Source organism: Demequina sp. NBRC 110055 (assembly GCF_002090135.1).
Lineage (GTDB): Bacteria > Actinomycetota > Actinomycetes > Actinomycetales > Demequinaceae > Demequina.
In genome coordinates this window covers 339,453-395,685 of record NZ_BBRL01000004.1, presented here as the reverse complement: position 1 = coordinate 395,685, position 56,233 = coordinate 339,453, and the positions used below count along the sequence as shown (strand labels likewise).

At 68.9% G+C, this 56,233-nt stretch carries 55 protein-coding genes and 1 tRNA gene (1 of these 56 running past the window's edge); 43 read left to right on the top strand and 13 right to left on the bottom strand.

Annotated elements, in window-relative coordinates; genetic code table 11:
* Window positions 1-64 precede the first annotated feature (64 nt).
* Window positions 65-748, top strand: a complete 684-nt coding sequence (locus B7K24_RS01945; protein ID WP_084128337.1) for an MOSC domain-containing protein — start codon at window positions 65-67, stop codon at window positions 746-748.
* Between the two features lie 106 nt (window positions 749-854).
* Here the strand turns inward: B7K24_RS01945 and purB are convergent, their stop codons facing one another.
* Window positions 855-2,288, bottom strand: a complete 1,434-nt coding sequence (gene purB / locus B7K24_RS01940; protein ID WP_084128336.1) for an adenylosuccinate lyase — start codon at window positions 2,286-2,288, stop codon at window positions 855-857.
* Window positions 2,289-2,381: 93 nt separating this feature from the next.
* On the opposite strand from purB, the gene B7K24_RS13735 reads away from it, so the two are divergent.
* Together B7K24_RS13735 and B7K24_RS01930 are read left to right on the top strand one after the other, a co-directional pair.
* On the top strand, window positions 2,382-2,639 hold the full coding sequence (locus tag B7K24_RS13735) for a hypothetical protein (protein WP_144268067.1): 258 nt from the start codon (window positions 2,382-2,384) through the stop codon (window positions 2,637-2,639).
* Window positions 2,640-2,651: 12 nt separating this feature from the next.
* Complete coding sequence (locus B7K24_RS01930) at window positions 2,652-4,121, top strand: hypothetical protein (RefSeq protein WP_084128333.1); 1,470 nt, start codon at window positions 2,652-2,654, stop codon at window positions 4,119-4,121.
* Here the strand turns inward: B7K24_RS01930 and B7K24_RS01925 are convergent.
* Window positions 4,099-4,485: a phage holin family protein gene (locus tag B7K24_RS01925; protein WP_159449108.1), complete on the bottom strand. Its 387-nt coding sequence runs from the start codon at window positions 4,483-4,485 to the stop codon at window positions 4,099-4,101. The two genes, B7K24_RS01930 and B7K24_RS01925, sit on opposite strands and share 23 nt — an antisense overlap.
* A gap of 52 nt (window positions 4,486-4,537) precedes the next feature.
* On the opposite strand from B7K24_RS01925, the gene hisC reads away from it, so the two are divergent.
* From hisC to B7K24_RS01860, 13 genes are all read left to right on the top strand, one after another.
* Window positions 4,538-5,620, top strand: a complete 1,083-nt coding sequence (hisC, locus tag B7K24_RS01920) for a histidinol-phosphate transaminase (protein WP_084128329.1) — start codon at window positions 4,538-4,540, stop codon at window positions 5,618-5,620.
* 86 nt (window positions 5,621-5,706) lie between these two features.
* Window positions 5,707-6,573, top strand: a complete 867-nt coding sequence (locus B7K24_RS01915) for an ABC transporter permease (RefSeq protein WP_234986511.1) — start codon at window positions 5,707-5,709, stop codon at window positions 6,571-6,573.
* The gene (locus B7K24_RS01910) at window positions 6,566-7,303 is read left to right on the top strand and encodes an ABC transporter ATP-binding protein (protein WP_234986510.1); all 738 of its coding nucleotides are present in this window, start codon (window positions 6,566-6,568) and stop codon (window positions 7,301-7,303) included. The genes B7K24_RS01915 and B7K24_RS01910 overlap by 8 nt, the downstream gene beginning before the upstream one ends.
* A gap of 48 nt (window positions 7,304-7,351) precedes the next feature.
* The gene (locus B7K24_RS01905) at window positions 7,352-8,323 is read left to right on the top strand and encodes a hypothetical protein (protein ID WP_144268066.1); all 972 of its coding nucleotides are present in this window, start codon (window positions 7,352-7,354) and stop codon (window positions 8,321-8,323) included.
* A complete protein-coding gene (locus B7K24_RS01900; protein ID WP_084128324.1) occupies window positions 8,310-9,479 on the top strand; it encodes an acylneuraminate cytidylyltransferase in 1,170 nt (389 codons plus the stop codon). Before B7K24_RS01905 ends, B7K24_RS01900 begins: the two co-directional genes overlap by 14 nt.
* 1 nt (window position 9,480) lies before the next feature.
* The gene (locus B7K24_RS01895; RefSeq protein WP_084128322.1) at window positions 9,481-10,356 is read left to right on the top strand and encodes an N-acetylneuraminate synthase family protein; all 876 of its coding nucleotides are present in this window, start codon (window positions 9,481-9,483) and stop codon (window positions 10,354-10,356) included.
* Between the two features lie 84 nt (window positions 10,357-10,440).
* Window positions 10,441-11,430: a glycosyltransferase family 2 protein gene (locus B7K24_RS01890; protein WP_084128320.1), complete on the top strand. Its 990-nt coding sequence runs from the start codon at window positions 10,441-10,443 to the stop codon at window positions 11,428-11,430.
* Window positions 11,427-12,743: a polysialyltransferase family glycosyltransferase gene (locus B7K24_RS01885; protein ID WP_084128318.1), complete on the top strand. Its 1,317-nt coding sequence runs from the start codon at window positions 11,427-11,429 to the stop codon at window positions 12,741-12,743. Before B7K24_RS01890 ends, B7K24_RS01885 begins: the two co-directional genes overlap by 4 nt.
* A gap of 52 nt (window positions 12,744-12,795) precedes the next feature.
* Window positions 12,796-14,028 (top strand): DUF6716 putative glycosyltransferase, encoded by a 1,233-nt coding sequence (locus tag B7K24_RS01880; protein ID WP_084128316.1) that lies wholly within the window; start codon window positions 12,796-12,798, stop codon window positions 14,026-14,028.
* 88 nt (window positions 14,029-14,116) lie between these two features.
* On the top strand, window positions 14,117-15,247 hold the full coding sequence (gene pdhA, locus B7K24_RS01875; protein WP_084128314.1) for a pyruvate dehydrogenase (acetyl-transferring) E1 component subunit alpha: 1,131 nt from the start codon (window positions 14,117-14,119) through the stop codon (window positions 15,245-15,247).
* Entirely contained in the window at window positions 15,244-16,350 is a 1,107-nt protein-coding gene (locus B7K24_RS01870) for an alpha-ketoacid dehydrogenase subunit beta (RefSeq protein WP_084128312.1), read from the top strand. Before pdhA ends, B7K24_RS01870 begins: the two co-directional genes overlap by 4 nt.
* 10 nt (window positions 16,351-16,360) lie before the next feature.
* A complete protein-coding gene (locus B7K24_RS01865) occupies window positions 16,361-17,773 on the top strand; it encodes a dihydrolipoamide acetyltransferase family protein (protein WP_084128310.1) in 1,413 nt (470 codons plus the stop codon).
* Complete coding sequence (locus tag B7K24_RS01860) at window positions 17,770-19,044, top strand: MFS transporter (protein ID WP_084128308.1); 1,275 nt, start codon at window positions 17,770-17,772, stop codon at window positions 19,042-19,044. The genes B7K24_RS01865 and B7K24_RS01860 overlap by 4 nt, the downstream gene beginning before the upstream one ends.
* On the opposite strand, the gene B7K24_RS01855 is transcribed toward B7K24_RS01860, so the two are convergent.
* Entirely contained in the window at window positions 19,028-20,158 is a 1,131-nt protein-coding gene (locus B7K24_RS01855; RefSeq protein ID WP_084128306.1) for a winged helix DNA-binding domain-containing protein, read from the bottom strand. The genes B7K24_RS01860 and B7K24_RS01855 overlap by 17 nt on opposite strands.
* 45 nt (window positions 20,159-20,203) lie before the next feature.
* Here B7K24_RS01855 and B7K24_RS01850 point away from each other — a divergent pair, with 45 nt between their 5' ends.
* The 3 genes from B7K24_RS01850 to B7K24_RS01840 all read left to right on the top strand — a co-directional run bounded on the left by B7K24_RS01850 (window position 20,204) and on the right by B7K24_RS01840 (window position 24,445).
* Window positions 20,204-21,241, top strand: coding sequence for a DUF2332 domain-containing protein (locus tag B7K24_RS01850; RefSeq protein WP_084128304.1), 1,038 nt, complete (start codon window positions 20,204-20,206; stop codon window positions 21,239-21,241).
* A gap of 3 nt (window positions 21,242-21,244) precedes the next feature.
* Window positions 21,245-23,092, top strand: coding sequence for a cytochrome c oxidase assembly protein (locus B7K24_RS01845; RefSeq protein ID WP_084128302.1), 1,848 nt, complete (start codon window positions 21,245-21,247; stop codon window positions 23,090-23,092).
* Window positions 23,093-23,770: 678 nt separating this feature from the next.
* On the top strand, window positions 23,771-24,445 hold the full coding sequence (locus B7K24_RS01840; RefSeq protein ID WP_084128300.1) for a DUF4190 domain-containing protein: 675 nt from the start codon (window positions 23,771-23,773) through the stop codon (window positions 24,443-24,445).
* 3 nt (window positions 24,446-24,448) lie between these two features.
* On the opposite strand, the gene B7K24_RS01835 is transcribed toward B7K24_RS01840, so the two are convergent.
* Together B7K24_RS01835 and B7K24_RS01830 are read right to left on the bottom strand one after the other, a co-directional pair.
* Complete coding sequence (locus B7K24_RS01835; RefSeq protein ID WP_084128298.1) at window positions 24,449-25,831, bottom strand: UTP--glucose-1-phosphate uridylyltransferase; 1,383 nt, start codon at window positions 25,829-25,831, stop codon at window positions 24,449-24,451.
* 5 nt (window positions 25,832-25,836) lie between these two features.
* On the bottom strand, window positions 25,837-26,526 hold the full coding sequence (locus B7K24_RS01830) for an SGNH/GDSL hydrolase family protein (RefSeq protein WP_159449107.1): 690 nt from the start codon (window positions 26,524-26,526) through the stop codon (window positions 25,837-25,839).
* Between the two features lie 133 nt (window positions 26,527-26,659).
* On the opposite strand from B7K24_RS01830, the gene B7K24_RS01825 reads away from it, so the two are divergent.
* The 9 genes from B7K24_RS01825 to B7K24_RS01785 all read left to right on the top strand — a co-directional run bounded on the left by B7K24_RS01825 (window position 26,660) and on the right by B7K24_RS01785 (window position 36,029).
* A complete protein-coding gene (locus B7K24_RS01825; RefSeq protein ID WP_084128294.1) occupies window positions 26,660-27,664 on the top strand; it encodes a LacI family DNA-binding transcriptional regulator in 1,005 nt (334 codons plus the stop codon).
* Between the two features lie 81 nt (window positions 27,665-27,745).
* Entirely contained in the window at window positions 27,746-28,804 is a 1,059-nt protein-coding gene (locus tag B7K24_RS01820; protein WP_084128292.1) for a LacI family DNA-binding transcriptional regulator, read from the top strand.
* Window positions 28,805-29,134: 330 nt separating this feature from the next.
* Window positions 29,135-30,463, top strand: coding sequence for an ABC transporter substrate-binding protein (locus tag B7K24_RS01815; protein WP_159449106.1), 1,329 nt, complete (start codon window positions 29,135-29,137; stop codon window positions 30,461-30,463).
* Between the two features lie 102 nt (window positions 30,464-30,565).
* The gene (locus B7K24_RS01810; protein ID WP_084128288.1) at window positions 30,566-31,477 is read left to right on the top strand and encodes a carbohydrate ABC transporter permease; all 912 of its coding nucleotides are present in this window, start codon (window positions 30,566-30,568) and stop codon (window positions 31,475-31,477) included.
* Between the two features lie 10 nt (window positions 31,478-31,487).
* A complete protein-coding gene (locus B7K24_RS01805) occupies window positions 31,488-32,393 on the top strand; it encodes a carbohydrate ABC transporter permease (protein ID WP_234986509.1) in 906 nt (301 codons plus the stop codon).
* A 590-nt stretch (window positions 32,394-32,983) separates the two neighbouring features.
* Window positions 32,984-33,955 (top strand): alpha-L-arabinofuranosidase C-terminal domain-containing protein, encoded by a 972-nt coding sequence (locus tag B7K24_RS13760; protein ID WP_307181604.1) that lies wholly within the window; start codon window positions 32,984-32,986, stop codon window positions 33,953-33,955.
* Entirely contained in the window at window positions 33,952-35,223 is a 1,272-nt protein-coding gene (locus tag B7K24_RS01795) for a family 43 glycosylhydrolase (protein WP_084128282.1), read from the top strand. The genes B7K24_RS13760 and B7K24_RS01795 overlap by 4 nt, the downstream gene beginning before the upstream one ends.
* A 99-nt stretch (window positions 35,224-35,322) precedes the next feature.
* On the top strand, window positions 35,323-35,694 hold the full coding sequence (locus B7K24_RS01790; RefSeq protein WP_084128280.1) for a YidH family protein: 372 nt from the start codon (window positions 35,323-35,325) through the stop codon (window positions 35,692-35,694).
* Window positions 35,691-36,029 carry a DUF202 domain-containing protein gene (locus B7K24_RS01785; protein ID WP_144268065.1) on the top strand — a complete coding sequence of 113 codons (339 nt, stop codon included), beginning with the start codon at window positions 35,691-35,693 and terminating at the stop codon, window positions 36,027-36,029. The genes B7K24_RS01790 and B7K24_RS01785 overlap by 4 nt, the downstream gene beginning before the upstream one ends.
* Before the next feature lie 89 nt (window positions 36,030-36,118).
* On the opposite strand, the gene B7K24_RS01780 is transcribed toward B7K24_RS01785, so the two are convergent.
* A tRNA-Gly gene (locus B7K24_RS01780) sits at window positions 36,119-36,189 on the bottom strand.
* Between the two features lie 53 nt (window positions 36,190-36,242).
* On the bottom strand, window positions 36,243-37,154 hold the full coding sequence (locus tag B7K24_RS13190; RefSeq protein ID WP_159449105.1) for an aldose epimerase: 912 nt from the start codon (window positions 37,152-37,154) through the stop codon (window positions 36,243-36,245).
* 69 nt (window positions 37,155-37,223) lie between these two features.
* On the opposite strand from B7K24_RS13190, the gene B7K24_RS13185 reads away from it, so the two are divergent.
* Entirely contained in the window at window positions 37,224-38,126 is a 903-nt protein-coding gene (locus tag B7K24_RS13185; RefSeq protein ID WP_144268063.1) for a hypothetical protein, read from the top strand.
* Between the two features lie 116 nt (window positions 38,127-38,242).
* Window positions 38,243-38,566, top strand: coding sequence for a DUF6458 family protein (locus B7K24_RS01770; RefSeq protein ID WP_234986508.1), 324 nt, complete (start codon window positions 38,243-38,245; stop codon window positions 38,564-38,566).
* Window positions 38,567-38,580: 14 nt separating this feature from the next.
* Here B7K24_RS01770 and B7K24_RS01765 read toward each other — a convergent pair whose 3' ends face one another.
* Window positions 38,581-39,909, bottom strand: a complete 1,329-nt coding sequence (locus B7K24_RS01765; RefSeq protein WP_084128274.1) for an MFS transporter — start codon at window positions 39,907-39,909, stop codon at window positions 38,581-38,583.
* A 113-nt stretch (window positions 39,910-40,022) separates the two neighbouring features.
* Between B7K24_RS01765 and B7K24_RS01760 the strand changes: the two genes are divergently transcribed.
* From B7K24_RS01760 to B7K24_RS01750, 3 genes are all read left to right on the top strand, one after another.
* Window positions 40,023-40,496, top strand: a complete 474-nt coding sequence (locus B7K24_RS01760; RefSeq protein WP_144268062.1) for a hypothetical protein — start codon at window positions 40,023-40,025, stop codon at window positions 40,494-40,496.
* 78 nt (window positions 40,497-40,574) lie between these two features.
* Window positions 40,575-42,599, top strand: coding sequence for a GMC oxidoreductase (locus B7K24_RS01755; RefSeq protein ID WP_084128271.1), 2,025 nt, complete (start codon window positions 40,575-40,577; stop codon window positions 42,597-42,599).
* 52 nt (window positions 42,600-42,651) lie between these two features.
* Entirely contained in the window at window positions 42,652-43,284 is a 633-nt protein-coding gene (locus tag B7K24_RS01750) for a DsbA family protein (RefSeq protein ID WP_084128269.1), read from the top strand.
* Window positions 43,285-43,286: 2 nt separating this feature from the next.
* Here the strand turns inward: B7K24_RS01750 and B7K24_RS01745 are convergent, their stop codons facing one another.
* On the bottom strand, window positions 43,287-45,173 hold the full coding sequence (locus B7K24_RS01745) for a sodium:proton antiporter (protein WP_159449104.1): 1,887 nt from the start codon (window positions 45,171-45,173) through the stop codon (window positions 43,287-43,289).
* Between the two features lie 85 nt (window positions 45,174-45,258).
* Here B7K24_RS01745 and B7K24_RS01740 point away from each other — a divergent pair, with 85 nt between their 5' ends.
* Window positions 45,259-45,789, top strand: coding sequence for an SRPBCC domain-containing protein (locus B7K24_RS01740; RefSeq protein WP_159449103.1), 531 nt, complete (start codon window positions 45,259-45,261; stop codon window positions 45,787-45,789).
* Here B7K24_RS01740 and B7K24_RS01735 read toward each other — a convergent pair.
* On the bottom strand, window positions 45,768-46,151 hold the full coding sequence (locus B7K24_RS01735; protein ID WP_084128265.1) for a YciI family protein: 384 nt from the start codon (window positions 46,149-46,151) through the stop codon (window positions 45,768-45,770). The genes B7K24_RS01740 and B7K24_RS01735 overlap by 22 nt on opposite strands.
* Before the next feature lie 104 nt (window positions 46,152-46,255).
* On the opposite strand from B7K24_RS01735, the gene B7K24_RS01730 reads away from it, so the two are divergent.
* The 6 genes from B7K24_RS01730 (at window position 46,256) to B7K24_RS01705 (ending at window position 51,150) form a co-directional block, all read left to right on the top strand.
* Window positions 46,256-46,612, top strand: a complete 357-nt coding sequence (locus B7K24_RS01730) for a metalloregulator ArsR/SmtB family transcription factor (protein ID WP_084128263.1) — start codon at window positions 46,256-46,258, stop codon at window positions 46,610-46,612.
* 22 nt (window positions 46,613-46,634) lie between these two features.
* Entirely contained in the window at window positions 46,635-47,612 is a 978-nt protein-coding gene (locus B7K24_RS01725) for an SRPBCC family protein (RefSeq protein WP_084128261.1), read from the top strand.
* A gap of 26 nt (window positions 47,613-47,638) precedes the next feature.
* Window positions 47,639-47,857, top strand: a complete 219-nt coding sequence (locus B7K24_RS01720) for a DUF4287 domain-containing protein (RefSeq protein WP_084129203.1) — start codon at window positions 47,639-47,641, stop codon at window positions 47,855-47,857.
* 134 nt (window positions 47,858-47,991) lie between these two features.
* Window positions 47,992-48,420, top strand: a complete 429-nt coding sequence (locus B7K24_RS01715; protein ID WP_084128259.1) for a cupin domain-containing protein — start codon at window positions 47,992-47,994, stop codon at window positions 48,418-48,420.
* Window positions 48,421-48,571: 151 nt separating this feature from the next.
* Complete coding sequence (locus B7K24_RS01710) at window positions 48,572-50,161, top strand: ABC-F family ATP-binding cassette domain-containing protein (RefSeq protein WP_144268060.1); 1,590 nt, start codon at window positions 48,572-48,574, stop codon at window positions 50,159-50,161.
* A gap of 143 nt (window positions 50,162-50,304) precedes the next feature.
* Window positions 50,305-51,150: a MerR family transcriptional regulator gene (locus B7K24_RS01705; protein ID WP_159449102.1), complete on the top strand. Its 846-nt coding sequence runs from the start codon at window positions 50,305-50,307 to the stop codon at window positions 51,148-51,150.
* A 20-nt stretch (window positions 51,151-51,170) separates the two neighbouring features.
* Here the strand turns inward: B7K24_RS01705 and B7K24_RS01700 are convergent, their stop codons facing one another.
* From B7K24_RS01700 to B7K24_RS01690, 3 genes are all read right to left on the bottom strand, one after another.
* A complete protein-coding gene (locus B7K24_RS01700) occupies window positions 51,171-51,446 on the bottom strand; it encodes a hypothetical protein (RefSeq protein WP_144268059.1) in 276 nt (91 codons plus the stop codon).
* 72 nt (window positions 51,447-51,518) lie between these two features.
* Window positions 51,519-52,976, bottom strand: coding sequence for a cell wall metabolism sensor histidine kinase WalK (locus tag B7K24_RS01695; protein WP_084128253.1), 1,458 nt, complete (start codon window positions 52,974-52,976; stop codon window positions 51,519-51,521).
* On the bottom strand, window positions 52,973-53,656 hold the full coding sequence (locus B7K24_RS01690) for a response regulator transcription factor (protein WP_084128251.1): 684 nt from the start codon (window positions 53,654-53,656) through the stop codon (window positions 52,973-52,975). The genes B7K24_RS01695 and B7K24_RS01690 overlap by 4 nt, the downstream gene beginning before the upstream one ends.
* 182 nt (window positions 53,657-53,838) lie before the next feature.
* On the opposite strand from B7K24_RS01690, the gene B7K24_RS01685 reads away from it, so the two are divergent.
* The 3 genes in view from B7K24_RS01685 to B7K24_RS01675 are tightly spaced (at most 13 nt apart) and all read left to right on the top strand, a layout consistent with a single transcriptional unit that may run on beyond the window.
* Complete coding sequence (locus B7K24_RS01685; RefSeq protein WP_084128249.1) at window positions 53,839-54,468, top strand: DUF4956 domain-containing protein; 630 nt, start codon at window positions 53,839-53,841, stop codon at window positions 54,466-54,468.
* Complete coding sequence (locus B7K24_RS01680; protein ID WP_084128247.1) at window positions 54,465-55,271, top strand: VTC domain-containing protein; 807 nt, start codon at window positions 54,465-54,467, stop codon at window positions 55,269-55,271. Before B7K24_RS01685 ends, B7K24_RS01680 begins: the two co-directional genes overlap by 4 nt.
* A gap of 13 nt (window positions 55,272-55,284) precedes the next feature.
* Window positions 55,285-56,233: the 5' portion of a carbohydrate-binding domain-containing protein gene (locus tag B7K24_RS01675; protein ID WP_159449101.1), read on the top strand. Its footprint extends 749 nt past the window's final position; only the first 949 of its 1,698 coding nucleotides appear in the window; the start codon lies at window positions 55,285-55,287; the stop codon falls past the right edge of the window.

Below are 56,233 nucleotides of genomic sequence, written 5' to 3'. Positions count from 1 at the left end.
CCACCCTAACGAGCGGCGAGGCGACGTCGTCACCTCGCCACGGCATCGGCCGTAGTCTCGAGGCATGACTGTGGTGACCGCGATCCGCCGCTATCCCGTCAAGTCGATGGGCGGCGAGGCCCTGGACCGGGTGGAGCTCGACGCGCGCGGGCTCGTGGGCGACCGCGCGTGGGCGGTGCGCGACGGCGACTCGCGACTGGCCTCGGGCAAGAACACCAAGCGCATGGTGCGCCGCGACGGGGTGTTCGCCTTCAGCGCCGCGACTCGCGCCGAGGGCGTCGTAGTGAGCGGGCCCGGCGGCCGTCACGGGCTCGCCGGCGACCCCGCCGTGGACGCGTGGCTCGCGGACGCGCTCGCGGCCGAGGTGGCGCTCGCACCCGAGACGGACGTGCCGCACTTCGATGACGGCGCCGTCTCCTTGGTGGGCACAGCGACGCTCGACTGGTGTGCGCGCGAGCTCGGAGCGGATGCCGACGCGCGCCGCCTGCGTGCCAACCTCGTGGTGGCGACCACCGAGCCGTTCGAGGAGGAGCGGTGGGAGGGCGAGGTGCGCATCGGGACCGCCGTGTTGCGGCCCGCGGGGCGGATCGAGCGCTGCCGCACCATCGATCTGGCCCAGGACGGGCTCTCCGAGAAGACCCGATGGTTGCAGCCGTTGGGGAAGTCCCGCGACCTGCGCGTGGCGATCTATCTGGACGTAGTGACGCCGGGTGCGATTGCGGTCGGGGACCTCGTCACCGCCAGCTAGGTGGGCTGCATGACTCCTGGCGGGACATGAGGGTCGGAAATCGACCAAATCCGACCTTCATGTCCCGCCAGGGCGCGGGGCCGGGGCTGCGCCGGGGGTGCCTCCCCTACGCCAGATAGTCGGCGACCAGCTGCTCCGCGAGCCCCACGTACGTGCCCGGGGTCAGCGCGGCCAGGCGCTCCTTGACCTCCGAGGGCAGCTCGAGCCCGTCCACGAACTCGCCGATCGCGGCGGCGTCGATGACGTGCCCGCGCGTGAGGTCCTTGAGGCGCTCGTAGGGGTTCTCCATGCCGGGCACGCCCGCGATCGCGGCCGCACGCATCGCCGACTGGATGGGCTCGGCGAGCACCTCCCACGACGAGTCGAGATCGGCGGCGAGCGCGGCCCCGTTGACGGACAGCGCACCCAGGCCGCGGCGCACGTTGTCGATCGCGAGCAGCGAGTGGCCAAACGCCACACCGATGTTGCGCTGCGTGGTCGAGTCGGTGAGGTCGCGCTGGAGGCGCGAGGTGACGAGCGTCGAGGCAAGCGTGTCGAGCAGCGCTGCGGAGATCTCGAGGTTGGCCTCGGCGTTCTCGAAGCGGATGGGGTTGATCTTGTGCGGCATGGCCGACGAGCCGATGGCACCCGCGACCGCCGCCTGCGCGAAGTAGCCCAGCGAGATGTAGGTCCACACGTCCGTCGCGAGGTTGTGCAGGATGCGGCCGAAGCGGGCGACGTCGGCGTAGAGCTCGGCCTGCCAGTCGTGGCTCTCGATCTGGGTGGTGAGCGGGTTCCACGTGAGGCCGATGCCCTCGACGAAGGACCGCGACACGCTCACCCAGTCGGTGGTCGGCACGGCCGCCGTGTGGGCGCCGAAGGTGCCGGTCGCGCCGTTGATCTTGCCCAGGTACTCCTGGCCCTCGATGCGGGTGAGCTGGCGGCGCAGGCGGTGCGCGAGCACGGCGAGTTCCTTGCCGAGCGTGGTGGGCGTGGCGGTCTGGCCGTGCGTGCGCGACAGCATGGGGGTGGCGGCCGTCGAGCGGGCGAGGTCGGCGACCTGGGTGACCACGGCATCGGCCGCAGGGAGCCAGGCCTGCTGGACCGCGCCCTTCACCATGAGCGCGTACGAGAGGTTGTTGATGTCCTCCGAGGTGCACGCGAAGTGGACGAGCTCGGACAGCGGCGCGAGCGACGTGGCCTCGATGCGGCGCTTGATGTAGTACTCGATCGCCTTGACGTCGTGGACGGTGACCTTTTCGATCTCGGCGTGCTCGCGGATGCCGTCGGCGCCGAACTCGGCGGGGATCGCGCGCAGCAGGGCGATCTCCTCGACGGTGAGGTCGCGCGTGCCGGGGACGGCGGCGGTGGCGCACAGGTGGATGAACCACTCGACCTCGACGAACAGGCGCGCGCGGTTGAGCGCGGGCTCGCTCAGGTGGTCGACGAGCGGTGCGGCCGCCGAGCGGTAGCGCCCGTCCAAAGGAGTGAGCGCGATGGCGGGCTCAACGTCGGCGAGGGTCACATACGAGGCGGGGTTCCACTCAGTCACGGGCCTCATTGTTCCATGCACAGGCGCACTCGGGCGGTGGTGCTGTCCACAGGGGTTCCACGGGCCGATGCCGTGGCCGGCTTCCGTTCGTACCGTCGCCCTATGGACGGGGTGAGCGTGCCGGCGCCGCTGTGGCTTCCGGCCTTCGATATCGAGGCGGCGGCCGATGCCGTCGAGACGGCGGTCGCGAGGCTACGGGTGGCGCAGAGGGTCGAGTGGGTCTCGGCGGCCGCCGACGAGTTCCTGGCCGAGGTCGAGGCCCTTTTGCAACGGATGGAGACCCTGGCGCGGGAGGTCGACCAAGCGTGGGAGGCATGGCGCGAGGCGCAGTGGGCCGCAGAGCGCGCGGGGCAGTGGTGAGGGAGCAGGTCCGTGGGTGACGCCGTCGGGGTGGGCGTGGCGGGCGGCGCCGGGGGCACGGAGGCCGTCACCGAGGACCTCGAGGCGGCGGCGGGGTGGGTCGCGGAGGCCTCGGCATTACTTGATGAGGCCGCGACCCATCTCGATCGCTCCTCCGACCTGCTCGACGAGGCGCGTCCGAGAGCCGCGGCGGAGGTGGCGGGGGCGCTGGCGCGCGCGGACGCGGCGGTGGGGACGGCCCGGTGGGGCGTCGGAGGAGTGAGTACGCTCGCGCGCGAGGTCGACGACGTCGCGCATCGCCTCGTGGCGGTGGCGCAGGCCTATGCGCGAGCGGAGGGCGAGGCGCGCGGTGGGCTGGCGGTGCTCGAATCGGTGAGGCGCTTCGCGGGGGACGCGGCGGCGACGGTGGGGTGGCTGACGCAGCTCGGCGCGGTCGTGCGCTGGAAGATGTCGGTCCCGGGGGTCGTCGCGACGCTGAGCGGGCGCGATCGCGTGGCGGCGACACTCGCCCCCGCTGCGCCGCCGCCCATGACGGGATACATCAACCGGGGCACCGTCGGCGCGACGGCCGGGGCGCTGCAAGCGACCGGGCCGCCGTGGATGAGGCACTACGACGCGGCGATCCTGGCACTGCGAGGCGTGATGACTACCGGCGAGCTCATGGCGGGCGAGCCGCGCATTGCCGGGGCGACGCGGGTGGGCGTCGCGGACGTCGCGCCCCCGCGCGGAATGGAGGGGATCGCCGCCGGCCTCGACGACCTCGAACTTCCGCCCGCGGGCGTCGTAGCCATCGACCGCCTCGACGGCCCCGAAGGCACGGCCTACGTGGTCACGATCCCGGGCACGTACGACAACGGCGTGTCATCGATCAACCCCTTTGACTGGGGCGGCAACGGCGACGTCATGGCCGGTGCGGTGTCGGACGCGATGCGCATGGTCCGTGCCGCGATGCTCGAGGAGGGGATCGCCCCCGACGCGCCCGTCATGCTTGTCGGCCATAGCCAGGGCGGACTCGTGGCGACCGCGCTCGCGGGCCTCGAGGACATGCACGAGCGCTTCGCCATCACCGACGTCGTCACCTTTGGAGCGCCCACGGCCACGCTCCCGCGCCGGTCCGACGTGACGTACGCGCATGTGGAGGACGTGTCCGACGTCGTGCCCGCGCTCGACGGCCCCGCCAACCCCGAAGGACCGAACGTGACCACCTGGACGGGTGACGCGCGCGCCTCGGGCGACGCGAGCGTTGCTGCCGCGGCCACCGGGGTCGTGAGCGTTCACGGGATGTCCACCTACCGGGCCACGGCATCGGCCGTCGACAGGCTCGCCGACCCGTCGACGCGCGCGTGGCGCACACGCGCCCGCCCGTTCCTCACGGCGAGCAGCGCTCAGCGGTCGCTGTTCGCGCCGGTAGCCGTGGGCTCCGCGCGGGCGCCCGTGTCAGCGAGCGGGACGCCGACGATCAGTCGCGATTCGCGCCCGTGAGGCCGCGCACGATGCCCGAGATGATCGTGATGACCAGGGCCGCTACCAGCGTGAGCCAGAAGCCGCCCAACTCCAGTTCGAGGCCGTCGAACCACGTCGTGATCCACGCGCCCAGCCACAGCACGAATGTGTTGACCACCAGGGCAAAGAGACCGAGGGTGAGGATCGTGATGGGAAGCGCGAGGATCTGCAGGACGGGCTTCACCGCCATGTTCAGCAGGTGCAGGATCACGCCGACCGCGGCGTAGACGAGCGCACGCGTCCACCACTCGGCCTCGCCACCGGTGACGGCGACATCGAGCGGCAGCAGGGTCGCGACCCAGACGGCGACGGCCATGGCGATCACATTCAGCACGAACTTCATGCGGGCGAGTCTTCCATACCGGGCCCCGCCCGCCACCTGGCACCATGTCCTCATGAGTCTTCCCCAGCCCCGCCCCGAGGTCGCCGGCCTGCCCGCGTACGTGCCGGGGGCCCGCGGTGATGCCGATCGCCTGCCGCCCGTGAAGCTGTCCTCCAACGAGATCCCGTACCCGCCGCTGCCGTCGGTGGCGCGCGCCATCGCCCGTGTGGGTGACGGGATTCACCGCTATCCCGATATGCAGGCGTCCGAGTTGCATGCGCGCTTGGGCGAGCGCTTCGGCGTGGGCGCCGAGCGGGTAGCGGTGGGTGGCGGCTCCGTCGCGGTGCTGCAGCACATCCTGCAGGCCTTCGCCGGCCCCGGGGACGAGGTGCTGTTCGCGTGGCGCTCCTTCGAGGCCTATCCCATCCTTACGTCGATCGCGGGCGCGACCCCGGTCATGGTGCCGCTGACCGCTGACGGCCGCCACGACATCGACGCGATGGCTGCGGCCGTCACCGATCGCACCCGTGTCGCGATGCTGTGCTCGCCCAATAACCCCACCGGTCCCACACTCACGCGCGACGAGTTCGCCCGCTTCATGGCGGCGGTGCCGCGCTCGCTCCTCGTGGTCCTCGACGAGGCCTACGTCGAGTTCGTGCGGGACGCCGATGCCGTGGCCGGCCTAGAGGAGCTCGAGCGGCACCCGAATCTCCTCGTGCTGCGCACCTTCTCGAAGGCGTACGGCCTGGCGGGTGCGCGGGTGGGCTTCGCGCTGGGTCCGGTCGAGCTGATCACGCCCGTGCGGGCGTGCGTCACGCCCTTCTCGGTCTCATCGACGGCCCAGGCGGCGGCGATGGCCTCGCTCGAGCCCGTCGCCGAGGCCGAGTTGCTGGAGCGGGTCGATGCCGTCGTCGCCGAACGCCCTCGCCTGCGCGAGGGGCTGCGCGCGCTAGGGTGGGACGTGCCCGAGGCTCAGGGCAACTTTGTGTGGTTGCCCGCCGGCGAGCGCACGGTGGAGATCGCGGTCGCGCTCGCGGCCCTCGAGCCCGCGGTGCTGGTGCGCCCCTTCGCGGGCGAGGGCATTCGCGTGACGGTCGGCTCGGCCGTCGAGAACGACGCGGTGCTGGCGGCCATGGAGGCGCATCGGGGAGCCTGAGCATGTCTGCTGTAATCTTGGGGCGTGTTTCGCCGCCATCGCGCCACTCTTGGCGCTGAGAATTGCGCCGCGACTCAAGGAGACACGTGACCCCCACCGACTATGAGGCCATCGCGCGCGACGCGGGCCTCGAACGCGTCGGCGCCCGCCCGCCGCTAGGCCAATATCTGGCCGAGATGTGGCGTCGGCGCGCGTTCGCGACCTCGCTGGCAAAGTTCCGCATTCAGGCGCAGATGAGCGAGAACCGTTTGGGTCTGGCTTGGGTGGTCCTGAACCCGCTGCTCATGGCGGCGCTCTACGGGACCATCTTTGGGATCATCCTCCCGCGGGAGACCCGACCGGACGGCGTGAACTTTGTGCCGTTCGTCATCGTCGGCGTCTTCATCTTTCAGTTCTTCTCGAAGTCGTTCGCCGATGGCGCCAAGTCCATTACGGGCAACGCATCGCTGGTGAGGTCGCTGAACTTCCCGCGCATGCTGTTGCCGCTGGCGCTGATCATTCAGCAGCTCATCGAGCTCATCCCGATGCTCCTCGTCATGGGGATTATCGTGCTGGGATTCGGCGAGCCGCTCACGTGGTGGTGGCTGCTCGTCATTCCCACCATGCTGCTGATGGCCATGTTTAACCTGGGCATCGCGCTTCTGGCCGCCCGTCTCACCGTGCATATCCGTGACCTCACTCAGGTCATCCCGCTCATCACACGCCTGTTCTTCTACGCGTCCGGCATCTTCTACTCGCTCGAGGAAGTGCTGTCGGACCAGCCAGAGTGGATGCTGTGGGTCGCGCAGGTGAACCCGGTGCACGACTACATCACCATTGTGCGAGACCTCATCCTGGGCGGCATCAACGCCCCGGGTTGGATGTGGTTCGTCGCCTCGGGCGCTGCCGTCGTCACGTTGGCGGTGGGCATCGTCTTCTTCTGGCGTGCTGAGGAAAGGTATGGCCATGACTGAGCCCCTCGGCGCCCCCACCGTGGTGGTCGACGACCTCCACATCAAGTACAAGACCTTTACCTCGGGCAAGAAGGCGTCGCAGAAGCGCGCCCTCCTCACCCGCCAGCGCGGCATTCGCGTGGTGCACGCACTGAAGGGCGTGTCGTTCGTGGCGCGCGAGGGCGAGTCGATCGGCGTCATCGGGCACAACGGCTCGGGCAAGTCGACGCTCATGCGAGCGATCTCGGGCCTGATCGCTCCCGCGCAGGGGCAGGTGTTTGCCTCGAGCCGCCCCGCCCTCCTGGGTGTCAACGCGGCGCTCATCCCGACGTTGTCGGGGGAGAAGAACGTCATCCTCGGCGGCCTCGCGCTGGGCCTGACGCCGCAGGAGATCCAGAAGAAGTACCCCGAGATCGTCGACTTCGCCGACCTCGACGAGTTCATCGACCTGCCCATGAAGAGCTACTCCTCCGGTATGTCGTCGCGCCTGCGCTTCTCGATCGCGGTGTCCCGCGATCACCAGATCCTGCTGGTCGACGAAGCCCTTGCGGTGGGCGACAAGGGCTTCCGTCAAAAGAGCGAGGCCCGCATCCGCGCCATGCGCGAGCAGGCTGGCACCGTGTTCCTGGTGAGCCACTCCATGAAGTCCATCCTCGACACCTGCAACCGGGTGATCTGGATTGACCACGGCAACCTGAAGATGGACGGCGATCCCGAAGAGGTCGTCAAGGCCTACCAGGCTTCCAAGTAGTCACCTGATCGCAACCGGCCGTTCAGGTCGCTGTGCTGTGCTGTGCCCATGGCACGAGTCGGATGGGTTGAGTCACCTCTCCAGTTGGTGAACGCGGTCGAGTATGCGGCGGCCGTCGGCGACCCTGTGCACCTGTGCCTGCGCGCCGGTGTACCCCAGTTGGGAGACACGGGACGGCTATTCGCGCCGAGCCTGCCGCGTGGCGTGACGATGTCCGGTCCGTGGCGGTCCGCCACCCGGTCGCCGATGACGATGGCGCGCCGGCGCCTGATCGGCGACGCGAACTCGGGGCAACTGCGCGTGCTCACCACGTTCACCGGTGCCCGGGATCTCGTCGTCGTCGATGACGGCTCGGGGACGCTGTCGCTCGCGCGCCGCCTGGCCAAAGGCCTGCCGCTCGCGCGTCACGGCAAACAGGAGTCCGCCCTCCACCGGGTGCTCGGTGCGGCGGCGTCGGTGCGCATGCGCACGGCAGCCGAGGACGGCCGGCTCACCGTCTTCACGGCCTATCCGGAGGCCGACGCCGTGGGCGCCTTGCGTTCGCTCGGAGCCACCGTGGTGCGCAACGACTACTCGTGGTTGAGATCGAGTGCCTTTGTCACGGACGCGGCCGATGCCGAGCACGTGGTCGTGGGTTCGGCCCTCGTCGACGACGGTTACCTCGACGCGGACGCCTACGCGGCCTGGCTTGCGGGTCTGGCGCGCGAGGGCGGCGTGACCTACCTCCCTCACCGCCGCGAACGGCGTGAATCGCTCAGCCGGTGGGCCCAGATCGACGGCGTCGACGTGCGCCGCCCGGTCCTTCCGATCGAGATCCTGCTCGCGGGGATGCCGGGCGTGCGGCGTGTGACAACGCTTCCGTCGTCGGTGGTCGCGACCCTGTCGACGCTGCTGGACGCGTCCGTCCACCTCGATGTCACCCACGTGCCGGAGCAGTGGTTCACGTCGCGAGCGGACCGCTCTGTGCGCGAACTCCTGGAGGACGTTGTGAACCGGGGGCGATCGAGTGCCGCCGCGTAAGGGGCGGGTTGTCGCCGTCATCCCTGCACGCGGCGGCTCCAAGGGAGTACCCGGCAAGAACGTGGCCCGCGTGGGTGGAGTTCCCCTCGTCTCGCGCGCCGTCGCGGCTGCGCGGGCGGCCGCCGGCATCGACGAGGTGTACGTCTCGACGGATGACGCGGTGATCGCCGAGGCGGCGCTCGCCGCCGGCGCGAGAACCGTCGACCGTCCCGCGGATATCGCGGGCGACCTTGCCAGTAGCGAGGACGCGCTCCTGCACGCGCTCGACGTGATCGAGACCGAGGGCGCCCCGGTCGCGGTGTTGGTATTCCTCCAAGCCACCTCGCCCTTTATCGACGGGGACGCGCTGGGGAGGGCCGTCGCGCGCGTCGCGCACGGGGATGAGGACTCGGTGTTCTCCGCTTACGAGACCCACGGATTCTTGTGGAGGCTCACGCCGGACGGTGCCGAGGGCGTGAACCACGACAAGTCATTCCGTCCGCGTCGCCAGGACCGCGAGGCGCAGTTCCACGAGTCGGGCGCCTTCTACGTGATGGACGCGGCCGGATTCCGTCACGCGCGCCACCGGTTCTTCGGGCGTGTGGGGCTCGAGCTCATCGACGCGATCTCGGGACTGGAGATCGATGACCCGCACGAGCTCGAGGCAGCGCGGGCCCTCGCGCCGCTGCTCGATCACCACCACATCGGGCCCCTCGATGCGCTGGTCATGGATTTCGATGGCGTCCACACGGACGACCTCGCGGAGGTCCACCAGGATGGCTCGGAGGCCGTCACGGTGAGCCGGAGCGACGGCATGGGCCTCGCCATGCTGCGCGACGCCGGGCTGCCGATGCTGATCCTGAGCAAGGAACGCAACCCCGTCGTCGAGGCCCGCGGTCGAAAACTAGGTATCGAGACGGTGTACGGCGCTGACGACAAGGTGAACATCCTGCGGCAGTGGAGTGAACAACGCGGGTTTTCGCTGTCGAAGGTTGCCTACGTGGGAAACGATGTGAACGACGTGGAAAGCATGGCCTCGGTCGGCTGGCCCGTCACCGTCCCAGACGCCCATCCAGCGGCGCGCGCCGTGGCCAGGGTCCACTTGACCCGGCCCGGTGGGCGCGGAGCACTCCGCGAGCTCGCGGAGATGATTTTGACCACTCGTGAAGGAGCATGACATGGCTGAAGCAGTACAGATCGGCGCCCACAAGGTAGGACCCGGTCAGCCGGTCTACATGATCGCGGAGATCGGACTCAACCACAACGGTTCGGTCGACAACGCCCTGCGTCTGATCGACGTCGCCATCGAGGCCGGCTGCCAGGCGGTGAAGTTCCAAAAGCGCACGCCCGAGATCTCCACGCCGGAGCACATGAAGGACACCCCGCGCGACACCCCGTGGGGCACCATGACCTACCTCGAGTACCGCTACAAGGTGGAGTTCGAGAAGGACGAGTACGCGCAGATCGACGCCTACTGCAAGGCCCGCGGGATCGACTGGTTCGCCTCCCCGTGGGACGAGCCCGCCGTGGACTTCCTCGAGGAGATGGACACCGTCGCGTACAAGATCGCCTCGGCGTCCGTCACCGACCTGGGCATGCTGCGCCGCATCAAGGAGACCGGCAAGCCCGTCATCCTGTCCACCGGCATGTCGACCATCGAGCAGATCGACACCGCTGTCGAGACGCTCGGCACCGACAACCTGGTGATCCTGCACGCCACCTCGACTTACCCGCTGCCTCCCGAGGAGGCCAACCTCCTCATGATTCCTACGCTCGCGGAGCGCTACGGCCTGCCCACGGGCTACTCGGGCCACGAGCCGGGCCTGCAAATCTCCGTCGCCGCGGTCGCCCTGGGCGCCGTCGCCGTTGAGCGTCACATCACCCTGGACCGCACCATGTGGGGCTCCGATCACGCGGCCTCACTCGAGCCCGGCGGTCTCAAGACCCTCGTGCGTGACATCCGCATCATCGAGCAGGGCCTCGGTGATGGCGTGAAGCGTGTGTTCCCCGGTGAGCTCGCTCCGTTGAGCAAGCTGCGTCGGGTCGGTGCGTAAGCACTCGCACCGCACGATCACGCTCGCTGCTGGGGTCGCCGCGCCTGCGCGGTGGCCCCAGCGTTCGCAGGGCGCGCGGCTGTCATGACGCGCCCTGACATCACAGTCATCGTGCCGGTGCTGAACGGCGAAGACGTCCTGGGAGTCACCCTCGAGAGCCTGGTCCGTCAGCAGGAAACCGTGGGCCATCTTCAGGTCATCGGGATCAACGACGGTTCTACCGACCGCACCGGTGACGTCTTCGCGCACTATGCGAAGCGGATCGGTGACCTCACCGTCATCACCCACGACGAACCCGTGGGGCTAGCCTCGGCGCGCAACCGCGGGCTTGAGGCCGCCGAGGGCGACCGCCTGGTCTTCCTCGACGGCGACGACTGGCTCGCACCGGGTCGGCTCGCGATCCTCGCCGGTCACCTCGACACCCTCGGATGCGACTTCGTGCGTACCGACCACCTCATCGCACGCGGCAGGTCCCGGGTGCGGCACACCGTGCCGTTCTTTCCGCGCGGAGAGGTCTGCTCCCCGCGCACCGCGGTTGGTCCGCACGACCACGCCACGATGGTCGACTACCCGTATGCGTGGGCGGGCATGTTCACCCGTCGCTTGCTGGAGCGCGGACTGCTCCACTTCCACGAGGGCCTTGCGACGGCCGAGGACCGGCCGTGGATCTGGCGACTTCATCTGCAGGCGGACACGTTCGCCGTGGTCGATGCGCCGCCCCTGTTCTACCGGCGCGGCAGTGCGACGTCCCTCACTCAGATCCTCGATGCCCGGCAACTCGACTTTGTCCGCGCCTTTGACCTCGCCCGAGAGGTCGTGGAGGCCGATCACGAGGCGCCGCGGTGGCGCCCGAAGTTCGTGCGCCAGATGTCGGCGATCGCCGCGCACCACCTGGGCCGCGCGTCCCGCATGGCGCGGCCCCTGCGTCGCGACCTCGACAGGGGCGTGCGAACGCTCTTCGCCTCTGTCGATCAGGAGGTGCTCGCGCAGCAGTGGGCGGAGTTCTCCCCGTCGCGGCGAGAGCGGCTTCGCCACTACGTACCCGCCGAGATCCGCAGGAGCGTGAAGCGATGATCCAGCTCGTGATGGCCTCCACCTTGTTTAGCGCGATGACCGCCGCTGCCGCGATCGACGAGGGCCTGTTGGGTCCGCGAGACGTCACGCGCATCCTCGTGGTGTCCAACAACGCCGCGGTCCCGGAGGTGGTGCAGCCCCTGCACCGCATCCCGGGCGCTCGCAAGGTGCTCGAAAGGTTCGACCGCGTGGTGGACCTCAACGAGGCACTTGTTCAGGCGCACCCCAGTTCGTGGCGGCCCCGCCACGACGACCTCGCGATGCATGAGCAGCATTTCCGCTCGCTATGGGGGCTTGGCACGCAGACGGTCCAGCTCGTGACGGAATCTCTTCACGTGCCGCCGGCCTCGAGCCTGGCCCGCATCTTCAGCGACAGCGAGCTGGTAGTCCTGAGCGAGGGCCTCATGAGCTTTGGTCCCACGCGCTTTACACAGCCTCCTCAGGTGGCACAGCGCATCACGTCGCTCGTGTACCTCGACCTAGTCGCCGGGCTCAGTCCCCTCCTTTTTGAGGAACTCGACATCCCTCACCGCCCAGTGTCGCTGGACGCCTTTCGCGTCGTCATCGATGAGATGGCGCAGGTGTGCGCGCCCGCGATCGATGCGGCCGTGCCGCCCTCCGGCGTGCCGACCGCGATGGTGTTCGGGCAGTACCTCTCAGCGCTCGGATTGTGGACGCCGCAGGAGGAGGAGGACGCTCACATCGGCATGCTGCGCACCGCCTTCGACGCCGGCGCGCGTCGCCTCGTCTTCAAGCCGCACCCCGCGGCATCGCCGGCCCTGCTGACGACGTATCGTGACGCCGCCGAATCGTGGGGGGCGCAGTTCGTGACGTGGGAGGACGCGACACCAGCGGAGGTGTTGCTGGCGCGCGTGCCATGCGTCGTCATTGTCGCGGGATTCTCGACGGCGTTGGTGACCGCGCGAGCGCTTTTTGGCACCCCGATCGAGTCGTACGCGACCGAGGAGCTCCTAGCCACCCTCACTCCGTTCCAGAACAGCAACCGCGTGCCGGTCACCATCATTGATGCGTTGACGCGGCGCACGGAGGACTATGGCACGGTGCCTCGTCTCCAGGCGCTCGTGGTGGCAGTCAGCTACGCGATGCAAGCGCGCCACTTGGAGCACAGGCGAGACGAGGCCGTCGCGACCCTTGCGCACATGTCACGGGCCGATCGGGAGCGGTACTTCTACCGCAAGCGTCTGACGGCGCTCGATCTTCCCGGCGGCGCCGCCTCCGGGCGGATCGCACGGATGTTGCGTCCTTGGGGGAGATGGCTGCCCCTCTCGTGGCGACGCCGGTTCGCGGCGTGACACGACTCAGCCCACTGAACACACACGTCACGTCGCGTCGTAGGGTCGGACCGTGAAGGCCCTCGTCGTTGCGGACTCGGATTCGTACCTGAAGTGGGCCGTGTCCCGGGCTCTTGACCTGTGGCCCGCTTGGGATGTTGAGGTGGTTGTCGTCGCCAACGCCGTCACCCCGAGCCCGCGGCAGCGCCACGACGCCGTCGCGGGACGGTGGCGGGACGTCGAGGTCGTGAGCGTGGCGGATGTCGGCAGGATCATCGCGGGGGGCATCGACCTGGTCCTGCTCGCGTGCCGGGGACCGCTCATCTCGCACCTGTTCTCGACGGTACTCGCCGACGCGGCACACCGACCCGTCGTGGCCGCCGGAATTCCGGGGCTGTGGTTCCCGCCCACCGAACGCGGACTCGCGTTCCGCGCGGACGTCGATGTGATGGTCGTCCATAGCGAGCGGGAACGGGAGGCCTGCCAGGAGCGCGTGACGGAGGGCTCACAGCGGTGGGGTCTGGCGAGCCTTGCCGCCGCGACCGGGTACGCGGAGCCCCTCCCGGACCGCCACGTGCGTGAGGGCGCCCTTGTGTTTGCTCCACAGGCCCTGGTGCCACGCACGGTGGCGGACAGGCGCCGGCTGCTCGACGGCCTGATCGACGCCGCCCGCGCCCACCCCGAGGTGGCTGTCGTGGTGAAACTGCGCGGCGGGGACGACGAGGCCCAGACGCACCGCGAGTTCGCATCGTTCCCGCACCTCGCGGAGGATGCGGGGCCGCTTCCGGCGAACCTGCAGTTCGCTCGGGGCGCGCTCGCCGATCACCTCGTCCACGCGCGCGGCCTTGTGACGGTCAGCTCGACGGCCGCGCTCGAGGCTCTCGCCGCAGGCGTGCCGGTGCTCATCGTGGGGGACTTCGGTGTGGACGAGGAGAACCTCAACCTCGTCTTCGCTGGTAGCGGCCTCGTGGGAACGCTGGACGACCTGCGCGCACTGCGCTTCTTCGAGCCGCGCCGTGACTGGCTCGCCGCCAACTACTTCCACGGCGCCCAGGCCTCGGATTGGGTGGCCCACGTGGAGGCGCTCGCGGCCAACCCCGCCGTGCTTGCGCGGCTGCGGGCGGCGAGACCCGCACCGCAGAGGGAGCGCGGGCCCAGAGCGGGACTCGGGCGTGCCAGGCGCAGGGCGCAGGCGCTCGGCGCCGCCGACGTATGGTGGCGTCGGGCGGCGATGAGGAGCCTCGGCGCCGCAGTGGCAGTGGCGCGGCGGCGCCCTCGATCGCGCGACACCACCCCTTCGTCTTGAAACCTACGGTGCCGTAGCCTACGCTTGCGTAAGTTACGACCGGAGGTGCCGCCGACCGCGTGCCCCGCCGCAGCAGAAGGAGGCACGCGTGAGCGCAGGAGGACCCCTCTCCACCGACGGCCTGGTGCAGCTGCTGACCGCAGACGGTCAGCGCACGGCCCACGAGCAGTTCGACCCCTACGCCGACCACCTCACCGCGGACGACCTGCGCGCCATGTGGCGTGACATGACCCTCGTGCGCGCGTTCGACAAAGAGGCCACGAGCCTGCAGCGACAGGGCGAGCTGGGCCTGTGGGTGCAGTCGTGGGGCCAAGAGGGCGCGCAGATCGGCTCGGGCCACGCCCTCAACGGGCAGGACTTTGTCTTTCCGAGCTACCGCGAGCACGGAGTCGCGCTCACGCGCGGAGTGGACCTCGTGGAGGTGCTGCGCATCTTCCGCGGCCTCCAGCACGGCGCTTGGACGCCCGCCGAGCACCACTTCCACCTCTACACGCTGGTGATCGGCTCGCACGCGCTGCACGCGACCGGGTACGCGATGGCCATGGCGAAGGACGGCCTGGTCGCCAGCGGCGATCCGGCCAAGGACGGCGCGGTCGTCGCCTACTTCGGCGACGGCGCCACCAGCCAGGGCGATGTCGCCGAGGCGCTCACCTTCGCGTCCGTCTACGACGCCCCCGTCGTGTTCTTCGTGCAGAACAACCAGTACGCGATCTCCGAGTCCGCCACGCGCCAGAGCCGCGTGCCCATCGCCGACCGCGGCAAGGGCGTGGGCATCCCCTCGGTGCGCGTGGACGGCAACGACGTCATCGCGTCGCACGCGGTGACCCGGTGGGCCCTCGAGCACGCCCGCAGCGGCCAGGGCCCGGTGCTCATCGAGGCCTTCACCTACCGCATGGGCGCCCACACCACGTCCGACGACCCCACCCGGTACCGGCCCAAGGCCGAGGAGCAGCTGTGGGCCGAGCGCGACCCGATCGCGAGGCTCGAGGCCTACCTCACCTCCACCGGGGAGCTCTCCGACGACTTCCGCACAGAGGTCGAGGCGGAGGCCAAGGCCCTCGGCGAGCGCACCCGCACCACCGTGCGCGCCTGGACCAAGCCCGACACCCTCGGCATGTTCGACCACGTCTACGCGGAGCCGCATGCGAGCGTGGAGGCGGAGCGGGCGTGGTTCGACCGTTACCAGCGTTCCTTCGCGGATCAGGAGGCGACCCGATGACGACCCTCGACGAGCGCCCGGCGACGGCGAGCGGCCAGCCGGCCACGGCATCGGCCCCCGGCAAGCCGGCAAGCGCCGCGCGCCCCGCGCCCACCACCATGACCATGGCCGGCGCAATCAACGCCGGTCTGCGTGCGGCGATGGAGCGCGACGACAAGACGCTGCTGATGGGCGAGGACATCGGCGCGCTCGGCGGCGTGTTCCGCGTCACCGACGGCCTGCACAAGGACTTCGGGGACGACCGCGTGATGGACACCCCGCTCGCCGAATCCGGCATCGTCGGCACCGCCATTGGCATGGCGATGCGCGGGTACCGGCCGGTCATCGAGATCCAGTTCGACGGCTTCATCTTCCCCGCCTACGACCAGATCACGACGCAGCTGGCGAAGATGCACTACCGCTCGGGCGGCGCCATCCAGCTGCCCGTGGTGATCCGCGTGCCTTTCGCCGGTGGCATTGGCGCCGTCGAGCACCACTCCGAGAGCCCCGAGGCGCTGTTTGCTCACACCGCGGGCCTGCGCATCGTGTCCCCGGCCACGCCACAGGACGCGTTCGACATGATCCAGCAGGCCATCGCCTCGCCCGACCCGGTGATGTTCTTCGAGCCCAAGGCGCGCTATTGGGACAAGGGCGAGGTCGACCCGACCCGCGTGAAGGCCCAGCTCGACGCCGCGTCCGGCGCCTCCACCGGCACCGCCGAGATGTCCCGCGCCCGCGTGGCCCGTGAGGGATCCGACGTCACGGTCGTCGCCTACGGCCCCACCGTGCGCCTCGCCCTCCAGGCCGCTCAGGTGGCCGCTGACGACGGCACCGACGTCGAGGTCATCGACCTGCGTTCCATCTCGCCGCTCGACTCCGACACCGTCGTGACGTCGGCGCGCAAGACCGGCCGCGTGGTCGTGGTGCACGAGGCGCCCACGTCGTTCGGCTCGGGCGCCGAGTTGTCGAGCCGCGTGCACGAACAGGCCTTCTTCCACCTCCACGCGCCCGTGCTGCGCGTGGGCGGCTTCTCCACCCCCTACCCTGGGGCCGTCTTCGAGCACGACTACCTGCCCAGCCTCGACCGCGTCCTCGATGCCGTCGACAAGGTCATGGCCCACTGAGGGGACCGCGATGCCTACCTACCAGCAGTTCAACCTGCCCGACGCGGGCGAGGGCCTGACCGAGGCCGACATCGTCACGTGGTCGGTCGCCGTCGGAGACACCGTCGAGGTCAACCAGCCCATCGTGGAGATCGAGACCGCGAAGTCGCTGGTCGAGCTCCCGAGCCCCTTCTCCGGCGTCGTCACGAAGCTGCTCGTCGAGGAGGGCGAGACCGTCGAGGTCGGCGTCCCGATCCTCGAGGTCGACGTGGACCCCGACGGGGCGGCTCCCGCGGAGCCGTCCGAGCCCGTTGCGGCGGCCGATGCCGTGGCTGAGCAGCCGTCCCCGGTTGCCGAGGAGTCGGCGACCTCTGCGGGGGCTGGCGCGCCTGCGCCGAGTGCCGCTGCCGCCGCACCTTCCGAGGAAGGCTCCGGTGCGGTGCTGGTCGGTTACGGCGTCAAGGCCGGATCGGCCACCCGGCGCGAGCGCGTCGAGGGCTCGCTCGAGCCCATCGGCGGCTTCGAGGCGTCCGGCGACTACCCCGTGCTCGCCAAGCCCCCGGTGCGCAAGCTCGCCAAGGAGTTGGGCGTGGACCTCACCACCGTCACGCCGTCCGGCCCGGGCGGGCTCGTCACCCGTGAGGACGTGGAGCAGCAGGTCAAGGCCACCGCCGCGCAGACGCTGGCGACGTACCCCGAAGACGACCAGCCGTGGCTGGCCTCGGGCACCACCACCCGCGACGGTCGCGCCACGCGCGTGCCCGTGAAGTCGGTGCGTAAGCGCACCGCCGACGCGATGGTGCAGTCCGCCTTCACGGCGCCCCACGTCACGGAGTTCCTCACCGTGGATGTCACCGAGACGATGAACCTGGTGGCGCGCCTGAAGGCGGACCGGGACTTCGCCGACGTGCGCGTCACCCCGCTGCTGATTGTCGCGAAGGCGCTGCTGCTCGCGGTGCGACGCCACCCCGAGGTCAATGCCGCGTGGGACGAGTCCGCGCGCGAGATCGTCTACAAGCACTACGTGAACCTGGGCATCGCGGCCTCGACCCCGCGCGGCCTGGTGGTGCCGAACATCAAGGACGCCCACCGCCTGCCGTTGCACGCGCTCGCCGTCGAACTGCAGAACCTCACGGCCGAGGCACGCAACGGGTCGACGTCGCCGCGCGCGATGAGCGACGGCACCATCACGATCACGAACATCGGGCCGCTCGGCATTGACACCGGCACGCCCATCCTCAATCCCGGCGAGTCGGCGATCCTCGCCTTTGGCGCGGTGCGCCAGCAGCCGTGGGTGCACGAGGGCGAGATCGCGATCAGGTGGGTGACGACGCTCGCGCTGAGCTTCGACCACCGCCTCATCGACGGCGAGTTGGGTGCGCGGGTGCTGGCGGATGTGGGCCGGGTGATGCAGGACCCGAGCCAGGGTCTCGTCTGGGCATGACCACGTCCGCCGGTCCCGGCAGCGTCGCTGGCGGTACCGGGGTGGTTCGCTCCCGCGTCGCGATCCTCGCGTCCGCGCAGCTCGTCGCGGGCGTGGGCGTGAGCTCCGCCATCGCGGTGGGTGGTCTTCTGGCCGAGGAGATTTCAGGGACGGCCTCCTACTCGGGCCTGCCGCAGACCGCCAACGTGCTCGGCGCGGCCCTCATGGCCGTGCCGCTGGCCCGGCTCGCAGGGCGCGCCGGGAGGCGCACCGCGCTGGCCTCGGGCTTCGCCCTCGCGGCCGCTGGCGCGGCCGTCGCGCTGACAGCGGCCGCGATCGCGTCGCTGCCCGCTCTCATCCTGGGGTGCTTGCTGCTCGGAGCGGGCATGGCGGCCGGACTCCAGGCGCGTTTTGCGGCCACCGATGGGGTGGCCGACACCCACCGCGGCATCGTGCTGTCCATCGTCGTGTGGGCGTCCTCGCTGGGCGCGATCGTGGGCCCCAACCTCATCGACCCCGGCACCCGGGTGGGTGAGGCCCTCGGCATCATCCCGTTGGGCGGCTCGTGGGTGTTCGCGCTCGTGGCGCTCCTCACGGCCGCCCTGGTCATCGTGCTGCTGCTGCGCGGGGTCCGGCCAGCGACCGCACCTCCGCGCCGCAAGATCCGCGAAACCCTCCGCAGCCTCCTCGCGCACCCGGACGGGCGCCTGGGCCTCGTGGCCATGGCGAGCGGCCACGCCGTCATGGTGGGCGTGATGGCGATGAGCTCGGTCCACCTGCACGGCCATGGCTCCACGCTGACGTTCATCGGCATCGTCATCAGCGCTCACGTCGCGGGCATGTACATGCTGGCGCCCTTGTTCGGGTGGCTCACGGACCGGTGGGGTGCGCGAGCCGTTGTGGGGGTCGGCGTCGCTGTGCTGCTGGCCGGGTGCGCGGGCGCCGCGACCTCGGGTGTCATTGATCAGGGCCACGGCGCGCACCGCGCCGCAGAGGTGTGGGTCACCGTCGGCCTCGTACTCATCGGCTTCGGGTGGTCGGCCGTCACCGTCGCCGCCGCCACCCTCATCGCCGTGCTGTCCCACCACGGGGACGCCGCGCCCACGGACATCCAGGGCGTCGCCGACCTCACGATGGGGCTCGCGGGTGCAAGCGCGGGAGCCCTCTCCGGCGTCGCCCTCGCGCAGCTGGGCTACACGGGACTCGCCATCGCGGGCGCGCTACTGCTCCTCCCGCTCGTGTGGGCGCTGGTCCGGCGGCCATCCGCGGCCACGGTCACGCTGCCCAGCTGACCTCCACGGGCAGACCCACAAACCCCGCGTAGGGCGCGAATGCGGACTCCGCCTCGCGCCGTGCGGCCGCGCCCAGTCGCACCAGCGGCGCGACCTCGACCACGCACCGGCGCGCCTTGAGGGATCGCTTCCAGGTGCCCACCACGCGGCCGTCTCTCACCAGCGTCGCGCGGAACACGCCGTTGCTTCCCGGCACGACGGCCTCGAGGTGGCCGTCGTCCAAGAACGCCGAGCGGTCCCCGTAGCCGAGCATGAACTCGTCGAAACCCGGGGGGATGACCCACCCCTCGACGGGCGTGACCCCTCCCGACAGCGACGCGGCCACGTCGCCCGACACGAGCATCGGCCCCTCCTCCGTCGCCACCTCCGCCACGTCGTCTCCCGCGCCCGCCACACCGGCCCGGCAGTCACGCACCCCCAGGCCCGTCCACCGCGCCAGGTCCTTCACCGTGACGGGGCCATGTGAGCGCACGTAGCGCCGGGCGATCGTCGCGAGCGCCTGCTCGCGGGAGAGCTCGACGTGGTCCGGCACCCATTCGCGCAGCAACACGAACGTCTGCTCGCCGTCCACGTGCGGCGCGATGCAGGTCAGGCCCACCTGCGAGGCATACCAGAGCAGGTGATAGCCCACCTGCCTGGGAGCCTCGACGCCGGCGGCCGCGATCACCTCGAGACACTGCGCGCGTGAAAGCCGACCCCCGCCCGCGAGCGCCTCCTCGAGCGCCGCGTTGGCATGCTCCACCGTCTGCTCGTCGATCCCCAGGAACGCCCGGCGACGCGCCGCGTCCCGCAGGGGCTTCACGCCCATCAGCGCGAGCATCCATGCCGCATCCCGCGCCGGCACCAGGTGAACCGTGCCGCGCATGGGCCACGTGCGCAGCGCCTCGCGCCGCTCGAGCGCCTCCTCGACCAGAGCCTGGGTGACGGCGCCGCCCGGGCCAGCCGAGCCACCGGCCCCCCGCAGTCGCATCCCCAACGACCACAGGCCGCTCGCGAGGTCCTGCGCCTGCATGGCGCCCAGGTGGGTCACAACGTCCGCCACCGAGTCGCGCGGATTGCCCGCGAGCAGCAGCGCGCGCATCCTGAGCGATTGCACCTCGACCCGTGTGATCATGAGGCCACGCTAGCCTCGCCCTATGACATCGGCGCGGGACGAGGAATGAACCTCGACGATTGGTCCGGAGCGCGCGACGGTGACCTTGCCGCCGTCGCCGCGGAGACGCGCCGGTGGGCCGACAGCGCAGCCGACTCTCCGCTGTACCGCCACTTTGCGCTCGCCATCGCCGACGATCCGGACTTGCTCGCCGTACTCGCGCGCATCCCCGGCGTGCCGCCCATGAACCTGCTGCTCGGCGCGGTCAAGCTGCGCCTCAACGCCGACGACCCGCTTGCCGCGTGGTACCCGCATCTCACGCCTCAGCCGCGCACGCCCGGACCCGCAGCGTATGCCGCGCTACGCGCCTACGTCGTGGGGAGGGCCGATGCGGTGGTCGCCGAGGCGAGCGCGCGACGCACCCAGACGAACGAGACGGGCAGGGCCGCTGTCTTGCTGCCGTGGGTGGCCGCGTTTGCGGGCGACGAGCCCGTCCATGCGGTCGACCTCGGCGCCTCGGCGGGGCTCAACCTGTGCCTGGACCGCTTCTCGTACCGGTACACGTGGACGGGAGGAACGACACTCCTCGGCTCGGGAGCGCCCGAACTCCACTGTGAGTGGCGCGGCGACGGACCTCCCGTCAGCGCGCTGCCGATGTTCGCGACGCGCACCGGCATCGACCTCAGCCCCGTGGACGCGACCGATCCCTACCAGGCCGCGTGGCTCGAGGCGCTCGTGTGGCCGGAACATCAGGATCGGCTCGCGCGCCTGCGCGCCGCGATCGAGGCGCGTCGCAACGTCGACGTGGCGATGATCGCCGGCGACGCCGCGCGGATGCTCGGCGAGGTCGAGGCGGGACTGCCGCCGGGACCCATGGTGATCTGGCACACCGTCGCGCTGTATCAGGCGCCGCCGGAGGTGCACGAGCGCATCGACGCGGCAGTGGCGGCGATCTCCCGGCACCGGCGTGTGCTCCGGCTCGGGATGGAACCCGTGCGAGGGCTGCCCGACGTGCAGGTGCGCGTGGGGGCCTCGTTCGCTCAGGCGCGCACCGTCGCGACCGCCCATGCGCACGGGAGATGGGTCGCTCCCGCGTACGCTTGACGCATGTCCGTCGATGTCCTCGTCACGCTGACGGGCGCGATCCGCGACATCTTCCTCGGCCTGACCGCCGGCGCCCTCGTGATGCTCGCCGGGGTCGTGCCCTCCCGCCACCCGGCCGCCGAGCGCGCCTCCCAGGTGGCGCGCGTGTCCGCCGCCGTCTGGGCCCTGTCCGCAGTGGTCTACATCTTCGTCTCGTACGCCTTCATCAGGAACGATGCCGTGGCGCCCGAGCGCTTCGTCGAGGAAGTGTGGTCCTTCGTCACGACCATTGATCTGGGGCAGGCGTACCTACAGATGGCGCTCGCGGCCATCGTGGTGTCGGTCCTCGCGGGCCTGGTGCGCCGGCCGTCGACCGCGGCGTGGACGCTCGTGCCCGTGGCGTGGGCCCTCGGCTGGCAGGCCCAGACCGGTCACGCCGCCGGCGCGACCGACCACCACCTGGCGACGTCCGCGATGTTCCTGCACCTGGTGGGCTCGGCGCTGTGGATGGGCGTGCTCGGGTCGCTGTTCCTGATGCGCCGCCCGCTCGGCCTGGAGGCGAAGAGCGCGGTGCGGCGCGGGTCACGCATCATGATCTGGGCCGCCGTCGCGCTCATCGTGTCCGGCATCGCCAATGCGTGGATTCGCATGGGGGGCCCTGCCGACCTTGTGACGACCACCTACGGCTGGCTGCTGCTGCTCAAGGTGGCGCTAATGAGCGCGGCGATCGGCCTGGCCGCCTGGCATCGCCGTGTGGCGCTGCCGCGCCTGTCGGACGCGCACGTGCGGGACCGCTTCTGGCGCGTCATGACCGTGGATGTGGCCGCCATCGTTGCGGTGATCGCGATCGCCGCGGTGCTGTCCGGCACCGCTCCGCCGCTGCCGATTGTGGCCCTCGAGGACCCCAGCCCCGCGTACTACCTCACGGGCTATGAGCTGCCGCCCGCGCCGTCCTTCGTGAACTGGATCGGGTTGTGGAGGCTCGAGATCCTCACCGCCGCCGCGATCGTCGCCGCCGGCGTGGTCTATGTCCGCTGGGTGATTCGCCTGCGCCGGCGCGGCGACGCGTGGGCGTGGTGGCGCACCGCCTCCTTCCTCACCGGTCTTGCGATCATGGTGTGGATCACGCAGGGAGGACCCGCCGTCTACGGCATGGTGACGTTCTCCGGTCACATGGTGTCGCACATGATGCTCGCCATGCTGGCGCCGCTGCCACTGACCTTCGGCGCGCCGATCACCTTGGCGCTGCGCGCGTTGCCTCCGCGGCGGGATGGTTCGCGCGGCCCACGCGAGTGGGTGCGCGTCGTCGTCGAGTCGCGGTTCATGGCCGTCATCTCGAACCCGATCTTCGCGGCGGTGAACTTCGCGGGTTCGCTGTTCATCTTCTATTACACGCCGCTGTTCGAGTTCGCCCTACGCAACCACGTGGGCCACCTGTGGATGATCGCGCACTTCACACTCGCGGGCTACCTCTTCGCAAACGCCTTGGTGGGGATTGACCCCGGACCCAAGCGTCCCGCGTACCCCATGCGCGTGGTGCTGCTGTTCGCGACCATGGCGTTCCACGCCTTCTTCGGGGTGGCACTCACCAGCTCGGAGGTGCTGCTCGCACCCACATTCCTCGGGCTCATGGGTCGCACGTGGGGGCCCGACGCCATCACGGACCAGCAGTATGGCGGCCAGATCGCGTGGGGCATCGGGGAGCTGCCGGTCCTCGCGCTCGCCATCGGCGTGATCATCGCGTGGCGGCTGGCCGATGAGAAGGAGAGCCGCCGTAAGGATCGCCAGGCGGAGCGCGACGACGACGCCGAACTCAGGGCGTACAACGCGATGCTCGCGCAGGCCGCGGAAAACGACCAACGCCGCGGCTGAGTTTCCACAGATTTTGTCCACAGCCTTGTGAAGGAACGGTAAACCCGCACCAACAGTTGTGGAAAAACCTGGGGGGAAACGGTGGAGAAAAATCTCACGGCGCCCGGGCTTGCATCGGTGTGCCAGGGAGAGTACGACTAGTCGCATCGGATCTTCGAAACGTTCGCACCGCGCGCGTCTCCCTGTGGGACCTTGAACGTGGTTTGCGAGGGGGAATGTCACCGTCGCTGGTGACAAACTTCCTGGTAAAAGCCATTTCACGGTGAGAATGAGACGAAGTGACGGGCGATCAGGACAACGGGAGACCACGGACGCCACCGCCTCAGGGCGAGGGCGATCCGCCACTGCGGGTGACGGCGCAGGGTCTCGCGGCCCCGGTCGTCGGTCGAGAGGGCGCCTGTCCACAGGGCAGGCGCAGCCGGAGCGTCAATGACGGCCATCGGCCTGAGGAGTTTTCCCCAGGAACGTAAACTCTCGGTCCACGGCAAGGCCCCCCGGACCCGAATTCCGGGGGGCCTTCGCCTTGCCTGGACCGCACGTCCTTCGCGGCTGAAGCCACGGTAGGCGGTGGCCGCACCCGCGGCGGGGACCGACACGCGCCCCAAACGGGCGCACCGTGTCTGAGAGCGGCCCGGGCGTACGGTGGAGTCGTCAGCCACCGACCCGAGGGAGCCGCGCATGCCCGACTCGCGAGACGATGTGACCGCCGCCGACCAGCCCACCGAGGTCATCCCACCCGTCAATGTGGGGGAGACCGCCGTGATGGAACCGGTGGCGTCCGACCCCGCTGGTGACGCGGCGAGCGACGATGACCCCCCCGCACCCTTCGCGCCTAGCGCGGAAGACGACGGCTCTCAGTCATGGCTGGGGGTCGCGGCGTTCATCACCGGCGCCCTGGCACTGTCCGTGGTCGCGATTGTGCTGGGTCACCTGGGGCTGGTGGCTGCGCGGCGAGGGAGGGCAACGACGCGAGGGTTCGCGCTGGCGGGCACCATCCTGGGATACGTGGGCCTGGTCGCGACGGTGGTCCTCGTGTGGCTCGCGGTGCGCGGGCCCGATCCCGCGACCGTCGACGCGTACGCCCACCACGACGTCGTCGAGGTCGGCAACACGGTGGCCGATGCGGTGGCCGGCGGGGACGGCGTGCCGCCTGTCGCGGTGGTGGGGGACGGCTACGAGGTCGCACGCTCCGCCGTGGAGGGCCTCCTGCACACCCAGCGCAGCGTGAGCATCGAGGCCGTCGGCGACCTCGGCTGGTGCCTTGAACTCGACTACGTGGGCGGCGACGTCGGGTCGTGGTCGTTCGAGTCGGCGGAGGGCGTCACCGAGGGCGGCACCTGCGCGGCCGACTGAGGCTCAGCCAGCGAGCGTCGACCCATCACCAAGGGTGCGAGTCTCGCCCTCGTCGGTCAGCGATGCGTCGCCGGTCACCGTGACGTTCGCGCCGAAGGTCCAGTCGCCCTTCACGGTGAGGGAAGAGGCGTCCTTCAGCGACGGTGCGCCGTGAGGGAAGTGGGCGTCAAAGTCCGCGACCGTCTTGTAGTGCTTCGAGTCCAGGTCCACCAGCGGAGCCGTGGGTACGGCGAGGCGTAGGCCCGCGTCGTCGCCCAGGTCGTAGGCGTCCGAACGCAGCAGGAGCAGGTCGTTGGTGGTCTTGACGGGAAGGAAGCGCTCGCGGCCGACGACGATCGCCGTGGCGCCCTCGAACACCTCGATCGCCGCACCCATGGCCGACTCGAGCTGGTAGACCTTCGGTGACGTGCTGTCGGTCGGGTCGACCGTCTTCTCGTTGCGGATGAGGGGAAGGCCGAGGACCGCACCGCGCTCGGTGAGGGCGTTCTTGATGGCGACCAGGTCGAACCACAGGTTGTTGGTGTGGAAGAACGGGTGGCGGAACTCGTCGGTGAAGTAGTCCATCTCCTCGGGCGCGGTCTGCGCGGTGTCGCGCAGGATCAGCTGACCGTCGGCCTTGCGGATCGCGAGGTGGCCGCCCTTGCGGTCGGCGGGGGTGCGCGGGCACAACTCGGCGGCATACGGCGCGCCCGACTGGGCAAACCAGCCCGCGATCTGCGCGTTCGGCACGGCGCCCAGGTTGTCCGAGTTGGACACGCTCGCGTACAGGAAGCCGGCGTCGAGGAGGGCGTCGAGGACACCCGAGGACAGCAGGGCGGTGTAGATGTCGCCGTGTCCCGGCGGGCACCATTCGAGGCTCGGGTCGGCGGGCCAATCTACGGGCGTGAGGTCGTCGACGCGGATCTTGGGCTCGCGGTTTTGCAGGAAGTCAAGCGGCAGTCCGTCGACCTCGATGCCGGGGTGGGTGGAGAGCGCCTCGAGCGAGTCGTCCTGCGTGCGGAACGAGTTCATCAGCACCAGCGGCAGGCGCGCGCCGTACGCCTCGCGGGCGTGCAGCACCTGCTGCGCGATGATGTCGAGGAACGTCTTGCCGTCGCGCACCGGCAGCAGCGACTTGGCCTTATCCATGCCCATCGAGGTGCCCAGGCCGCCGTTGAGCTTGATGATGGCGGTCTTCTGGATCGCCGCGGCGGCGGCTTCTGCGGAGATCTCGACGTCCGCGAGCTTGTCGGGGTTCAGCAGCGGCTCGATGGTCTCCTCGAGGACCAGGCCGGTCGCGCCCGCCTCCAGTTCCCCGTAGTAGTGCGTGAAGACGTCGATGGCCGCTGGTGCGACCCCGGCTTCACGCATCTTGTTCTGGGCCTGGGCGAGTCCGTCTGCGCTCATGGGAATCAGCCTAGTCGGCGGATCGCCTCGACGACCGCGGGGACATAGAACCTGTCCATGGCCTCGATATTGGGGTGTGTGCCTGTGGGGCGGGGCCCTGCGTCGCTGAACCAGGCTCCCGTGGTGGTTGCGGCGCCGGGACGGCCGGTCTCGTCAAGCGAGTCGAAGGAGTATGCGACGCGCATCTCGTCATCGCGGGTGTCGAGCGCTGTCAAGGAGACGTCCGCCACCGGAATGCGGTGGCGCGAGCAGACCTCGAGGGCGGTCGCGCGCACCGCTCGTTGTGCAGCGAGGGGCCGAGCGGCGAGGGTATGTGCGCTGACGTACACGATCGGAACCTCGGCATAGCGCTCAGTGATAGCCGCGATGAGGTGTTCGAAGGCCCCTGCGAAGGTGGTCCGTGGTCCCGGCGGAGCGAAGGGGGCCCCGGGGATACCCACGTGCGTGAGCACGCGCGCATAGGCGTCGTTCGTGCCTCCGTCGAAGACGACTATGTCGGGTGAGGTCGAGGGGGCACTGTGCACCTGGTCCTCGACGACATTCTCGCTTGGCATGACAGTGGCGCCGTTGACTGCAAACTTCGACACGGTCATGTCCATGCGTGCGGCGGCCCGATCGATAAAACTATCCCGCGGATAGAGGTGACCGGCGACGATGCTGTCGCCAAACGCGAATAGCGTTCGCTCTCCGGCCACCCATGACCCTCCCTTGCCTCCGATGGAGCGCGGCCAATGACGCTGTGCTCGACCTTTGTCGATATTGGCCACCAGGCTATACGCCATGTGGCGTGACCGCAGGTAGGGTCCCTGCAAGAAGAGATGAGGCAATGTGTCCGTACCCCACCGCGCCCCGACGCTTGGCGATGTCGCCCGGGTCGCGGGCGTGTCGAAGTCGACGGCGTCACGCGTCCTCAACGGCGGAGCGCCCGTCTCTGACGATCTGCGGACACGCGTCGAGGCCGTTTCTCAGTCGCTGGGATATGTCAGTCATCAGGCGGCACAAGCGTTGAGGGGGCGGCGCATCGCTGTCACCATGCTCGTCTCCGATCCTCGTCGCGCACCCATTGCGCTCCAGGCCTCCGGAATGGAGGCGGCGGCGCGTCGTGCCGGAGTCCTCGCCAATGTCGTGGTCGTCGGGCCCGACTTGAGTCGTCATGCCAGCACGATCCGTGCGCTGCGTCAGTTGCGTCCCCGTGCGCTCATCCTGAACTATGTTGAGCGCGCTCCTCTCGAGGTGCGTCCCGAGCTGGAAGCCTTCGAACGCGAGGGAGGGCGGGTGGTGTCGCTGGGAGGACTCGAGGACGACTACGTATCCGTCCGCTTTGATGATGATGCCTCCGGCGCGTTAATGGGGCGCCACCTGCTCGAACTGGGACGTTCGCGCTTCGCGGTCGTCACCGCCGCGCACCCGTCTCACACGGCTCGAGTCGAGGCCCTGCTCGAGGTGCTCGCCGATGCGGGGATCGACAGAGCGTCCGTACCGGTCAGGGTGTGTGGCGTGTCCGCGGAAGAAGGGCGTATGGCAGCCCGGGCGCTCTCCCGCCTCGACCCACCGCCGGACGTCATCTACGTAGCGGCCGACGCGATCGCCGTCGGCGTGATCGCGGGCTTGCGAGAAGTGGGGCTTCGCGTGCCCGAGGATGTGGCGGTCGGAAGCAACGACGGACTTCCCGTCGCCGCCGCGGTCGACCCGCCCCTGACGACCGTCGCGCTCGACTTCGCGGGCGCGGGTCGTGTGGCGTTGGGCATGGCTCTGGATGACGACGCGCCCCGCGAGCATCGACACCTGCCCGGGCGCTTGCTGGTGCGCGCGAGCACGCAGATCGCCGGGTAAGCATGGGAGGAAGCGGACCGTGGCGATGCTCCCCTGGTCGCGGTACTGGGGGTACGCGCGCTCAGGTGCCAAGATGGGCGCGTGACCGACAGCAGTAGCCGAGACCCGAAGGGGGCGACTCCCCCCGACGGTCCCGTGACGCTTGGCGATGTCGCGCGGCTCGCGAAGGTGTCGGTGGCCACCGCGTCGCGCGCACTGAGCGCAGGCTCCCCGCGTGTGTCGGAGGCGACTCGGGGGAGGATCGCAGCCGCCGCACAGTCCTTGGGCTACGCGCCGAACCTGTCGGCGCGCGCGACCATCCTTGGTTCGTCAGCCCTCGTCGCGGTAGTCGTCAGCGATTTTCTCGAGCCCGCCGGCGCGAGCGTGGTCGAGGGCCTCGTCGCGAGGGCCGAGGCGGCAGGCATGATCGTAACGGTGGCGAGCGCCGATGATGTGCGGGGCGACGCCGCCACGGCCGTGCGACGCCTGCGAGGACTACAGCCCAGCGCGGTCGTGATGGCGGGCATGACGACCGCACCATCCGCTCCGCTCGTCACGGAACTTGCCCACTTCCGTGGCCTCGGCGGCCGCGTGGTCTACGTGGGTCAGGGTGACGCCGACAGCGATCGGGTCGCCGTGTCCCACCGCGACGGCGCGGTCCAACTCATGGCAGCGCTGCGCGCTCAGGGCTACGAGCGATGTGGTGTCATCGCCGACGAGTCGCAGGGCCAGGCCGGGCGCGACTGGCTTGACGGCATTCTTGCTGGAGCCGCGTCCGCAGGGATTCCATCGGCGATGATGACGACATTGTGGAGCCAGGGTGAGCGCGAAGCCGCACGGGCGAGCGCCGCGCGCCTGCTCGACGAGCGTGCGGGGGTCGACTGCATCGTGGCTGCTACCGACACGATGGCGCTAGGCGCTCTGTCCGCGGTGCGTGACGCCGGTCTGACGCCCGGGCGGGATGTGGGAGTCGCCGGCTTTGGAGACACCGTCGACGCCGACGGCGTAGTCGTGGGGCTCACAAGCGTCAACCTTGGCTGGGAGATTGCCGGTGATTGTGCGTTCGGTCTCACGCGCTCCTCACTCACCACTCCCCAGTTCGAAACCGTCGCCCCCTTTGTCGTCCTGAGGGCGTCGGCGCTGCGCACCACCGGCTCCTGAGGCGGCCCGGGCTACCGATCCTCCCAACGCCCGCGTTCCCAGGCCTTGCCACAGTGGTGTGCCCACGACGCCCGCCGCAACACGCCAAGGTGCGTTGCAAACGTTATCTCTGGACGTTGCGGGCGGTGGCTGAAGCACCGGCCGCGGGCCGATGAGACTGTGTCGCTTCATCGGCATCTGAGCACACAACTGAGGATCGACGCGCCTCTTGACCTGGTGTGCAAACGATGTCAGACTCGACCGCGCAGCCGGTCGCAACGATGCCATGCCGGTGCAGCGTGGACCTCCCCCATGGAGCGGTCGGCGCGAAAGGAGACCAAGGGAGGTTTCATGATTCGCATGTTCTCGCGCACCGGAGCCGGTGCGGCAGCCCTCGCGGGCATCGGCGTCTTGATCACCGCGGGGTGTTCGACTGACGCGTCGTCGACCGAGTCCTCCTCGGACGAAGGCCCTGTGACGTTGAACTTTGCGTGGTGGGGCGGCGACGACCGCGCCGCCTTGCAGCAAGAGGTCATCGACGCGTTTGAGGCCGAGAATCCCGGCATCTCGATCTCTGCCGAGTATTCGAACTACGACGACTTCTGGACCAAGCTCAATACACAGGCGGCAGCGAATGATCTGCCCGACATCTTTACGGTGATCGATCCGTTCATGTACGACTACATCGACAATGGGCGCCTGCTCGACCTCACCACCGTGAGCGATGCCGTCGATCTCGAGACCATTCCTGAGAACCTCTTTTCGATGGTGACCAAGGACGGTGCCGTTTACGGCACGCCGTCTGGTGTCGCGTCGTTTGGCGTCGTGGCCGACCCGCAGATCTTCAACGAAGCCGGGGTGGACCTGCCCGACGGAGACACGTGGACGTGGGACGACGTGGTCACGACGGCGGGTGCCGTCACGGCGGCCACTCCTGAGGTCGCGGGATTCGTCCTGCCCACGGACTCCCAGGTCGCGTCGATCTGGGTGCGCCAGCAAGGAGAGGACTGGGGGCCCGTGGACGGGTCAGCACAGGGCTTGGGCTTCACGGTCGAGTCGATGGCCGACTATTGGTCCTGGGTCGAGGACCTGGTTGCCTCCGGCGGCACCCAGGCGCCAGATGCTGCGATTGAGGCGGCATCGGCTGGCGGTGGCATCGAGCAGTCGCCCCTGGCCCTCCACACCGCCGCGATGGGTGTGATCTCTGCTAACCAGCTCGGTGCCCTCGAGGAGGCGGCCGGTCGCGAGTTTGTCTTCCTCAATTGGCCCGGAGAATCGCAGGCTCCCGAACTTGGCGCGTGGGCCAAGCCCGGAACCTTTTATGCCGTCGATGCCACGACGGAACACCCTGAGGAAGCGGCGCTCTTCGTCGACTTCATCACGAACTCTGTCGACGCGGCAGAGGTCATGGGCTTCGAGCGAGGAGTGCAGCCCAACCCGGAGGTTGTTGAGGCGCTGCAGGACTCGCTGACTCCGGCCGACCAGCGGTTCGCGGATTACATCACATCGCTCACGGCGATGGACCTCCAGCCGTTCCACCTCCAGGACACCGGCGCGGGCAGCGTCCAGGTGTCGACGTTTGACGAGGTCAACCAAGAGGTGCTGTTCGGTAACCAGACTCCGGCGGAAGCCGCGCAGTCCCTGTATGACCAGATGGAGGCGGCCCTGTCCGGTTCGTGACTCGTCGGGGCGCGGGGCCCGTCACCAGAGGTGACGGTGCGCCGCGCCCCGCCTGTCCCATCTGAAACGTTCGAATACATGACCTCTCGAGAAGGGCGAACCATGGCGCGCACACGTCAACCTGTGAGTCCCCGCCAGAAGCGACAGGAGCGGGCCGCAATAGCGTTCATGCTGCCGTGGTTCATCGGGGCGGTGGGTATCACGCTTGGCCCGATGGTGGCCTCGCTGTACCTATCGTTCACCGAGTACAACCTGCTCACTGCGCCACAGTGGGTGGGATTCGACAATTACGTCGCCATGGCGAACGACCCGAATGTGGCGAAGTCGCTCGCGGTGACCTTTTCCTACGTGCTCATCGGCACGCCGATCAACCTCGTCATTGCGCTCGCGGTGGCCATGGCCCTCAATCGAGGCTTGCGCGGGCTGAACTTCTACCGCTCCGTCTACTACCTACCGTCCCTGCTCGGCGGATCGGTCGCAGTGGGCGTTCTCTGGCGCCGTATCTTCGGCAGCGACGGACTTGTCAACCAGTTCTTGGGGCTGCTGGGCATCGAGAGCGACACATCCTGGGTCGCCAACCCCGACAGCGCCCTGTGGACCCTGATCCTTCTCCACGCGTGGACGTTTGGCTCCGCGATGGTGATCTTCCTCGCGGGACTGCGTCAGGTACCCGAGGAGCTTCACGAGGCGGCGTCCCTGGACGGGGCTGGCGCGACCAGGAAGTTCTGGCACGTCACGCTTCCGTTGCTGACTCCGATTCTGTTCTTCAACTTGGTCCTCGGGATCATCAACTCGTTTACGACCTTCACCCAGGCTTACATCGTTTCCGGTGGGACGGGTGCGCCAGCAAAATCGACACTCTTCTACGCCCTCTACCTGTACCAGCAGGCCTTCGGTACGCGCCATGCCATGGGCTACGCGTCTGCCCTGGCTTGGCTGCTGTTCCTCATCGTTGGATTGCTGACTGCCGTGAATTTCTGGGCCAGCAGAAAGTGGGTTCACTATGCTTCGTAGGAGCGCAGAAATGGAACGTGACCAGCGGCGCGTCGAATCTGCTCGAGGGTCACAAGGATCGGCTCGCAAGGGCGGCGGCATGTCCGTCTCGGCCCTCAAGCACTTCTCGCTAATCGCGGTGGGCGTGGTGATGATCTATCCGCTGCTGTGGATGGTATCCGCCTCCTTGAAGCCGGAGACCATGATCTTCAGTTCCCCGTCGCTCCTGCCTCTCGACGAAGACGGCAACTTTGCCCTGAATCTCGACAGTTACGTCGAAGGCTGGACGATGCAGGGAGGAGACTTTGGAAAGTACCTGCTGAACTCCTTCATCATTGTCGCGTTGTGCATCATCGGAAACCTGATGAGCTGCACCATGGCCGCATACGGGTTCTCCCGGCTCATGTGGAGGGGGCGAAATATCAGTTTCGCCATCATGATGATGACGCTCATGCTTCCCGGCTTTGTGCTCATCGTGCCGCAATACATCATGTGGTCGCAGTTGGGATTGGTGGGCACGATTTTGCCTATTGTCGTACCCAAGTTTGTGGCCGTGGATGCCTTCTTCGTCTTCATGATGGTTCAGTTTTTCCGCGGAATCCCGCGCGAACTCGACGAAGCCGCTGCTATCGACGGGGCGGGGTACTGGCGAACCTTCACTCGGATCTTGCTCCCTATTGCGACGCCGGCTATCGCGACGACCGCGATCTTCACGTTCATCTGGTCGTGGAACGACTTCTTCAGCCAGCTGCTCTATCTCAACCGCGACTCCATGACAGCCACCGTCGCCTTAAGCAACTTCGTCGACGCCACGGGATCATCGCAGTGGGGTCAACTGTTCGCGATGTCTGTCGTCACGATCGTGCCGGTCTTCCTTGTCTTCTTGGTGGGACAGCGCTTCCTTATTCAAGGCATCGCCACAACGGGGCTCAAGTGAGCGCGACGGGCATGGCCACACCGGACCCTCATCACGCCCCTCCCGAGCATGCGACACGGGCAATCGTCAATCTGGACCTTCCGAGGCATCGAATCTCACGCCACCTTTACGGCCACTTCGCTGAGCATCTGGGGCGCGGCATCTATGGCGGCATCTGGGTGGGCGACGGGTCCCCCCACGAGAACGTCGACGGATTACGCACAAGCGTCATCGAGGCGTTGCGCGAGATCGCCGCACCCAACTTGCGGTGGCCTGGGGGGTGCTTCGCCGATGACTATCACTGGCGCGACGGCGTCGGGGATCGAGCCGCCCGCCCCCACATGCTCAACAGCAATTGGGGCGACGTCGTGGAGGATAACGCGTTCGGTACGCACGAGTTCCTTCGCCTCTGCGAGCTCGTGGGTGCGGAGCCATACATCGCGGGAAACGTCGGTTCCGGGACGGTGGCAGAAATGTCAGAGTGGGTCGAGTATCTGACTCGCGCCGACGACTCACCTATGGCGGCGATGCGGCGTTCGCACGGGCGCGACAGGCCGTGGAGTGTGCCGTTCTGGGGCCTAGGAAACGAGGCTTGGGGGTGTGGTGGTGGGATGCGTGCCGACCACTACGCGGCGTTGGCGCGCCAGTTTGCTACGTACGCACGTAGCCACGGCGGCAACGAGCTCTATCGCATCGCCGCGGGCGCGAATATCGATGACTACGCCTGGACAGAGGCCCTCATGCGCGCGATCGACGGACTCGAGCCCGTCGACGGCGCTCCTCGCCCCTTCCAAGCCGTCTCCGTGCACGCCTATACGCACGCACGCTCGTGGAAAGACAAGGGCCGCGCGACGGGGTTCACCGTCGAGGAGTGGTACACGACACTCAGCAACGCCTCTCGTATGGACGAGCTGCTTACACGGCACTCAGCCGTCATGCAACACTACGACCCCCATGGGAAGGTCGGCCTCGTCGTTGACGAGTGGGGTACCTGGTTTGAACCGGAATCCGGCACCAATCCCCACTTCTTGTTCCAACAGAACACCTTGCGCGACGCTCTCGTCGCGTCTATCCATTTCGATATCTTCCACCGGCACGCGCAGCGCGTGGTGATGGCCAATCTCGCGCAGACCGTGAACGTTCTCCAGGCGGTGCTCCTGACCGATGCCCAGACGGGTGCGGTCGTCAAGACACCGACCTTCCACGTCTTCGAGATGAACCGCGGCCATCACGATGCGTGGGCGCTCGACGTTGACCTCGTCGGGGTCCCGTCGACACGGGTGCGCGAGCGAGAGCTCGCCCTCCTGTCGGCGTCCGCGTCGACGGTGGGTGACAGCGCCTTGGTGTCGTTGACGAATCTCGATCCGGCCCAGGACCGGCGAGTGATGCTCGACCTGCGGGGTCGCGAGATCGCGGGATTCTCGGCACGCGTGCTCACCGCTAGCCGTCTTGATGCGCACAACTCACCGGACAGGACCGAGGTTGAGCCCGAGCCGTGGTCGGACATCGCGAGAACCGACAGCGGACTTGACGTGGTGGTGCCTGCCCATGGGTACGTGACCGTGAAGGTTGACCTCGCATGAACGACGCGTTGGTCGTCAACGGTGTGCCGTGGTTCGATGATCGAGGCCTCCCGGTCAACGCGCACGGTGGCTGCGTGGTGCGCGAGGGAGACGTGTACTACCTGTTCGGCGAGTACAAGACGGACGACGAGAACAAGTTCATCGGTTTTGGGTGCTACTCCTCGCGCGATCTCGCCGCGTGGACATGGGAGGGGCTCGCGTTGGCGCCGCAGGGTGTCGGGCTTCTCGGGCCGGAGCGCATTGGTGAACGCCCCAAGGTGCTGCGCTCGCCGACGACAGGGTCCTACGTGATGTTGATGCACACCGACGACCTGGGCTACACGGACCCGACCATCGGCGTGGCAGTCAGCGAGGCGATCACGGGTCCATACGAGTTTCAAGGGCCGCTGCTCGTTGATGGTGAGCCATTGCGCGCGTGGGACATGGGGACGTTCCATGACGACGACGGGGTGGCGTACCTGCTGTTGCACGAGGGGGATATCTACCGGCTCGACGACACGATGACGGCGGCGAGAGAAAAAGTGGCTCGCGAGGTGTCGCCAGGCGGTGAGTCGCCGGCGATGGCCAAGGTCGACGGCACCTACGTGCTCATGTTCTCGAGAAAAACCAGCTGGGAACGCAACGATAACTACTACTTCACGGCGCCCTCGCCCCGCGGACCGTGGGCTTTCGGTGGTCTCGTTGCGCCTCCTGGCACGCTCACTCATAACTCCCAGTGCACGTATCTGGCACGAGTGGAGATAGCCGGCGCGGACACGTTGTTGTATATGGGCGACCGGTGGTCATTTCCTCGCCAAGCCTCGGCGGCGACCTATGTATGGATGCCGCTCACGACCGGCACAGCGGGACTGGGACTCGGGCTCTTTGTGCCGTCCTGGGATCCCGCGACGGGCCTTGCGCGCAATATCGAGGGCACTCGGCGGTCCGTGAGCTTTCGGTCAGCTGTTCCGGGCGAGTCGTTTGAAACTCTGGTCGAGGGCTCACGGGTGACGCTCGAGGGTGTGAGTGACCGTCACTCAGGCTACGCTCGCGTGGAGCTCTTCACGGCAGACGGCGCGACGCTGCTCGCCTCGCACCTCGTTGACTTCTACAGCCTCGTCGAGGACGCCGGGTATCGATATCGAAGTCCCGTTCTGCCGGACCATCGCACCCTCGTCCGGGTTACTGTCACCGGGGAGTACCCGGTGTGGTTCAAGAAAAATGGCGAGCGCTTTGGCTCGGACAACTGCTTCGTGACGGTGTCCGCGGTGGTGTCGGAGCCGCGATAGTCGATCACAAACTGTGATCGGGATGACGCTGCCCGAGTAGCCTCAAAGAGGAGCACGCCAGACTGCGCCCCTGGTGTGGCCCATCACGAGAGGACACCGATGAGTGAACGCCGCTGGCCGCGCAGCGTCTACGGCCTGGGAGACGAGCCCGATGCGCGCTTCTCCATGGCAAACGAGCGCACCTTCCTCGCCTGGATCCGCACCGCGATGGCTTTCATCGCGGGCGCCGTGGCGCTCGAAGCTCTCGCCGCGCCCCTTGACCCTACGTTGCGCTTCATCGCGTCGTTGATCTTGGTGGCGACGGGCATCGTGCTGATCGCGGAGGCGTGGTGGGGCTGGATGCGCACGGAGCGCGCGCTGCGCCAAAATGCGCCCATGCCGGCTCCGCTGTCGGCACTTCCTGCGGCGGTGGGGCTGCTTGCCGTCGCCATCGTTGTGGGAGCGGGACTGGTGGTGGGGGCACTGTCGTGACGGTGGCGGTGGGGGAGGGGCTGCAACCCGAGCGCACCGCGCTCGCGTGGCGCCGCACCATCCTCGCCATCGCCGCGGGAACGGCGATTGCGGGTCGCTACTTGGGCGCGGGGAGCACGTGGCTGGGCATGGTGCTGCCGCTCGGGGCGCTTGTCGGGGGCGGCATTCTTCTGGCCCTGACCACGCGCCGGCTGCACGCGTTCTCTGACGCGCTCGACGCTCCAGCACAGGCGGGTCGTCATGTGCCGATGCCGACGGCCGTGGTGTTAGCTGTGCTCGCTGGCGCTTGCTTGGCTATCGGCGTGGGGGCGGCGGTGTTCATCGTGGCCACGTGAGCAACCCCGCGTCCTGAGGCTCGGGGATTTGCCCGCTCTCGTAAAGAAATGCGCGCCCGATGGTTCACAGGGGGGTCTCAGACACACGGAGCGGGTGACGGGAATCGAACCCGCGCTATCAGCTTGGGAAGCTGAAGTTCTACCATTGAACTACACCCGCGCACGGCACGGTGAGGCGCCGTGGACACCCATACTAGCGGCCCGCGAGCGCCGCTAGGCCAGGGCGGTCGCCCTCATGGTGAAGCTTGCGGTGCGCGTCTCACCCGGCTGGAGAAGGAACACCCCTGACTCCGCGATGCCCTCGGAGTCCAGCGTGAACCCGTCGTTCGCGTTGGAGACGGGCTCGAGTGCCCAGTAGTCACGATGCGAGGGGATGTAGAGCACCGCGTGCTGGAGCGCGGCGTCGGCCAGCACCTCCATACGCACGGCCTCCGGCCACTCGATGACGGCCAGGCGTTCGCCGTCGCGGCCCGTGAGGCAATCGTCCACGCCGTCGCGTCCCAGCGGCCGCGGCGTGCGGAAATCCGCCTCGGGACGAATCGGCCCCGGCGCCCCGGTAGGTAGCGAGTCCTCGAGCGTGAAGGCGCGGCTCGCCGCCACCTGAAGGACGGCATCGGCCGATCCTGCGACCGTCCGCAGCAGATACGGATGGTGGCCAAAGCCGGCAGGGAAGGTCTCATGGGACGTGTTCTGCACGCCATAGGTCCACACGAAGTCGTCGCCCTCGAGCGCGTACGTGAAGCGGGCGGTAAACGACCACGGCCAGTTCACGCCGTAGACGTCGTGCGACACGAACTCGAGGACCAGCCGGTCATCGGCCCGCTCCGCCACGGTCCACGGATAATCCCAGCCCGCACCGTGAATGGCGGAGCCGTCGGGCCAGTTGGCGCGGAGACGATACTCGCGGCCGGCGAAGCGCAAGAGCGCATGGCCGATGCGGTTGGACCACGGCACCAAGGGGTACGACGCGGTCTGCTTGGGGATCTCGGGACGCGCGGGCGTGGGGCGCATGACGTCCTCCCACTCGCCACGCACGAGCACCTGACCGAACGCGACGGAACCGCCGAGCTCGGGCAAGAAACCCACGCGCCAGCGGTCGTTCTGGATCACGGGGGAGTCGCTCATGTCATGCATTGTGGCGCCGACGCGGCCACGCCGGTAGACGCCGGGCCGCGAGAGCCGCACACTGGCGATATGCGCGACGCGGCTGTGGTGGCTGGACTCCTCGCGGGCGCGCTCGCGGCCCTCACGGCGTGTACGGGTGACGCGCCGTCGGTGCCGGCGCTGTCCACCCCGGCGCCCACAGCATCGGCCCTGGCCCCGCCCACGATCGCGAGCGTCGGCACCATTTATCGCCAGCGCACCCTCGAGGCCGAACGCAAGGTGGAGGTGCGGGTGACTGCACGCAGCGAACCGCGCGGCATCGTCACGTCGGTGTCGATGACGTCGCCCTACTTCTCTTCGTCCGGCACCGTGCCGACGAACGTGCTGCTGATCAACGGCGACGAATCTCGGCTGCGCGTGCCGCTCGGCGCGCCGGTGTGTCCCGCCGGGCAGGGCGACACGGTCGCGACGGTGGAGGTGCGTGCCAAGGAGGGAGTGACGCTGGCGGCCACACGCGTCACCCTCGAGGACGCGGCGCTTCAGGAGATCAACGCCGAGGAGTGCGCGGCCAAGGTCGCCACCGATGCGGCGCAGCCCTCCTTCGCGACGGGAGACGACGCCTGGGTTGCGGACGGCGACACGCTCGCGACCTCCGTGACGCTCACCCGCGGCTCGTCTCAGGCGCCCGCGACCCTTACCCGGTTGCAGGGCAATGTCATCTTCGCGCTCGAGCCTGTTGAAGGCGCGCTGCCCCTCACGCTTTCCGCCGACCAAGAGCAGGCGACGGTGCCCGTGACCGTGCGCGCCGACCGCTGCGACGCGCACGCCTTCGCCGAGTCGAAGAAGACGTACGTGTTCCCTGCGTGGTTCGAGGTCGACGGCGAGGAGATCGCCGTCGAGTACAGGGCCACGGGAGGGGCTCAGGAACGGCTGTATGAACTGTTTGAGGCGTGTGGCGAGGGCAACGACAGCGCCTCTATTGGGGGCCAGTGACGCACGGCGGGCCACGCTCCGGGGAATAGTTCCTGGTTCGCGCGCCGTTGAGTGAAGGCAGACGCCGCCAGGGGACCCGCCCCAGCGCATCCGCGTAACAGAGCAGCGTCGCTCTCATGGGAGGAGCACTCATCATGGCCATCGGTTCTGGAATCTTCCTCATCGCCGTCGGCGCGATCCTCGCGTTCGCCCTCAACGAGTCAGTAGATGCGATCGACCTGGGGCTCGTCGGATGGATCCTGATGGCGGCCGGAGCGCTCGGCATCATCATTTCGCTCGCGATGAGCGGCCGTAAGCGCACCACCGTCACCGAGTCCCACAGTGAGGCCGCCCCGGCCGCCGGTGCCGCGCCCGCCGCGGGTGCCGCCCCGGCCGCCGGCCAGGAGCGCCACGTGACCGAGCGCCGCGAAGAGACCGGCGGCACCACGCCGCCCGCCTAACCGGGAGAGGCGCCTCAGGGCTGAGCGGACGAGTCCTCGATCTGCTGAGCCCTGAGGCGCAGCACCGCATCGTCGCGCGCGTTCACCCGATTCGGGTAGGTGAACTCGAGCAGCGGCCGGTGCCGGTGGTACGTCACCTCGAGGTTCCAGTAGCGCACCGCCCAGGCGGTGGCAGCGATCGCTACCGCAACCGAGGCGATGGATCCGACGCCCACCGACCATCGGGGGCCCACGTGCTCACCCACCCAGCCGATGACGGGCGCACCGATGGGTGTCGATCCCATCAGCAGCATCGAGTACAGGGCCATCACGCGGCCGCGCATGAAGGGTACCGTCGTGGTCTGGACGTACGCATTCGCGCTCGTGAGCATCGTGAGCTGCGAGAAGCCCACGGCGACGGAGGCCGCCATATAGAGCGCATACGTGGGCATCGACGCCATGAGGGCGCTCGAGACGCCGAAGAGCATGGCCGCGCCCAGGACGAGTCGCAGGCGGGGACGTTCGCGGCGCGCCGCCAGCAGGGCCCCACCCAAGGAGCCGATGGCGAGTACCGATCCCATGATCCCGTAGTCCTCGGGACCGCGCCCGAACTCGATGCGGGCCATGAGGGCGCTGGTCATCTGGAAGTTCAGGCCCAACGCCGCCACAACCGAGACGACGATCATCACCATGATGATGTCGGGCCGTCGGCGCACATAGCGCAGGCCCTGGCGCACCTGGCCCTTCTCTCGCGGCGCACGTTCGACGTCGACCAACTCCGCGCGCCGCATCGCGAGGAGGGCGAGCACGGTCGCGCCGAACGTGAGGCCGTTGACGATGAACACCCAGCCGATGCCGATCCACGCCACGGTAAGTCCCGCGACCGCGGGGCCGATGAGTCGCGCGGCGTTGAACGAGGCGCTGTTGAGCCCCACGGCGTTCGGCAGGCCCTCGGCCGGCACGAGCGCGGCGACGAAGGTCTGGCGTGCGGGCACGTCAACGGCGGAGACCACGCCCAGCCCGAAGGCGAAGAGGTAGACGTGCCACAGTTCGGCGTGTCCGGCGAGCACGATGGCTCCCAGAGCGACGCCCAGGCTGCCGGCCACGACCTGGGTCGCGATCAAGAGCTTGCGCTGGTCCACGCGATCCACGAGCACACCTGCGAAGGGGCCCAAGAGGAGGAACGGCAGGAACTGCAAGGCGGTGACGGTGCCGACGGCGACGCCGGAGTCCTCCGACAACACCGTGAGCACCAGCCAGTCCTGGGCGACGCGCTGCATCCACGTGCCCACATTGGACACGAGCGCGCCTGCGAACCACAGCCGGTAGTTGAGGTAGCCCAGCGACGCGAACGTGCGGCTCATGCGAGCCCGAGTGGGTGGCGGGGCATATGTCCAACTTACGCCCCGTGCGACGCTTCCCCCGCCGCGGCGGGAGGTGGTCGGTCGGTCGCGCCGCCTTTGAGAGAATCGAGGCTATGTCTTCCCGTCCCGTGATGCCCGCGATCCTCCGAGTGTTGTTGGGGATCGCCGTCGTCGCCGCGGCCGTCGTCGCCATCGTGGCGGCCTGGGGTGAGGCCGGGGGTGCGCCCCTGAGCACCATTCTCGGAGTCGTGCTGTTCGTCGTGGTGTTTGCCGCGGGCGGGTTGGCGATTCGCGGTAGCTCGCGCGGCATCTGGTGGGGCGCTCTTGCCGTGCTGTGGGTCGTGCTGCTGCGCTCGACCGAATCGGCGGAGTATCTCGCTTTGCCCCTCATCGCCCTCGCGGCCGCGACCGAGCCGCTGATGCCGGTGCTGTTCGCTGCGGTCGCCGTGGTCGCCCTCGCCTCCGCCATCGCCGCGACGCCGGCAGGCATTGCCGCCGCGGGAATCTTCGCCGCCGGCGTGGTCGTGGCCGTCCTTGCCGGTCTCGGGTATCGCCGCCTAGCGGCACCCTCGTCGGCGACCCAGTAGGCATCGAGGCCGCGCGGGCGCTGAGCGCGCGGGGGGTGCGAAACATCCGCGTCACTCGACGGCCCTACCCTTGACCTCATGACCGGGGTCGACGACGAGGCCCTCGCCCGGTGGGTGGGGGCGGTGCTGCCGGACGCGGCCTCGTCCGCGTCCACGCTGGACAGCATCGTGACCGAACTGCGTGCCGTCATCGCGCACGACCACCCCGAGTGGCGCCCTCGCATCGCCGACTTGATGGCGCGGCTGTCGCCGGACGACGCCGGCGACCACCTTGCCGATCCCGAGTTGCGGTGGTTCGCCGCCCTCGTGGGCCAGGTGGGTGTGGCGCAACCCGACGTCTGGCCGGCGATCGGGTGGTCACCTTCGCTCGCGCCGATGCCGCCTGGCTCCGACCTTCCCGACGAGGTCACCGCATGCGTGATCGACAGGCGTGCGCTGCTGGGCCATTACGACGCGATCGTGATCGGCTCCGGAGCCGGCGGCGGTGTGGCGGCGCAGGAGTTGACCCAAGCGGGCCGCACGATTCTCGTGATCGAGCGCGGCGGCATGCCGCCGACGGGTGAACTCACGCGCGACATCCTGCGCTCGGCGCGGCCCGATGGCGGTCTTGGGGCGCTCGCGGGCCTGCCCATCCTCGGCAGTCCCCGCGGCGCCGAGGGGCAGCAGGACTTCGGACGCGGAGACGTCCGCACGCATCGCGGCGACCCCACGCGCGCACGCTGGAGCATCGGCGCGTTCGGCCTTGGTGGCGGTACGCGCGTCTATGGCGCGCAGGCATGGCGGTTCGCGCCGCAGGACTTCGCGCTCGCGTCGACCTACGGCGTGCCCGACGGGTCCTCCTTGGTCGATTGGCCGGTGGCGTATGAGGAGATGGAGCCGTACTACGCCCACGCCGAGTTCGAGTGGGGGGTCTCGGGTGCGCCGGGTGTGGGCGTTCACGAGGGCGAGCGGTCCGGGCCGTATCCGCTGCCGCCACTGCCGCGCACGCGCCCGTCGGGGCCGCTGCGGGAGGGGGCGACCATGCTGGGATGGAACACCCAGTGCGTCCCGATGCTCGTCAACTCGGAGCCCTACCGCGGCCGCCCCGCGTGTGTGCGGTGCGCGCAATGCATCGGCTTCGCATGCCCCGTCGGTGCAAAGGCGGGGAGCCAAAACACGTCGCTGTGGCGTGCCGCCCGCACGGGACGCATGTCGATCATCCTCGACGCACGCGTGATCGAGCTGAGCACCGACGCCCAGGGGCGCGTCACCGGTGCCCTCGTGCGCGGCATGGACGGCGACGGACGGTGGGAGCGGCGCATCGATGCCGACGAGTTCGTGCTGGGCGCCGGTGCGGTGGAGACGGCGCGACTGCTGCTGTCGTCGCGCTCGAGTGCTGCGCCCGATGGCCTGGGCAACACCCACGACCAGGTGGGACGTCATCTGCAGGGGCGCCTGGGAATCGAGGCGATCGGACTCTTCGAGGAGCCCATTAACGACAACCTGGGTCCGGGGCCGGCCATCGCGACACTCGACTTCCGCCACGACAACGACGGGCTGACTGGCGGTGCGGTGCTGGCGAATGAGCATGTGCCCACCGCGGCATCGGCCCTCGCGGCTCTTCAGCAGGCACAGCTGGTGCCGTTCGCCGGGTCTGCGGTGCTGTCGACGCTCGCGCGGCTCCTGCCGCGCTTGCAACGCGTCGCTGGCTACGGCCATCCCATGCCGGTGGCCGATGCCCGGGTCACCCTCGAGGCCGGCTCGACAGACGCCTGGGGCGCCCCGGTCGTGCGAGTCGTGCGCCGCTCGCACGCTCACGACTCTCGGCTACGGGCCGCGCTCGGCGAGCGCGCCGCAGATTGGCTCTCGGCCGCGGGCGCACAGCACGTGGTGACGACGCGCGCGCCACTCGTCGAGCCCCGGACCGCGGGAACGGCACGCATGGGCGACAACCCGGGGACCTCCGTGGTGGATCCGCGCGGGCGCGTCTGGGGGCACCCCAATGTGATCGTCGTCGACGTGTCGGTCTTCCCCACCACCGGCGGCGTGGATCCGGATCTCACCACGGTGGCGAACGCCTACCGCGTGCTCGACGGCCTGGACGAGGGGCTCGACGGCTTCTAACGGCCCGTGCCGATTCCTGGAATAGTTGAATCGTCATGTATGTTCCGGTGCTATGGCTTCTGACACCCCTGTGACCATCGACGTGTGGGCGGACATCGTGTGCCCGTTTTGCTACATCGGCGAGGCGCGCCTGCGTAAGGCGGCCGACGCGAACGTGACGATCGTGCCCCGCGCTTTCCAGCTCAACCCGGAGGGCGGCGAGCGTCGCCCCGCGATGGAGTATCTCGCCGAGAAGTTCGGCGGCACCGTCGAGCAGGTCGAGGCCAGCCAGCAGCGCATCGTCGACCTCGCTCACGCCGAGGGCCTGCCGTTCAGCAACGACCGCATCATCGGCGACACGATGCCCGCGCATCGCCTGGTCGCCGAGGCCGCCGAGACGTCGCCGGTCCTCGCGCTCGACGTGCGCGAGGCCATTCAGCGGGGTCACTTCGGCGGCACCCTCGACATCACCGACCATGCCGCGCTCGTCGAGGTGGCGGTCGAGGCCGGGCTGGAGCGCGACCGTGCGGAGGCCGTGATCGCGTCCCAGGAGCACACCGACCTGGTGCGCGGCGAGCACGCGCAGGCGTCCGCGATGGGTGCGACCGGTGTGCCCTTCACCGTGGTCGGCGAGCGCTTCGGCATCCCCGGCATGGTGGAGACCGACCAGTACGCCCAGGTCATCGCGCGCGTGCGCGAGGGCTGAGCCTAACCCTCGACGAGGGGCGTCGGCGCCGTGCGCGTGGCGCGCTCGGCTGCACGCTCCCGCTTGGAGTGATCCGGCGCGAAATACAGGATGGTCGCGCCGGGCTCCGGCGTGAAGTCCTGGTCGTACGAGTAGAGCCGGAAGCTGCCCGCGGGGTCGACCTCGCCCACCAGCATCCAGGCCACGCCTCGCGCACCCTGGCGCTCCTGCCAGGCCTTCCAGCCAAAGCCCTCGGTGAGCTTGGTGGTGTGGATCGACCATCCGGCGGCGACGCGCTCGTCGAGCGCGAACCAGTCGAACTTCCCATCGAAGGCGATCGAGCCGCGCCGCTCGAACGTGAGGCGGCGTTGCTCGTTGGTGCTTTCGGAGTGCGTCGCGATCTGGAAGGTGCGGTGGTAGCCGAACTCGGGCCCCTCCGTGCGGGCGACGAGGGCGTTGTAGTAGTCGTTGTCTGTCGCACACAGCAGGTACGACAGCGGCGCCTTTTCGAGCGTGCGCTCGGCGTGTTCGGAGAGGATCTCGCCAAAGTAGGTGGGCACTCCCGCCATGCGCACGGCCTGAAGGCGCTGGTAGGTGCCGTCGGCGACGACCACGGCGACCTTGAGCCGGGTCAGCGTCGTCGCCAGTGACTGCGCCCACGGCGAGGCGCCCACGATGAGCAGGCCATTCTTGGCGCCGGCCGAGAGTCCCAGGCGGCGCGAGAGCCACCCCAGCGAGAAGCCGTGGGCGAGCACCGTCACGATGATGACGAGGAACACGGTGGGCAAGAACACGGCGCCGTCCTCGTAGCCGGCCTCGATGAGCTCGGGCCCGAACACGCCGGCGGTCGCGGCGGCGACGATGCCTCGGGGAGCAATCCACCCCATGAGGACCCGGTCTTGCCATCGCAGTGGAGATCGGATGGTGACGAGCGCGACCGTCAGCGGTCGCACCACGAACATCAGCACGGCGACGAAGCCGACGATGCGCCAGTCGATCTCTCGCAACTGGTCGATGTCGAGCTGCGCGGGGATGATGATGAAGAGCGCCGACAGTATGACGACGGACAGGCCCTCCTTGAAGTCCAGCAGCTGTTCGCGCTCGGCCAGGTTCATGTTGCCCAGCACGATGCCCATGAGGGTCACGGCGAGCAGACCCGACTCGTCCACGACGATGTCGGCCAGGGTTGAGATGACGAGCACCGCGACCAGCAGCAGGGGGGACTTGAGGTGTGCGGGCACCCATCCGCGGCGGAACACAACACCCAGGACCACGCCGGCGCCCGCGCCGAGGACGACGGCGGTGACGATGGCGCCCGCCAAGGTAACCACGACCGACGCGATGCCCAGCCCGCGCGAGATGAACTCGAGATCCCCGCCCACGCCGGCATCGGCAATCAGGAAGTACTGCAGCGTCAGCATCGCCAGCAGCACGCCGATGGGGTCGTTGATGATGCCTTCCCATTTGAGCAGGGACGACGTCTCCTTGTTGAGGTTTGCCTGGCGCAGCAACGGGATGATGACGGTGGGCCCGGTCACGACTAGCAGGGCGCCGAGGACCCACGCGACGGGCCATTCGAGACCACCCACGTAGTGCGCGGCGAGCGCGCCGATGATCATGGCGATCGGGGGTCCCAGCAGGGTCAGGCGGCGAATGCCCTTACCCACCCGCTCGATCTCGCCAAAGCGCAGATCCATGGCGCCCTCGAACAGCACCACCGCCACGCCGAGCCCGATGAAGGCCGACACCTGCGCCGAGTCCGCCGGCACGGTCACGACCTCAGAGAAGGGTCCCAGGATCAGACCCGTCGCGATCAGCACGACGATGGCGGGGATGCGGAAGCGCGCGGCGACGAGTTGGGCGGCGAGGCCCGCGGCGAGCACGACGACAAGGGTCGCGGCAATGGTCATAGGGCAGAGCCTAGGGCCGATGCCGTCGAGCGCCAGGCTGCGTCGACGCCGTGCGAGGGCGCGGCTGGCGGGGCACACTGGCGTCATGGACGTTGCCGCAGCGCTCAACCCCGCCGATGTGGGCCGGGTGATCCACCACGAGGGCGTCGACGTGCTGCGCTTCGAGCGCGTCTATCGCGCCGGTCGTCGCTCCGTGTGGGAGGCGGTCACGACGCTCGAGGGGACCGGTGCCTGGGCCTTCCCTCTGGACTTCGAGCCGCATGCCGGCGGGGCCGTCACCTCCGACCTCGGCGAGTACGGCACCATGCGAGGCGACGTGATCGCGTGGGATGAGCTGCAGCTGCTCGAGTATGCGTGGGACGCCCCCGACGGGCACTGGCATGTGGTGATCATGCTCGACGACGTCGAGGGTGGCATCGAGGGTGACGCCGAGGGCGCGACGGCGCTCACCTTCGATCACCTCGCGCCGGACCCTCACGCCCCCGACTACGCCGCAGGGTGGCACTGGCACCTCGACAGGCTCGCGCAATACCTCGCGGGGCAATACCCGGCGGCAGTGGACAGTGACGCCCATTTCGAGGAACTGCAGAGGCTTTACTCGGGTGGTGAAGGGTGACGCTGGGGATCGTCAAGGAGGGGACCTCCGAAGGAGTGCACGGGCCTGATCTCGATGGCTCCGTACGACGCGGCCGGGTTGCGCAACGCGATTTCGACGGCATCGTTCATGTCGTCCGCGTCGATCAGGGCGACGCCCGCCACCCACTCGGCTGCGTCATTCACCGTCCCCTCGCTCACCTGCATGTGTCCGGCGCGAACCCTCACCGTGCGGGCGTCATCGCGCGCGTCGCACCGGATGCCCAGGTCGTAGGCGCGTCTCGCGTGGGCGTATTCGAACCAGGACTCGTGGCTAGGTGCGTCGGCAATGTCCGCCTCGCTCACCGTGGGGTCGTCGTGAATGATCAGCATGAGGAATCTCATCGCGCCTCCTTCCACCCATAGTGGGGCAGCCCGGTCGGGATCGCTACAGGACCGGCGACCGCATCTCTTGACGACTCTCTCCAGGGCGCGTAACGTACAACCACATGGTTGTAAATAGCTCGTCAGAGCTGACCGACGACGAGGTGGATCGGATCTTCCGGGCCCTCGCCGACGCGACGCGCCGTGACATCGTGCGCCGCACCCTCGCCGGCGAGGCGTCCGTCTCGGAGCTTGCCGGCGCCTATGCAATGTCCTTCGCCGCCGTGCAAAAGCACGTCGCCGTCCTGGAGGGAGCGGGCCTGGTGACTAAGAAGCCCCGCGGCCGTGAGCGTGTGGTGCGCGGCAATCCTGACGCCATCCGTCGCGCCCAGCGCCTGCTGGACGCCTACGAGCAGATCTGGCGGTCGCGCATCGACCGCCTCGACGCCCTGCTCGACTCCACCCCATCTCAGCAGCAGTAGCCATCCCGAAAGAGGCACAGCCATGCCCATCACCGAAGTCCTGAAGGACCCCGAGGCCCTCACGATGACCGTGATCGCCGACTTCTCCGCGACGCGCGAGCGCCTGTGGGAGGCCTACACCGACCCTCGCCAGATCGAGAAGTTCTGGGGGCCTGTCGAGTGGCCTGCCACGTTTATCAGGCATGACGTGTACCCCGGCGGGCGTTCGCACTACACCATGACCGGACCCGACGGCGAGCAATCGTCGGGGTTCTGGGAGTTCCTGCACGTCGACGAGGGTCACTCCTTCGAGGTGCGTGACGGCTTCGCTGACGCCGAGGGCCACGAGAACACCGACATGCCGAGCATGCGCATGACCTTCCAGTTCGAGGAGACGGAGGCCGGTTCTCGGCTCGTGACGACCACCCACTTCGGCTCGGCAGACCAGCTTGAGCAGCTGCTCGGCATGGGCATGGAGGAGGGCATGACCTCCGCCATGAGCCAGATCGACGAGGTGCTCGCCGACCTTTCCTCGTTCGCCGCCGGGCGCGGCACCGAGGCGCAGATTCTGTCCGACACCCAGGTGCGCATCTCCCGCGTCATCCGCGGCAGCGTGGAAGACGTGTGGCGCGCCCACCACGAGCCCGAACTACTCAAGCGGTGGCTGCTGGGCCCCGACGGCTGGTCCATGACCGTCGCCGTCGCCGGCACGACGGTGGGGGCCAAGCATCGCAGCGAGTGGGTACCGAACGAGGGCACCGAGGGCGAGGCGTTTGGCTTCGAGGGCGAGGTGCTCGAGATTCACCCGCCTCTGCGCGCCGTGACGACCGAGAGCATGATCGGCATGCCCGGCGAGCCGAACATCAATGAGTTGACGCTCACGCCCGTCGAGGGTGCGACCCTGCTGACTCTTGTCATCACCTACCCGAACGCCGAGGTGCGCGACATGATTCTCGCCACCGGCATGACCGACGGCATGGAGACCTCATACGCGAGGCTTGAGTCCGAGGTGCTGGTGTGAGCGAGCACCCGGTGCCGGCGCCAGACCTGGCGCCGGGCCAGAAACTCGCCGGCCCGGTCTCCTACTTCCCGTCCATCGAGAAGACGTATGGGCGGCCGATGCAGGACTGGCTCGACATCGCCGCCGCCGGCCTGCTCGACGGCCGCGCTCACATGGAGGTCGTCACGGTCCTCAAGGAGCAGCACAGTATGGGCCATGGGCACGCCAACGCGGTGGTCGCCTACGTGAAGAAGAAGCTGACGTAGCAGCGGCCGGGCACCCCCGCCCGGCGACTCGCGCAGACTCCCTTGAGGCTGTGACGGTGACTTTCGGGCGGAAGTGACCAGCGCAGCCTCAAGGGGCCCAACCCCTTCACGGGCGTGCGTGCCAGACTCGGGCCATGAGCGATTATCAGCGCATCGAGATCGGCGGCATCGACCAGTGGCGCGACTTCCATGGTGGATTCGCGCCGGGGCGCATGCGCGACGGCCGCCGTGTACTCGATCACGAGCTGCCCATGCAGTTCGTCGGCGTCACCGCGAACGCCCTCGTCCCCGGCGAAGAGGCCGGCTATTGGCACGCCCATTCGTCGGATGAGGAGCTCTACCTCTTCCTCGCCGGCCAGGGCCAGATGGGCCTCGACGACGACGTGGTCGACGTGGGGCCCGGCACCGCCATCCGCGTCGGCCAGGGGGTGATGCGCACGTGGCGGTGCGTTCCCGAATCCACCGAGCCGCTGCGCTGGCTGTGCATCCGCGGCGACGGCGGCCCGCTTCCCCACCACCCCGACGACGCCCACCGCATCACCGACATCCCGATGCCGTGGTGACCGGCTCGCCCTCGTGACGACCACGCCGGCACCGGCGTATGCTGGTGCCCGTCGCATCCCCGACCGAAGGACAATCCGTTGAAGATCTAGGTTCGCCAGACGCTCAGTCTGGCTACGCGCATCCCTGCCACCAGACGCATTGCGAGAACCTATGTCTTCCCTGTCCTTTTCCCACCTTTCTTTCTCCTGGCCCGATGGCTCGGTCGCGTTGGATGACGTCACCGGCGCGGTCGACTCCGGCCTGTCCGCGCTCGTCGGCGCGAACGGAGTCGGCAAGTCCACCCTGCTCCGCATCCTGGCCGGAGCGCTCACGGCCGATGCCGGCGCCATTTCCCGTCCTCCGCACCTCGCGTACGTCCCCCAGGACGTGGCGCTCGATCCCGCACAGCGGGCGGATGCGGTGATGGGCCTGGCACCCGTCCGCGCCGCCATCCGTGCGGTCGAGTCGGGCGACGTGGACCCCGCGCACTTCGACGTCATCGGCGACGACTGGGACGCCGAGGAGCGCGCCGCCGCGACACTCGCGTCCCTGGGTCTACCAGCGGACACGCTCGACCGTGTGGTCGGCGAACTCTCGGGCGGCGAGATCACGCGGCTAGCCCTCGCGGCCGCGCTGCATGAGCGGCCCGCCGTGCTGCTGCTCGACGAGCCCACCAACAACCTCGACGCTGACGCGGCCAGCTCTGTCATCGAGGCGCTGGTCGCGCGGCGGCGAGCGACCCTGGTGGTGTCGCACGACCGGAGAGTGCTGTCGCGCGTGGGCGCGATTGGCGAGCTCCGGCGCGGGTCGCTCCGGTGGTTTGGCGGCGACATCACCGTTTACGAGGAGGCGCTCGCCGTGGAACGCGCCGCGGCCGAGCAGGAGGTGCGGTCCGCGAAGGCCGATGCCGCCCGCCAGCATCGAGAGTTGCGTACCTATGTCGAGGGCGCGGCCAGGCGATCCAAGGTGGGTGCCGCGAAGGCGGAGAACATGCCCAAGATCCTCGCGAGCGCCAAGAAGCGGCAGGCGCAGGCGACGCTCGCGCGGGTAACCGGCATCCACGAGGACCGGCTCGCCGACGCGCGCGAGCGGCTCCAGCGCGCCGAGGACGCCGCCGACCGTGACCGCGAGATCCGGGTGGAACTGCCCGGCACCGCCGTCCCGCCGAGGCGCGACGTGCTGGCACTCGACGCGTGCGTGCTGGCGACCGGTGCCGAGGTGACGGCGCGCGTGCAGGGCCCGGAGCGGATCGAGCTTGCGGGGCCCAACGGCGCGGGCAAGACCACGCTGATGAGGACTGTGCTGGGAGAGATGGCGCCACTGGGCGGTGAGGCCGGTGTCCAGGTCCCGGTGGGCTACCTGCCGCAGCGGCTCGACGTACTCGACCCCGCGCTGTCGGTGGTGGAGAACGTGCGCCGCCGCGCGCTGGGTGCGAGCCCGCACGAGGTGCGCGAGGCGCTCGCTCGCTTCCTCTTCCGCGGTGCGGCAGGGGACGCCGCAGCCGCGCAACTGTCGGGAGGAGAGCGGCTGCGGGCTGCGCTCGCGGCCGTCCTGCTTGCGCGCCCGGCGCCGCAGTTGCTGCTGCTCGACGAGCCCACCAACAACCTGGACTTCGCGTCGCGCGCGCATCTCCTCGAGGCACTCGCGGGCTACCGGGGTGCGCTCATCGTGGTCAGTCACGACGCGGAGTTCGTTGAGGAGCTTGGCGTGACTCGGCGCTGGGTGATCTCGCCGGAGGGGATGGTCGACGTCCCGCTCTGAACCCCGCCCCTGGCGCAAATGTCCGCATTTTCGGCGCGGATGGCAGTGTGGTGCCGGATTCTCGGTCGCCAGGAGCGAACGAGCGCCAAGATAGTCCTCGAGGGCTTGACTCTCCTCCTAGGGGAGGTTCCACGATGGCGGCTATGAGCGGTTCATGGCATGGCATCGGCGAGTTCGCCGAGCTGACGCGCCTGTCGATCAAGGCGCTGCGGTATTACGACGAACACGGCTTGCTGGCTCCCGCTCAGGTCGACCCGGTGACGAGCTACCGGCGCTACGCGTCGGAGCAGATCGCCCGGGCGACACTCATCGGCGACCTGCGGCGCATCGACGTGCCGCTTGCGGTGGTGGCGCAGATCCTCGACGCCGCTCCCGACGACGCCCTCGCGATCTACCAGGCCTGGTGGGTGGGCGAGGAGCGTCGGCACGGGGACCGCCGCGGTATCGGCCGCTACGTGACCGCGCGACTGCGCAGAGAGGGGCAGCCCCCCATGGAGATTCACAGCCGCACCGTGCCGCGCCGCAAGCTCGCGGTGATCGGCAAGGAACTGTTCCAGCCAGAGCTCGAGCAGTTCATCATGTCCTCGTTCCACGACCTGTTCTCGTGGGCCGAACGTCACCCCGGCCTTCGTGACCTGACGACGACGCCCGAGTGGCCCACGTATGTCGTCTTCCACGGTCCGGTGACGCCGGACCACAGCGCGTATGTCGAGGTGGTCATCGTCATCGACGGCCCCGCGGAGCCTGAGGATGCGATCGTGTTGAAGGTCGAGGAGGCCCACGAGGAGGCGTACACCGACGTCACCCGCACGGGCCTTGAGTTTCCGGACATCCTCGCGGCATATGACGCCGTTGCCATGTGGGTGACCCAGCATGGCGCGCCCCGCGACGATATGCCGTCGCGTGAGGTCTACGTGGCCGACGTGATCCAGGCCGGCATGGACGACGTGGTCGCGTCGGTGGCGTTCCCATACGTCCCGCACCACTGAGTGGCGGGGACCTTCTGTGGCTACCCGCCCTCGACGAGGCCGACCGCGATGGAAGCGCCGGCAGCGATGATCAGGACGGTCCACAGCGCCACGGTCACGATGGCCGAGATGGGGTGCCAGTGGCGAAGGCGGAGTGGTTCGGGCGTGAGAAGTCGGTGGATCCCCCAGCCTCCGAACCATATGAGGACCGCTCCGGGAAGCCACACTACGGCTGCAGCGATGACCAGCGCGAGCGCCGCCACTATCCATAGGAAGGGCTCTGAGCCGTCCGGGAGTGAAGTGGCGACTCTCATCATGGGGCCACGGTAGCGGCGGAAGAGGTTGCCGTTGGGAGGTGCGGTCACTCCCGATGTCCCGGGGTCCGCCTCCTATCGAGGTGAGGTCGCGCTGGAGTCGTCAGAGCCGCTGCGGGGAGCCGTGCTACCGGGAGCCGCGACCGGCAGCGAGATCGTGATGGTCGTGCCCTCGCCCGGGGCCGAGACGACGTCGAGTGAGCCCCCGTGAGCGTGGACGATGGCGGCGGTAATGGCCAGTCCCAGGCCCGCGCCGCCGGTGGCGCGCTGGCGCGAGGAGTCGCCGCGCACAAACCTCTCGGTGGCGCGTGCGGCGACCTCGGGAGCCATGCCAGGGCCGTCGTCGTGGACGGTGACACGGGCGCCGTCGGGTCCGGAGGGGATCGCAACTGTCACGTGCGGCCCGCCATGCACTGCGGCGTTCGCCACGACGTTGAGCAGCGCCTGGCGCAGACGGTCGCCGTCGGCCGCGACCGTCGCGTGACCGCCGGTGAACGTGAACTCGGTGGCGGGGTAGGCGACCGTGGCATCGGCGACGATTTCCGTCGCGAGCGTCTGGAGCGCGACGTCGCGCATCTCGATATCAGGCTCGGCGTCGTACTTGGCGAGCGTGAGCATGTCTTCGACGAGTCGGCGCATGCGCGCCGCCTCGGCCTCGGTGCGGCCCCAGGCGTCGTCCTGCGCGTCACCGCCGGCGAGGGCGCCCCGGCGGTGAAGTTCGGCGTACCCCAGCACCGTGGTGAGGGGCGTGCGCAGCTCGTGGGAGGCATCGGCGACGAACTCGCGAAGCCGAGCCTCCGACCTCTCGCGCTCCTCGAGCGACGCCGTGAGCGTCCCGATCATGGTGTTCAGTGAGTGTGCTAACTCATCGGTTTCGACGGACCCGGCTCCGGTCTCCAGCCGCACCTCCAGGTCGCCCTGAGCGACCTGAGATGACGCCGCGACCATCCGGCGCATTGGCCCGATGCCGAGGCGATTGACCCACCATGCGACCGCACCCAAGCCGCCGAGCATCAGGGCGATACCAACGCCTTCGATCAGCACCAGCCGCGCGGTTGCCGCCTCAACGTCGTCCATGGGAAGGGCCGTGATGTCCCAGCCGCCGCCAAAGGGCCGCACCAGCACGCGGAAGTCTCCCGAATCGTCGGAGGACTCGGCGGTGAGGTGGCTGTTCGTCGTCGTCAGGTCGCCGTAGGTGAGGACGGGGCTCGCATCGGACGCGCCCTCGACGGTCGGGGATGAGACCGGATGGAGCACGCCATCCGTATCGACCCATCCACGCCACGCCTCCGTGCGGCGTGTGCCGTCCTCGTCCTCGATCTCGAACAGCGGCCTGAGCTGTTGCTCCTCGAGGTAGGCGGGTCCCGCATATGAATCGAGGCGGTCGTCGAGTTGCGAGATGAGGTACGACCGCGTCGTGAAGGTCACGATCACCGCGACGCCGGTGGCCACGAGACCCACGGCGGCGAGCCCCAAGAAGAGGCGATCGCGCAGGGACAGCGCGCGTCGCGTCCTGCGAAGGCCACGCGTCACGGCGCCCTCAAGGTGTAGCCCGCGCCGCGAATGGTGTGGATGAGCTTGGGCTCGTGGGTGTCGACCTTGCGGCGCACATAGCCGATGTAGGTCTCGACCACCGAGGGGTCGTCGTCGGGCGAGTAGCCCCACACCGCCTCGAGCAGCTGGCCGCGCGACAGCACGCGACCCACGTTGCGCATCAGGTGCTGGAGCAGCCGGTACTCGGTGGGCGACAGCTGAATCTCCTCGCCGCCGCGGGTGACGCGGTGCGAGATGTCGTCGAGGACTAGGTCGGCCACCGTGTACGTCGATGACGCGCTGGGCGCGTGCTCCACGCGGCGGGACACCGCCTCGACCCGGGCGACCAGCTCGTCCAGGTTGAACGGCTTGTCGAGGTAGTCGTCACCGCCAATGGTGAGCCCCTCGACCTTGTCCGTCGAGGAGTCGCGCGCGGTGAGGAAGATCACCGGTGTGCGGTCGCCCGATTCGCGCATGCGCCGGCACATCTGGAAACCGTCAACGTGCGGCATCATCACGTCGAGCACCACGAGGTCGGGCCGGTGCTCGCGCACGGCCTTCAAACCCTCGGCGCCGTCGGCGGCCTGGATGACGTCGTAGCCCTCGTAGCGCAGGGCGGCGACAAGCATGGTGCGGAGGTTCTCTTCGTCGTCCACCACGAGGATGCGTCGGTTTGCCATGCCGCCAGTGTGGCACTCGTGCCTGGGAGAACGCTGGGAGGCGCCGCAAGGCAGTCCCAGTGAAGATCCCAGCGTGCTCTCCCACCATTCCCAGCCTGCTCTGAGGAAGCACCGGTGAGATGGAACACATCAACCGCTCACCCCGAGCCCTAGAAATAGTGCCCTAGAGACCCGAGGCCCCCATGTCCATCTTCCTCCTCATCGCCGCCGACCTCCTCGCCATCAGCGTGCTGGTGTTCGGCCTGTACTTCCCCCGTCACCGCCGGCGCGACATGATCGTCGCGTTCCTCGCGATCAACGTGGGCGTGATGGGGGTCACGTACGCGATGGCCACGGCGGATGTATCGCTCGGCTTTGGACTGGGCATCTTCGCCGTCCTGTCGATCATCCGGCTGCGCTCGACCGAGATGGGTCACGAGGAAATCGCGTACTACTTCACCGCGATCGCGCTCGGCCTGCTGGGCGGCTTCCCCGGCATCAATCAGGCCGTCGGGCTGAGCCTCATGGCGGTCATGCTGGTCATGATGGCGATCGGCGACTCCCCGCGCCTGCTCAGCCGCTACCGCACCCAGCACGTGATGCTCGACACCGCCGTGTCCACCGAAGACGAGGCTCGTCGCGAACTCGAGGACCTCCTGGGCGCCACCGTCCACCGCGTGCGGATCGTCAAGACCGACCTGGTGCAGCAGACCACCCTGTGCGAGGTCAGGTATGAGGCAGGGACGCGCCGCCCGGGCAACCCGACCGCGGAGCCCACCGCAGCATCGGCCGTCCACCGCGACGACATGCTGACGGCCGGGGCTGCACGATGACCACCTGGGACGCCCTGCGCGCCGCATACGCGCCGGTGGGCCTCATGGAGCTCGACGAGACCGCCTCGCTGCAGCGCCGCGTGGACCGCAAGTACCTGGTGACCCCGGCCACGTGGGCGGAGGTCCTCGGTGACCTCGCGCAGGCGCCGCGCGTCCTCGAGATCGATGAGCTGCGCGCCTTCCGCTACGAATCGGTCTATTACGACACCCCCGACCGCGAGAGCTTTCGCGCCGCCGCTCACCGCCGTCCACGTCGGTACAAGGTGCGCACCAGGCGCTACGTCGACACCGGCGGCGCGTCGATCGAGGTCAAGCTCCGCTCCCGCACTGGCGACACCGTCAAGCACCGCGCGTGGCTGACCGAGCAGGACGTGACCACGCCCCATCCCGGCGGCAGCCTGCCGCCCGCCGCGTGGGACTTCGTCGCGAGTTTTCCCCATACGGCCGATGCCGTGGGCGCCTTGGTCACCACGCTCACCACCACGTACGAGCGGACCACGTTGCTGACCGATGACGCCCGCGTCACGGTCGATGAGCGGGTGGTGGGCACGTCCCCCACGGGAGCGGCCGCCGCCTTCACTCACGTCCTCATCGTCGAGACCAAGTCAGCGTCTCGCGCGGGGGAGGTGGACCGCGCCCTGTGGCGCCACGGCGCCCGCCCCCAGAAGGTCTCGAAGTACTGCACGTCTCTGGCGGCGATCGAGACGTCGCTGCCCGCCAACCGCTGGTCGCGCACGCTACGCACCCATGTTCAGTCCGCCGCACCCGTATACCCCGCCGCGCCGGCCCGCGCCGGCGCCTGAGAAAGGCCACCTGATGCGTTACCCCATCGCGAGCTCCCTCGCCGGCATCGGCCTGGGCGCGCTCCTGCTCACCGGTTGCTCCGTCACGGATGACTCCTCGTCGGACGCGACCCTCACCGAGCAGTCCACGACCGACGGCGCCACGGATGGCTCGAAGGCGACGGGCGCCGCGGACGCCGCCGCCGACGAGGAGGCGTCGATCGACCTCACCACGCTGACGGAGGCAACCTCCGTTGACGACCTCGACCTCGAGGACGTCGACCTCGACGCGGATACCGCGACGGTGACGGCGATCACGTTGGCGGACGGCGCCTCCAGCGTGGACGGCGCCGGCGCGAGCGTCGACGGGGACACGGTCACCATCACGGCATCCGGCACCTACGTGCTGAGCGGCTCCCTGAGCGCCGGGCAGGTCGTGGTGGACGCCGACAATGCTCAGGTCACGCTCGTGCTCGACGGCGCGGACATCACGGCGGCCGATGTCGCCGGTATCCAGGTCGTGAACGCCGACTGGGTGGTAGTCGACCTCGCCGACGGCTCGACCAACACCGTGTCGGACGCCGCCGGCGCCGCCGAATCCGACGAGGAGGATGCACCCAACGCCGCGATCTACGCGACCTCCGACCTGTGGATCACCGGGTCGGGCGCGCTTGACGTCAACGGCGTCGCAGCCGACGGCATCACGTCCAAGGACTCGCTCGTCATCGACTCCGGCACCGTGACGGTCGCCGCGACCGACGACGGCATCCGCGGGAAGGACCACCTCGTGATTGGTGGCGGCTCGGTGACCGTCGACTCGGGAGGCGACTCTCTCAAGTCCGACAACGAGGCCGACGCCGATGACGCGAGCGCCCTCGTCGGTCGCATCTGGATCTCGAACGGCGCACTTGATCTGACGTCTGGGTCTGACGCCATGGACGCCTGCAACCAGGTGACCATCGAGGGAGGGGACATCACGATCG

Excerpts from the sequence above, each read along its gene's own strand:
- B7K24_RS01945 (WP_084128337.1), top strand. The coding sequence starts at position 65 with ATGACTGTGGTGACCGCGATCCGCCGCTATCCCGTCAAGTCGATGGGC.
- purB (WP_084128336.1), bottom strand. The coding sequence starts at position 2,288 with ATGAGGCCCGTGACTGAGTGGAACCCCGCCTCGTATGTGACCCTCGCC.
- B7K24_RS13735 (WP_144268067.1), top strand. The coding sequence starts at position 2,382 with ATGGACGGGGTGAGCGTGCCGGCGCCGCTGTGGCTTCCGGCCTTCGAT.
- B7K24_RS01925 (WP_159449108.1), bottom strand. The coding sequence starts at position 4,485 with ATGAAGTTCGTGCTGAATGTGATCGCCATGGCCGTCGCCGTCTGGGTC.
- hisC (WP_084128329.1), top strand. The coding sequence starts at position 4,538 with ATGAGTCTTCCCCAGCCCCGCCCCGAGGTCGCCGGCCTGCCCGCGTAC.
- B7K24_RS01910 (WP_234986510.1), top strand. The coding sequence starts at position 6,566 with ATGACTGAGCCCCTCGGCGCCCCCACCGTGGTGGTCGACGACCTCCAC.
- B7K24_RS01905 (WP_144268066.1), top strand. The coding sequence starts at position 7,352 with ATGGCACGAGTCGGATGGGTTGAGTCACCTCTCCAGTTGGTGAACGCG.
- B7K24_RS01895 (WP_084128322.1), top strand. The coding sequence starts at position 9,481 with ATGGCTGAAGCAGTACAGATCGGCGCCCACAAGGTAGGACCCGGTCAG.
- B7K24_RS01890 (WP_084128320.1), top strand. The coding sequence starts at position 10,441 with ATGACGCGCCCTGACATCACAGTCATCGTGCCGGTGCTGAACGGCGAA.
- B7K24_RS01885 (WP_084128318.1), top strand. The coding sequence starts at position 11,427 with ATGATCCAGCTCGTGATGGCCTCCACCTTGTTTAGCGCGATGACCGCC.
- B7K24_RS01870 (WP_084128312.1), top strand. The coding sequence starts at position 15,244 with ATGACGACCCTCGACGAGCGCCCGGCGACGGCGAGCGGCCAGCCGGCC.
- B7K24_RS01865 (WP_084128310.1), top strand. The coding sequence starts at position 16,361 with ATGCCTACCTACCAGCAGTTCAACCTGCCCGACGCGGGCGAGGGCCTG.
- B7K24_RS01860 (WP_084128308.1), top strand. The coding sequence starts at position 17,770 with ATGACCACGTCCGCCGGTCCCGGCAGCGTCGCTGGCGGTACCGGGGTG.
- B7K24_RS01855 (WP_084128306.1), bottom strand. The coding sequence starts at position 20,158 with ATGATCACACGGGTCGAGGTGCAATCGCTCAGGATGCGCGCGCTGCTG.
- B7K24_RS01850 (WP_084128304.1), top strand. The coding sequence starts at position 20,204 with ATGAACCTCGACGATTGGTCCGGAGCGCGCGACGGTGACCTTGCCGCC.
- B7K24_RS01845 (WP_084128302.1), top strand. The coding sequence starts at position 21,245 with ATGTCCGTCGATGTCCTCGTCACGCTGACGGGCGCGATCCGCGACATC.
- B7K24_RS01840 (WP_084128300.1), top strand. The coding sequence starts at position 23,771 with ATGCCCGACTCGCGAGACGATGTGACCGCCGCCGACCAGCCCACCGAG.
- B7K24_RS01835 (WP_084128298.1), bottom strand. The coding sequence starts at position 25,831 with ATGAGCGCAGACGGACTCGCCCAGGCCCAGAACAAGATGCGTGAAGCC.
- B7K24_RS01815 (WP_159449106.1), top strand. The coding sequence starts at position 29,135 with ATGATTCGCATGTTCTCGCGCACCGGAGCCGGTGCGGCAGCCCTCGCG.
- B7K24_RS01810 (WP_084128288.1), top strand. The coding sequence starts at position 30,566 with ATGGCGCGCACACGTCAACCTGTGAGTCCCCGCCAGAAGCGACAGGAG.
- B7K24_RS01805 (WP_234986509.1), top strand. The coding sequence starts at position 31,488 with ATGGAACGTGACCAGCGGCGCGTCGAATCTGCTCGAGGGTCACAAGGA.
- B7K24_RS13760 (WP_307181604.1), top strand. The coding sequence starts at position 32,984 with ATGCGTGCCGACCACTACGCGGCGTTGGCGCGCCAGTTTGCTACGTAC.
- B7K24_RS01795 (WP_084128282.1), top strand. The coding sequence starts at position 33,952 with ATGAACGACGCGTTGGTCGTCAACGGTGTGCCGTGGTTCGATGATCGA.
- B7K24_RS01790 (WP_084128280.1), top strand. The coding sequence starts at position 35,323 with ATGAGTGAACGCCGCTGGCCGCGCAGCGTCTACGGCCTGGGAGACGAG.
- B7K24_RS13190 (WP_159449105.1), bottom strand. The coding sequence starts at position 37,154 with ATGAGCGACTCCCCCGTGATCCAGAACGACCGCTGGCGCGTGGGTTTC.
- B7K24_RS13185 (WP_144268063.1), top strand. The coding sequence starts at position 37,224 with ATGCGCGACGCGGCTGTGGTGGCTGGACTCCTCGCGGGCGCGCTCGCG.
- B7K24_RS01770 (WP_234986508.1), top strand. The coding sequence starts at position 38,243 with ATGGGAGGAGCACTCATCATGGCCATCGGTTCTGGAATCTTCCTCATC.
- B7K24_RS01765 (WP_084128274.1), bottom strand. The coding sequence starts at position 39,909 with ATGAGCCGCACGTTCGCGTCGCTGGGCTACCTCAACTACCGGCTGTGG.
- B7K24_RS01760 (WP_144268062.1), top strand. The coding sequence starts at position 40,023 with ATGTCTTCCCGTCCCGTGATGCCCGCGATCCTCCGAGTGTTGTTGGGG.
- B7K24_RS01755 (WP_084128271.1), top strand. The coding sequence starts at position 40,575 with ATGACCGGGGTCGACGACGAGGCCCTCGCCCGGTGGGTGGGGGCGGTG.
- B7K24_RS01750 (WP_084128269.1), top strand. The coding sequence starts at position 42,652 with ATGGCTTCTGACACCCCTGTGACCATCGACGTGTGGGCGGACATCGTG.
- B7K24_RS01745 (WP_159449104.1), bottom strand. The coding sequence starts at position 45,173 with ATGACCATTGCCGCGACCCTTGTCGTCGTGCTCGCCGCGGGCCTCGCC.
- B7K24_RS01740 (WP_159449103.1), top strand. The coding sequence starts at position 45,259 with ATGGACGTTGCCGCAGCGCTCAACCCCGCCGATGTGGGCCGGGTGATC.
- B7K24_RS01735 (WP_084128265.1), bottom strand. The coding sequence starts at position 46,151 with ATGAGATTCCTCATGCTGATCATTCACGACGACCCCACGGTGAGCGAG.
- B7K24_RS01730 (WP_084128263.1), top strand. The coding sequence starts at position 46,256 with ATGGTTGTAAATAGCTCGTCAGAGCTGACCGACGACGAGGTGGATCGG.
- B7K24_RS01725 (WP_084128261.1), top strand. The coding sequence starts at position 46,635 with ATGCCCATCACCGAAGTCCTGAAGGACCCCGAGGCCCTCACGATGACC.
- B7K24_RS01715 (WP_084128259.1), top strand. The coding sequence starts at position 47,992 with ATGAGCGATTATCAGCGCATCGAGATCGGCGGCATCGACCAGTGGCGC.
- B7K24_RS01710 (WP_144268060.1), top strand. The coding sequence starts at position 48,572 with ATGTCTTCCCTGTCCTTTTCCCACCTTTCTTTCTCCTGGCCCGATGGC.
- B7K24_RS01705 (WP_159449102.1), top strand. The coding sequence starts at position 50,305 with ATGAGCGGTTCATGGCATGGCATCGGCGAGTTCGCCGAGCTGACGCGC.
- B7K24_RS01700 (WP_144268059.1), bottom strand. The coding sequence starts at position 51,446 with ATGATGAGAGTCGCCACTTCACTCCCGGACGGCTCAGAGCCCTTCCTA.
- B7K24_RS01690 (WP_084128251.1), bottom strand. The coding sequence starts at position 53,656 with ATGGCAAACCGACGCATCCTCGTGGTGGACGACGAAGAGAACCTCCGC.
- B7K24_RS01685 (WP_084128249.1), top strand. The coding sequence starts at position 53,839 with ATGTCCATCTTCCTCCTCATCGCCGCCGACCTCCTCGCCATCAGCGTG.
- B7K24_RS01680 (WP_084128247.1), top strand. The coding sequence starts at position 54,465 with ATGACCACCTGGGACGCCCTGCGCGCCGCATACGCGCCGGTGGGCCTC.